This is a genomic window from Streptomyces sp. NPDC056224 (assembly GCF_042267665.1).
Lineage (GTDB): Bacteria > Actinomycetota > Actinomycetes > Streptomycetales > Streptomycetaceae > Streptomyces.
Window position 1 is genome coordinate 115,344 of sequence record NZ_JBHJTK010000002.1, and the last position, 56,475, is coordinate 171,818.

Consider the following 56,475-nt stretch of genomic DNA (forward strand, 5'->3'; position numbering starts at 1 on the left):
GAGTTGGGCGCGAGGATCGCCGTTGACGGCGTTCTCACTCCTCGCATCGTCGGAGACGCCGCACGCGTTGGCATCCACGACCCGCAGGCGATCAAGAAGGTGTGGCATTACCTCGCGCGTTTCGGGGCACCCCGGTGGTCCTCCGACCCGTCGGCAGGCCCGGCACCGGTGCAGGAGGCCGTGTCCGACGGCCTTGGTTGAGGACTGGTGCCGGAGCGACCGCGGGAGTCGTTCCGGGCGGTGAGACCCCCGCTGCCCAAGCACATGCCCGCGCCTTCTCAAAACCTGTCGACTCCTGCCAGGCGCGGTGCCGCCGCACACGCCGGACCGCTCGACATCCTGAGGGCATGGATCCTCGCAGTCCCGAAAGAACGGATGAGCCAAAGGCCCGTGACTACTCCGGCGCGGTCTACGGCTCGCTCCTCGCCGCCTCGGTCATCGCCACGGCGGGAACGGTGGGCCCCTTCCCCAGGCTCCAGCTCGTGGTCATGCTGCTCACCACCGGCCTGGTGTTCTGGATCACTCACGTCTACGTCCGCGTCGTGGGCGACCGTCTGACCCATCAGGCGCTGTCATGGGAGAGGATCCGGTGGGAGTCGCGCAGGGAGCTGCCGATCATCGGGGCCGCACTCCCGCCGGTCGTCGCCGTCATGGTGTGCTCGGCCCTGGGCCTCGGGCTCGAAGAAACCGGATGGGTGGCGCTCGGTGTCGCCCTCGCCGGGCAGGTGATGTGGGCCACCGCAGGTCTCGTCAGATTCGGTGCCCCGCGCCGCATGATCGTCGTCACCGGTGTGGTCAACCTCTTCCTCGGGCTGGTCCTCGTCGCTGCGAAGATCCTGGTCGCGCACTGACACCCCGGCGACGCCCGTTCGACCCGCCCCGGTTCTGCGCGTACCGGCTCACCGACGACCCCCGCAGGGCCCGACGGGCCCGGGCGTCGAAGGTCCAGCACGGGCGTGATGACCTTGTGGCCCCAGGCGGCTTTCTCCAGGACGTCGCGGACGTCGGCTGCTGTGAGCCGGCCGCCGTTGTTCTTCCGGGCCCACACGAGCGCGCTTGCCAGGTTCCGGTCCGCGTCCTGCGGGCGATACGGCTTGCCCAGATCGGCCGTCATCCGGGCCACGCCGCGGAGCTCGCGGCGCCGCGCGCGCCGCTGGATGTAGGCCACGACCGCCGGTACGGGTGTGGGTGTGGGACGGCCCCGTCGCCCCTGGGGAGGGGCGGCGGGGCCATCGTGGTGCCGGACCTACGGCACGTAGACCACGTTCGGATCGGTGCCGGCGGGCGCAGGCCCGGTGCGCGGGTCGTGACTGGGCTTGGCTGTGGTGAGCGCGGCCGGGGTCAGGCGCGGGCCGGTGGGTGAGCCATTGCGAACGAGGCCCTGACGGACCGCTTCCTTCGCGCTGATCTCCGGTGCCGGGTCGGGCTTGGACGCGGTGAGGGTTGGCGCGGCCAGCCAATGGTTGCCGGACGCGGCCCAGCCGCCTCGCCACTCGGTGCCGTTCCAGGCGAAGGCACCCGCGTTGGTGGCGTACCAGCGGTCGCCGCAGGCGAGGTTGGGCCGTAGGTACCAGGACGGGTCCCAGCCCGGGCTCGAGTTGTAGTTCCAACCGGTGATCAGGTTGTTGCAGCGGAACCAGACGTTCGAAGGCACGTCGTACGCGAGGACTTCGAACTGGACCGCGATGTATCCGGCGGGCTGCTCGTAGTGCATCTTGCACCAGCCAGCGTTGTATCCCCACACCTCGATCCCGCCGACGGAGTACCCGCGGTTGTCGTAGCCGTTGGAGATCTCGGCGTAGGTCTTGGTGCAGATTTCGGGGCCCTGGTAGCGCCACGGTCGTTCGTACACGACATGGGCGTTCGCGGAGCCGGTGAAGCCGAGCAGCATGAGACCGGCTGCGGTGGCGGCTGTGAGGGTGCGGGCGGGCAGTCTGGGCTTCAAAGCGCTTTCCCCCTTTGAGAGTCGGTGGTACCACCCTTCGGCCGGGCGCCCGCCTTGCGCTGTGCGGTTGCCCGGGACGGGGGCGGCAGCGGCCGTGTCGAGCCGGGGCCTTGTATGGCGCTGGGGCCCCGCGCTCCCCCGTTCCCTCACATCGTGGCGCGCGCCGTCGGCCGCGAGTTGGCAATGCGTGCGGCGTTACTTGTCGCTCAGCGAAGCCCGTTGCGCATCCGGCAGACTGCGCGGCGCCGCCTGCCGGAGCTCTCTGGGCGTCACGCCGTACGCGGCGCGGAACGCCCGGCTGAAGTCCGCCGGGCGCAGGAACCCCCACCGGGCGGCGATGGCGCTGATCGACCGCCGCCGCATCCGGGGGTCCGTGAGGTCGGCGCGGCAGCGTTCCAGGCGGCGCCGGCGTATCGAGGCCGCCACGGTCTCCCCCTGCTGCTGGAAGAGCGCGTGCAGGGAGCGCACGGAGATGTGGTGGTGTGCCGCGATGTCCGCCGGTCCCAGGTCCGGATCGCCGAGGTTGTGGTCGATGAAGGCGTTGGCGCGTGCCAGCATGGCCTGTCGGCGGGTCTCGGCCGGAAGGTCGTCGTAGGCGTCGAGGTGCTGGGCCAGGCAGGCGCCCGCCAGGTCGAGCGCCATCGCCCCTAATCGGCTCAGATCGGGCGGGTTGCAGTCGGGGCCGTAGGCGTCCAGTGTCGTCATGAACCGGGCGAGAATCGCTCCCATGCCGCTGCGGGTCGACAGGGGCTGGGCGAGGAGCCGGTGGACCTTGTTCGGTGGAAGCGGCAACTCCTCGCGCAGCAGCTGCATGATGACCACCTGGGTGTTACGGCCTTCGTCGGGTACTGCGCCCTCGAACGGGTGTGAGACGTCAAAGAGCACCATGTCGCCGAGCACCAGCCCGGAGTCCTGGCGCCGCTGGCTGATCCACAGTGGGCTGCCGGAGACGAACGTCAGCTGGTACGTGCCCGGGTCGGCCCGCCGGACGTCCGCCCAGGTGCGTCTCAGGTGCGCGGGCGGGCTGCTGAACGCGGCCACCCGCACGGAGTCGAGGTCCAGCACCGAGGCCCACGCGCGAAAGCCCACTGTGGCGTTCGCGCTGCTGAGGGTGAGCGGTGCCAGCTCACGCGACACCAGCTCAGCCCAGAAAGGCAACTGCTCCTTCGCGGGAAGATCCTCGTTCGACACGTTCAGCCACACTTCCGCACCCCCAGAATCGCCGCTCCGACGACCACGTCGCGGACCGAGCCGCCGGGCCCCTGTGTTCAGTGGCATTCGATTTCTACAGCAAACCGTCGGCTCCCGACCTAGAGGATGGACCCAAGAGGTCAGTGGTCATAGGCGGTCAGTGACCGCAGGACGGGCTGTCCTGTGTGGTCGTCGTGCCGGATAGCGGCGGTCATTGCCGGGATGCGGCGACGCCTTCAGCAGGTCGTCGGTCTTGACCGGGAGTGCGGTCGCGAGGGTGTCCAACTCTGTCTTCACACACTGACGTTGGACGCCCTCGTTCCATGCGTGCAGCCGATCCCCTGGGATCGATCATCTAGGCTGCGACGATGGAACGCGCGACCGAATTACCCGAGAGCCTCGCCCCCGCAGGTCGGGACCGGGTGAACGACTACGACAGTTTCGCCGAGGCGTACGCGGCGGAGAACGAGAACAATCTCGTGAACGCGTACTACGAGCGGCCCGCGATGCTGGCCCTCGCGGGAGACGTGGCCGGCCGTCGGATCCTGGACGCCGGTTGCGGCTCGGGCCCCCTGTCCGCCGCGCTGCGCGACCGCGGTGCGGCGGTCACCGGCATCGACGCCAGCGCCGGAATGCTGGCGCTGGCAAGGCGGCGGCTGGGTGACGACGCGGCACTGCACGTGGTCGACCTGGGTGACCGCCTGCCGTTCGCCGACGGTTCGTTCGACGACGTGGTGGCGTCGCTGGTGCTGCACTACCTGGAGGACTGGGGGCCGACGCTCGCCGAGTTGCGGCGGGTGCTCAGGCCCGGCGGCCGGCTGATCGCGTCGGTGGACCACCCCTTCGTGGCCTACACGATCCAGGATCCTCGGCCGGACTACTTTGCGACCACCAGCTATGCCTTCGATTGGACTTTCAACGGGCGGCCCGTCCCGATGAGGTTCTGGCGCAAGTCACTGCACGCGATGACCGAGGCCTTCACCACCACCGGTTTCCGCCTTGCCGTCGTCAGCGAGCCGCAGCCCGACCCGGCCGCCCGTGAGCTGTTCCCCGACGAGTTCCCTGACCTTTCGAGCAAACCCACCTTCCTGTTCTTCGTCGTCGAGGTCCCGCAGCCGGCCACCGCCTCGGACGACCGGCCCGTCCACGGGCTCGCCGGTCGGCCCGCTGGTTCAGCGCGTCCTTGACACGGCGGCTCCACAGAGGTCGAGCCTGGAGCGGAAACCGCCGGCACAGCCGCCGGGGGCAGCAGTCGAACGGCGGGCTCAGAGCCGGTGCACCAGCGCCGACTCGTCGACCCAGTGCCAGTTCACGGGGGCGGAGCGCTTCTTCAGAGCGGTGCGCTGGGTGCCGTACGTGCGCAGCGCGGTCTCCACGGCTGACTGCAGATCACCCAAGTCCTCCGGTACCGGCAGGCGCAGCAGCAGGTTCTGCTTGCGGTGGACGAGGAGGAGTTCACCGGCGGGTGTGGGGGCCATGAGGGCGAAGTGTGTGAGGGCCTTGAACGGCTTGTCCTCGGTGGAGATCCGGGCTCGCAGCTGTCCGTCCGCGCTCCAGGCGTAGAGGCCGTACCGGTTCAGGTGGAAGGCGCGGCCTCGGTGCGGGTCGGCGACCACGGTGAAGCAGAAGCCGGTGAAGGGGCTGTCCTTGTACAGGTCCAGGCCTTCCAGGCGGCCTGCCATCCGGCCCTGGTCGTCGAGGAGGGCGAAGGTGAAGGCCCCGCCCCGGTTGCCGGAACGGTAGATGCGGCTGAAGACCGGGACAACGAAGAGGTCGTCGCCGAGCGGCACGGGCCGGCCGAGCTTGGAGTCCACGTACGTGTAGGGGGTGGCGTAGGCCGAGACGAGTTCGGTCAGCGTGGGCGAGGGCCGGTTGTCCCGGCCGACCGGCGCGCCCTGGAAGCGGAGGTGCGGGCGCAGGTCGGCCTCGGTCTGACGCTCGGCCCGGCCGTCGAGCGAGGCGATGGCCCGCAGCGTGGCCTTGGTGCCGGGAGCCAGGCCACTGCCGGAATCCGAGACGGCGACGATGTTGGGGTGCGCTCCGGCCCAGTTGCTCAGTCCGTACTCGGAGGTCACGGCCAGCAGCCGGCCGGACGGGGTGACCGAGAGGGACGTGGCGTACGGATCCCCCGGTCCGGCCTCCTCGGCGGAAAAGTTGTGGGGCGTCCGCCAGGCCTCCAGGACCCGGCTCAGATCGGCGGAGAGAAGGAAGGTGCTGCCCGGTTTCCCGCTCACGGCGAGGGTTCCGTCGGGGAGCAGCGCGAGGGTCATGTCCCATGGCTCGGGTAGTGCCGAGGGGGAGCCGTCCGGGTGGGGCTGCCCGAACAGGGCCGTATCCACGGGCGAGCCGTCGGGGGCGTACCGGGTGACGAGCCCGTACGTGAAGTTCTGCTCGGCTGGATCCTGCGAGAACTCGGTCAACACCCGGTAGCGGCGCGCCATGTACAGCACGTACGTGTCGCCGGAGGGAGCCGCGGCGACGTCGAGCACCGTGAAATACAGCCCCTCGGAGGGCTTGGCGGCCAGATCGACGCGGTGGGTGTCCACCACCGAAGAGGGCAGGGTCAGAGGAATAGTGTGAACCATGATCGTAATTGTCCGACGCCCCGCTGACAGTCCGGTGGGCCAGCCCGGCGGGCGCAGAAGGTGCGGGGCGGTAATGGGCTCGGCCCTCCGGCCGGCGGCCCGTCCCGCCCTGCTCCACCCGGACGGTTCTCCCCGGCGTGCCGGTGCTCGCCCGCCGCCCTACGCTCTGGGCATGCCACGCCGTTCTATGCACATGTCCGACGCGGCCGAGGCCGCGCTGCGCACCGCCTTGCAGAAGCTGCGGACCGAGCTGCATGCCCCCACGGCCTTCCCCGCACCCGTGCTCGAAGCGGCCGACGCCGCCGCCCACGCGCCCCGGCTGCCCGACAAGGACGCCACCGAACTGCCGCTCTTCACGATCGACCCGCCGACTTCGAAGGACCTCGACCAGGCCATGTACCTGGAACGGCGGGCCGGCGGCGGGTTCCGCGTGCACTACGCGATCGCCGATGTGGCTGCCTTCGTCACGCCGGACGGCGCACTGGACACCGAGGCCCACAAGCGGATCGTGACGCTGTACTTCCCCGACGGCAAGGTGGCCCTGCACCCGCCCGTGCTCTCCGAGGGCGCGGCCAGCCTGCTGCCGGGCCAGACCGTCCCCGCCCTGCTCTGGCAGCACGACCTCGACGCCCACGGCGAGGTGACCGCGTCGCACGTGAGCCGGGCCATGGTCCGCAGCCGGGCCAAACTCGACTACGCGGGCGTCCAGCAGGCCATCGACTCCGGAACCGCGGAGGAGTCCGTGGCCCTGCTGCGCGACATCGGCACCCTGTGCGAGGCCGCCGAGGCCGCGCGGGGCGGCATCTCGCTCACCCTGCCGGACCAGGAGGTCACGTTCGAGGACGGATCGTTCCGGCTGAGCTACCGGGCGCCGCTGGCCGTGGACGGCTGGAACGAACAGATCTCCCTCATGACCGGAATGGCCGCGGCCCGGATGATGCTGGACAGCGGTCCGGGCATCATCCGGATCCAGGACACGGCCCCGGCCAACGAAGTCACGCGGCTGCACCGCATCGCCCAGGGCCTGGGCATCGACTGGCCGCATCACGTCTCGTACGCCAAGCTGATCCGCTCCCTCGATCCGAACAACCAGAAGCACGCGGCCTTCCTCCACGAGGCGGCCGGCGCCCTGCTGCTGAAATCGGTCTACAAGTCCTTCCCCGACCACGACCACATCCCCGGGCAGACGGCCCACGCGGCGCTCGCGGCCCCGTACACGCACTGCACGGCCCCACTACGGCGTCTGGTCGACCGGTACACCGGTGAGCTGTGCGTGGCCGCCTGCGCGGGCCAGGCCCCGCCGGACTGGGTGCTCGCGGCCCTGGACGACCTGCCGGGCAGGATGGCGAAGGCGAAGGGGAGTACGGCGGACCGGCAGTCCGTGGACCTGGTGGAGGCGGCACTGCTCATGGACCGGGTGGGCGGCGTCTTCGACGCCACGGTCATCGACACCGACGAGGAAGAAGCGCGGTCGAATCCGCGGGCGGGACTGGTCCAGCTGGCGGACCCCGCCGTACTGGGCAAGGTCACCTCGGCCGATGCCGACCTGAAGCTCGGCGCGAGCGTCAGGGTCAGGCTCGAACGGGCCGACCCCGCGTTCCCCGACAAGGACAAGAAGATCCTCTTCAGCCTGGTGCAGGCCCTTGGCTAACGCTGTGCCCGCAAGTTCGCCGGGTCGGGGGTCTGCGGCTCTCCGACGTGGGTCTTAGGGCCGTTTCCCCTGGATCTGGTCGGACGGTCCACCCTGGGTTCCAGCGTGTCGATCCACGGGTCCCGGCCGCGCCGTGGGCTGGGACGGTGTGAGTGGGTCAGGGTGAACCGCCTCCCGCCCACTGGCGGTCCGGGCAGGACTCCCCCGCCCGCGCGACGCTGGGCCACGGCCATCTGTGACGCCCTCGGTGCCGGGCCCGGTGCCGGGCCCGGCCGGACCGGCGGTCTTCGGCTCGGCGGCCGGCTCGGCGGTGAGCCGTGTGACGGTCGTCGCCAGGAGGCCGGCAGCGGAGCCGGGGAACCAGGAGGGCACTCGCGCCGACCGCGGGTGCCGCGCGTGAATCCCGCGTCCACGTCCACGTCCACGTCCTGAGGTGCCCTGTGCCTCAAGGTCGTCGCTGTTCGCTGTTCATCGCGGCCAGGCCTGCGGGAACGCGGTCGGGGCCGGCCGTGCGCCGGGCCGCGTGAAGTTGGTTGTGATCACACTCCGGCCGTCCGCGGCTCCTGCCGGCCTCTGCCCAGGAGCACGCCCGCGCTGCCGGCCCGGGTGACGTGCTGGAGGCGGGCGGGCGCTGCCGGCGGGCCGTGGTGGGGACGGCAGCGCGGCCGCTGCGGCGGCGAGCACGAAGGCCAAGAAGGCCAAGAAGGGCAAGAAGGCCATGGCAACCGGTGGGGCCTGGCGTTCGCCGTCGTCGCCGACCGGAGCACCGAGCTCAACCCGCTCCCTCCCACCGGCTCGGCACCCTGCCCGGAAGTGTCCGTCGCAAAACGTCCGATTATCGATCCCCGAGGCGGAACACAACGCTGCTGCCCGTCAGTTCACCGAAGGGAACCGGGGGCGAGCCCGCACGACTCGTCCTCGACCGGCAGAACAACGGCAAGGAGAACCCGTGCGCATACTCTTCACCGGACCGGCCGCGGCCGGCCACCTTTTCCCGATGATCCCGACCGCGCAGGCTCTGCGCGCCGCCGGCCACGAGGTGCTGTTCGCGAGCTCGCAGCCGCTGGACCGGCTCCGCGAGGCCGGTTTTCCGATCGTCGAGATCGGCGACGGCCGCACCATCCGGGACGTGTTCGAGCAGTCCACCGGCGAGGAGGTGCGCTACGTCAACCCCGACATGACTACGGATCAGATCCTTGACATGGCAGCCCGCGCCTTCGCGCTCGTCTCCCGCCCCACCGTGGACGGCCTGCTGGAAACCGCCGGCGGCTGGGGCGCGGACTTGCTGGTCTACGACTCGTTCCAGGCCTCCGCGCCGCTGGTCGCGGCCAAGCTCAAGATCCCGTCGGTGATCCAGAACTTCGGCGTCACCTCCGGCCTCGACATGGTCGGCCGGTTCGCTGCCCACTTCACCGAGGCGTACGAGACGTACGGGGTGGCCGGACCCGCCGAGCCCACCGCGCTGAACATCGTCCCCGCCTCGCTCGGCGGCGACCCGGGCGGCTTGCGGATGCGCTACCTCCCTTACAACGGCGGCGGCACCGTCCCCGCCGGGCTGCTGCGCCGGGGCACCCGTCCGCGCGTCGCCGTCACCCTGGGCACGGTGCTCACCGAGCTGGACGGTGTCCGTGCCATAGTCCGCCTGATCGAGGCCGCCGCCTCGGTGGACGCCGAGTTCCTGCTCGCCGTCGGCGACGCCGACCTCACTCCGCTCGGCACCCTCCCGGACAACGTCCGCCCGCTGCCCTGGGTCCCGCTCGCCGAGTTGCTGACCGCCTCCGATGCGCTGATCCACCACGGTGGCTCCGGCACCCTGCTCACCGCCCTGCAGGCCGGCCTGCCCCAGCTCCTCCTCCCCCAGGGCGCCGACCACTTCACCAATGCCGACGCCCTGACCGCGACCGGCGCCGCCCTGCGCTCCGCCTCCGACGACGTCGACGCCCCGCTCCTCACCCGCCTCGTCACCGACCCGGCCCTGCGCGAGGCCGCAGCCCGCCTCCAGGCGGAGAACGCCGCCCTCCCGTCCCCGGCCGAAACGGTCCCCGCTCTGGAGGCCCTGGCCGCCGCTTAGGGCGCGGCACAGCCGCCGGTGGCGGGTCGCGCCCGTCGCTCCCCACCACCACCGGGACCGCCCCTGGTGGGGAGCGGCGCGTGCGTGCACCGCTGAACTCCGGCGGGGCTCGCTCAAAGATCGCGATCCAGCCGAACCGGATCCGAAACTGGGTTAGAAAGGCCGGTATGGAACTCACCCAGATACGCCTGTTGGTATCCGACTTCCCCGCCGTCTACCGCTTCTACCGTGATGTGCTCGGGCTCAAGCCGCAGTTCGAGGCCGAGAGCGGCCCGTACGCCAAGCTCAGCCCCGACACCGGACACGCCGCGATCGCGCTGCAGGACCGCGCGCAGATGGCGGGCATGCTGGGGCGGTTGGGGGCGGAGCCGGTGGGATACCGCGCGCTGGTGGTGCTGCGGGTGGAGGACCTGGACGCCACCCACGCCGAACTGACCTCGCGGGGTGCCGGGTTCACCAGGGATCCGGGGCCGATGGGCGAGCGCATGCGGGTCGCCTACCTGGAGGATCCGGAAGGGAATCTGATCGAGCTCCAGGAGTGGCTGGAGGTGCGCGAGCAGGCCGGCAGCACGCCGACGTCGGAGGGGTAGCCGGCGGGGTCCGTCCGCGGCCGAACCGCTGTCCGTCCTGGGGCCGTTCGGCCATGGCGTCCGAGACGACCAGAGGGGCCCGCCCCGCGAGCAGCGCCCGCCCACGTCCCCGCTCCCCCGTCCCCCCTCCCCCGTGCCCGCACCCGATTTGCGTCGGCCGTGTCGGGTCGGAGCGCCGAAAACTGCGTGCCCTGCCGTCGGAGGAGATGCAGACTCACTCCATGGAGGACATGCGAGCGTTCCGCAACGAGGTAACCCGCCGAGCCGCTGGGGGGACCGGCGGGTCGGCGAGCGATCTGGCCGAGCGACTGGGAGTGCGGACTGCGGTACTGCTCGAAGGTCTGAGCGACCTCGCGGCCGTCGAGGCGCTGGCCGCACTGCAGGGCAGGGACCTGGACGCCGAGGGGGTGTGCGTGGTGCCGATGGGCGGGGCGATGAGTGTCGGCCGGTACGCGAGCCTTCTCGGGCCGCCCGGCCTCGGCCTGCGCCTGGCAGGACTGTGCGACGAGCGCGAGCAGCCCTTCTTCGACCGCGCTCTGGATCGGGCAGGGGCCCCGCGCCAGGACATCTTCGTGTGCGTGGCGGACCTGGAGGACGAGCTCATCCGGGCGCTGGGCACGTCAAGGGTCGAGGAGATCGTCGAGGCCGAGGGCGACGTGCGGGCCTGGCAGACCTTCCTGCGCCAGCCCGCGCACCACGGCCGCCCCCGGCAGCAGCAGTTGCGGCGCTTCCTCGGTACGAAGAAGGGCCGCAAGATCCGCTACGGCCGCCTCCTCGTCGAAGCCCTGGACGGCGATCAGGTACCCGCCCCCCTCGGAGACCTCCTCAAGAGCTTGTGACCGGTGCGCGACATCCCGTCGCCCGGTTCGCGTCCCTGAACAGCTGTCGCTGCCTCCCGCCGCAGATCACGCGGAGGCCGGCAGGGTCGCCGATGCCCAGCTGCCAACCGACGCGCCGCTGAAGGCACAGGAGGGCACCCTCAGCACCGGGACGCATCCGCCGTACTCCCCCAGGGTGACGTAGAGCCTTTCCGACCCTCGTCGCGCGTCGACGGGGAAGGGATCCGTCGGCCCAAAAGACCAGCGGCGACCCACGCGGGCGCCGCGTTTCAGAACTGGAGTCGGCCATGGCGCCTGTACCGAACGGCACCTACATGATCACCCGCCCCCCGGACCAGCTGCTCACGCTGGAAGAAGGGGCGTCGGAGCCCAAGACACCCGTCGTCCTCCTGCCACCCACCGGCAACCCCGGCGAGCAGGAATGGCAGCTGGAAAACCTCAGCAACGGCACCTGCACCATCCGCAATCTGCGGAGCGAAACCTATCTCTCCTACGACGGCGACCCGGAGATGAACAAACCGGTCGTCGGATTCCCCGAGCCGCGTGAGTGGACGCTCTACCAGAGTGCGCAGCCGCACACCTTCCACGTCGTCGTGCCTGGAGGCCCGGTCGACGGAGTGGAGTTGGCCCTGGATCTCAGTCTGCTGCGGATCTTCCCTCCCCGTATCGCCCTGAGGCCACTCGACGTCAGCGACCAACGCCAGGCGTGGAACTTCCGGTTCATGGAGTAGGAGGCCGGAAGTGAGTGCCCGGGCCGACGACCGGCCCGGGCGCCACCCCACGAGCGCGCCCGGAGCGGCCCGCGGATCCGGGTCCCGTCCGGGCGGGCAACGGTCCGCAGGCCCGACGGCGCGGGCCCGGCGGCGCGGGCCCGACGGCGCGGGCGCGACGGCCTGCGCGCGACGGCCGGCACCAGAAGATTGTTCGCTGTTTACCGAATTCATGGGGCATCCTGGCACCATGAACGAGTCGTATCCCGAGCCTCCTGCCGACGGCCCGGCCCCCGCCGCCCGCCTCGCGGCCTTCGCTGCCGCCCTGGCCGACGAGACGCGGGCCGCCATCTGCATGACGCTCCTGGAGGGACGCGCCTGGACCGCGGGTGAGCTGGCGCGGATCACCGCAGTCGCGCCTTCCACGGTCAGCGGCCACCTGACCCGGCTGCTCGATGCGGGCATCTGCGTGACCGAGCGGCAGGGCCGCCACAGTTACGTGCGCATCGCCGACGCCGCGACCGCCCGCCTGGTCGACGAGCTCGCCTCCTACGCGATTCCGGACCGGGACTCGGCGCACGCGGTACCCGTGGTCGCCGCGCCGGACCCGCTGGCACGTGCCCGGACCTGCTACGACCACTTCGCAGGGCGGTTCGGCATGGCGGTGACCGACGCGATGGAGCGGGGCGGGCTACTGCGCACGGCAGGCGTCTTCGAGCTGACGGAGGACGGCCGGGCCTGGTGCGCCGAGGCCGGCATCAACCTCGGCCACGAGGGGCGCAGGCCGCTGGCGAGCTCCTGCCTGGACTGGACCGAGCGGCGCCGCCACCTGGGCGGCGTCACCGGGGCGCGGCTGTGCGCGCACGCGCTGCAGGAGGAATGGGTGGTACGCCCGGCGGGCGGCGGGCGGGCCCTGGAGGTGACCGGGGCCGGAGAGCGGGCCTTCGGCGACCTGCTGGGAATCACGCCGGAAGCGTGGAGCTGAGTCGGCTGAGTCCTGCGGGCGGGGACCGGACCGCCTGCCGCCCGCCGTCCGCCCCCTTGCCACCCGCCGCGCGGTTCAAGTTCCGAGGTTAACATTTCGGTGGACGCCGAAATGTTGCCGCCGTAGTGTGCTCCCATGACGTTCCGCACGGGTCGAATCCCGCCCCACCTGCTCACGGCCGGCGCCGTCTCCTTCACGGTGTTCGCCTGGGCCTCCGCCTTCGTCTCCATCCGCAGCGCCGGCGCCGCCTACTCACCCGGGGCCCTGGCCCTCGGCAGGCTGCTGGCCGCCTCGCTCGTGCTCGCCGTCCTGCTCCTGATACGCCGCCAGGGCCTGCCGCCACGCGAAGCCTGGCGCGGAATCCTGTTGTCCGGTCTGGTGTGGTTCTGCGGCTACACGATCGCGCTGAACTGGGGTGAGCGTCTGGTCGACGCGGGCACGGCGTCCCTGCTCGTGAACACCGGGCCGATCCTCATGGCACTTCTCGCGGCCCGCCTCCTCGGCGAGGCCCTTCCGCCGCGGCTGCTGGTGGGCATGGCCGTCTCCTTCGTCGGAGCGGTGGTCGTGGGCCTGTCCATGTCGTCCGGCGACGGCGGCTCCACCCCCGTACTGGGGGTCGTACTCTGCCTGCTCGCCGCAGTGGCCTATGCGACCGGTGTCGTCGCCCAGAAGCCCGCGCTCTCCTACGGAACACCCCTGCAGATCACCGCCTACAGCTGTCTGACGGGGACGGCGGCCTGCCTGCCCTTCACGGGGCAGCTCCTCGCGGAAGTCCCGAAGGCACCGGTGTCCGCGACCCTGAACATGGTCTACCTGGGCGCGGTGCCGACCGCCCTCGCCTTCACCACGTGGACCTACGCCCTGGCACGCATGCCCGCCGGCAAGCTGGGCGCGACGACGTACGCCGTCCCGGCCATCGTCGTCCTGCTGAGCTGGGCCCTCCTGGGCGAGGTACCCGCATGGCTGACCCTCCTCGGCGGCGTTCTCTGCCTGGCCGGAGTCGCGGTGTCCCGGTACACGCCGCGCTCCCGGCGAACCCCCCTCCGGGACGGCCCGGTGCCCTCGGCCCGGACGTGACCGGCTCTGCACTCCCGTGTCGGGCACCACCCGAATGCCCGGTCCATTGGGCATCCGGGCTGCGGCGCCGTTGACTGGGAAGCCCGGAACACCCTTGGAGGCATGGTGGCGACGGTCGCGTGGATGCGTGGCGCGGCAGGTGTGGTGCTCTCGCTGGTGGTGCTCGGCGCCGCCGGCTGCTCGGACGGCGGGGGAAGCCCGACCAGCGCCGTGTCGGGCGCCGCGTCGGCGGTGAAGTCGGCCGGCGAGGCGGTCTCATCGGCCGCCGCCGAGGCGGCGAAGGCTGCCGAGTCCGCCGCTGCGGTCGCGAAGGGCAAGCTCGCTGAGGTCAAGAACGGGGTCGATGCCAAGGAGCAGGTTTCCCTGGGTTCGGTGACGACCGGCGGGGACGGGTACACGACGGTTCCCGTGACGGTACGGAACACCGACGACGCGACGAAGTCCTTCGCCGTGCAGGTCGAGTTCAGGGACGAGAGCGGCGGCCTGGTCGACACCGTGGTGGTGACGGTCTCGGACGTGCCCGGGAAGGGCACGGGGCAGGGCACGGCCCGCAGTACGCACAAACTGTCCGGCACCGTGTCGGCGCGGACGGGTGCGGCCTTGCGCTACTGAGCCCCGGGGGCCGCAGCCGGTGGCGGGGCCCTCGCCCGCCCGGCGGCCCGGGCTGCGGGCCCTCTACCGGCCCGCGCGGGGGTCGGGCAGGATGACCGGCGCACCGGAGGTCACCCGCGGCGGTGGCCCCCGCCCGGCCCCGACCGTGATCGTGATCCGGAGGTCCCAGTGACGTCGCACGACGACCAGGCACGGCGTGACGAGCTGTACCGCGACCCGTACCCGCTCTACGACCGCGCCCGGCGGACCGGGGGGCTGACGTACGTGCCCGAGTTCGACGCGTGGCTGGTGGCGCGGGACCGGGACGTACGGGAGGTGCTGCTGCGCGCGGAGGACTTCTCCTCGGCCAACGCCCTGCTGCCGGACGTCGCGCTCTCGGAGGCGGCGCTCGGCGTCCTGCCACGGGGGTTCGGCCCCCGGCCGACCGTCGTGTCCACGGACGGCGCGGCCCACCGCCGGCACCGGGCCCCGCTGAACCGGGGGCTGTCCGCCACCCGGGTGGCGGCGCTGGTGCCGTACGCCCGCGCGTGCGCGCGGGAGCTGGTGGACGGCTTCGCGGCGGACGGGTCCGCGGAGTTGGTGGAGGCGTACGCCCGGCGGTTGCCCGGGATGGTGGTCGGACGGCTGATCGGGCTGGACCCCGCCGACGTGCCCGCGGCCGTGTACGGCGGCTACCGGGCCGAGGAACTGCTGTTCCGACCGCTCTCGCCGGAGGGGCAGGTGGCTGCCGCCGAGGACGTGGTGGCGCTCCAGCACCTGCTGGACGGGTACGTCCGCGACCGGCGCGCCCGGCCCCGGGACGACATGTGCTCGGTCATGGTGGCCGCCCTCGCTCCCGGCGACGCCGGGCTCACCATCGAGCAGCGCCACGAAGCGGTGGCGAACCTGCAGAACCTCCTGATCGCCGGATTCCTCACGACGAGCGCGCTCATCGGCACCACGCTGCTGCATCTGCTCGGCGACCGGCGGCAGTGGCGGATGCTCTGCGCCGATCCGTCTCTCGTCCCGGCCGCGGTGGAGGAGGCCGCCCGCCATGACACCGCCGTCCAGGCCTTCCGGCGGACCACCACCCGGCCGGTGACCCTCGCCGGGACGGAACTTCCGGCAGGAGCCACCGTGCTGGTGGCGTACGGTTCGGCCAACCGCGACGAGGAGCGGTACGAGCGGCCTGGGGAGTTCGACATCACCCGGCCCGGGAACCTTCACCACCTCTCCTTCGGGCACGGACCCCACGGCTGCCCCGGTTCCCGGCTGGCGCGCGAACAACTCCGCCTGACGCTGGAACTGTTCACGCGCCGCATGCCGCATCTGCGACTCGACGGGGACCGTCCACGGCCGCGGATCCGGCCCACCCTGATCCACCGCTCGCCGCAGGACCTGTACGTCACCTGGTGACCCGGCGGGCCGGTCGTCAGCGACCGTCCCGTGCCGGCCCGCCGGCAGCAGCCGCGAGGAGACCCGCGGGGTTGCGAAAGGCGTCCGTCGGCCGCAGGGCCCACTGCGACGGACGGACGCCCTTCCCGGCCCCGGCAACCTGCCTACGCGGCACCCGTCATGCGGGCGAACACCACGACGTTGCTGTCGTAGTAGTGCTTCTTCGGGTCGAAGTCGCCGCCGCACGTGACCAGGCGGAGGCCCGCGTGGTCCAGGTTCTTGTACACCTCCAGCGTCGGGAACTCGGCCTTCGGATACTCGGCGACCCGGTCCACCGTGAACGTGACCGTCTTGCTGTCCTGCCGGGTCACCTTGATGGTGTCGCCTGCCTTCATCGTCTTGAGCTTCTCGAACACGGCTGATGCTCCGTTCCACGTGACGTGCCCGGCGATCACGGCTGGTCCCTGGGAGCCGGGCGTCGGCCCCGGCTCGTACCAGCCCGCGAGCGCGGGGTCCTTCGGGGTCTGCATGGTCCCGTCAGCGTTCTGCCGCAGCGTCTCCAGGGAGCTGGACAGGCCGAGGGAGGGGATCGTGATCTTCTGGGGTTCCGACCGGGCGAGGGCGGGCTCGGCCCGGCTCTGGCCCGTACCCGTGCCGCTCTGCGATCCGGCCGCGGGTGACGCGGAGTCACCGCCGGCGGGCGCCTTCCCGGACGGTGCGGCGCCGGCTGCGGCCGGTGCCCCGCCCTGGAGGGCTTTCCCCTCCGGGGCAGGGTGCTCCCCCGCGCACCCGGCGAGGAGCAGCGCGGCGAGGGCGGTGGCCGCCAGGGAGCCTGCGGTCCGGCGGCGGGGCCGCGTGGCGGATGGGGCAGGCGCGCAGTGCGCTGGAGCCGGCTTCACGCGCCGCTCCCCGTGGTCCCCCTGCCGGTGGCTACGGCGGCGGCGCGCTTCCGCGCGACGGCGACCGCACCGGCCACCACCGCCAGTACCGTGATCGCCGCACCGTCGCGCACCGTCACCGGCACCACCGCGCGCTGCGGAGAACCGCCGCCGGTCTCGATGCCGCCGACCGGAATGGACCCCACGGCCGCGCCCTTGACCTCCCCGCAGTTGGTCGGAGCCGTGGCCTCCTGGGGCAGCTTCGGGTCGAGCTCGCTCTTGCCGGCCCCCTCGAAGTCGTATTTGTTGTTCTTGTTGCGGTCGATGCCGTGCTGCACGACGTGCAGGTCCTTGATGTGGTCGACCACGTCCTGGCCGACGGGGATCGTCCGCTTGTATGAGATCTTGCCCTGCTTGTCGGCGACGGGCATGCGCTCCACGGCGAGGCCGCTGGTGGCCTTGGTGTCCCCGGCCGTGGTGAGCGAGATGTTGATGTCGCCGTAGTCGTGCGTGGCCTCGGTGTTGCTGAGGACTCCGTCGCCGTCGGTGTCGTCGGTGGCGTCCGGGCAGTGGAAGTCGTGCCCCTTCGTCGAGCCGTGCAGGTGCTGGGCCGACGGCTGTCCGGGCACCATGCCCTCGGACTCGATCTGCACGGTGAGCTGGTTGCCTTTGAGGCTGAGCATGACCGTGCCGCTGGAGCCTGATGCGTTCAGCTGCGCCAGATCGATCTGGTACGCCTTTCCGCCCTCCGCGAGAGCTGGTCCGGAAAGTCCGAGGGTCAGGAACACGGCGGCGGGTACGGCGGCAAATGCCACGCGGCGACCGGTGCGCTTGACTATCACATTCGCTCCTGTTCCGTGGATCCCAGGACTGGAATCGCACTTCGTACGGGGTTGAAATGAGCTCCTGGAGAGGTCTCACCCCTTCTTCGGTGCCCCAACGCCGGTGGATGGGTGCCTATTCGAGGAATTTCAGGCGACCGCCATGCTCGACAGGCGGCCACCTGTCATCCAGATGCGTGATATCGCATCGGCCAGGGCGGGGTATCGAGCAGCCTCGCAGAGCATTTCCGAGAGCACGAGAATTCCGTGTGCGGTGCACTTCGGATCGCGGTTCCGGTGCAGCCAGATGACCGCGTTGCCCAAGGGGCGCCGCCCCAGGGAGATCCCCGAACGCCGCACATCGGCGGCCGTCTCCAGATCGGAGCGGCCTCCGCCGAACGGCAGGGCTTCCACCCGGAGGACTCCCGGTGGCGCGACCGAGTCCCGCACGTGGCGAACGTAGCCTTCTGGCGGAGCCTGCCCGTTCGCGAAGGTGTTGCGGAACCCGACGATGCGAAACTCCGCGTTCCGCAGGCGGATCTCGATGTAGAGCTCGATGAACAAACCCCGAAGCTGAATGTGCACGGGGAGGTAGGGTGCCCCTCCCTCCCCGTGCCCGGCCCTGCTGAAAACCCGCCGCGCCTCTTCCGCTCGCGACCGGATGGTCGACGTCAGGAGCCGGTACTCGTCCACCGATGCGTACGCCGAGGAAAACGTGACGGGTTTCAGCATGGCCGCCCGTATCAGGTGAAGGAGTCGGAACTCGGACTTCTCGGAAGTAATCTGACCGCAATCGGTTCGATTCTGTTGCAATCACGCACGAACATCCACCGCCTTCGACATCATTCCGAGCGTCGACGAGTGGCTTCATCCTCGTCGCCGGATTCGGTTCGGTCAGTCCTTTGTAGTCGTCCTGGCGGCGACCGGGGCAATAGTTGGCCTCTGATGCTAAGAAATCAGCGCGTGGTCCCGGTGTCCGAACGGCGGCCGGTGAGCGTCGACGACTGTGGCGGCGAGCGTTGCTGGCGGCCGGCGGCGCCGTGGTCGTGCTCGCTGCGATCGGGGGGTGGCTGGCGAGCTCGACCGGTGAGCGGCCCACTGAGGAGCCGTACGCGCCGCAGGCGCTGGAGGAGGCGATGTGGCCGGCCGAGTGGCCGGCCACGGTGCGCATGCCGTTCCGCGGTTCGCCGTCCGCCGCTTGGGCGGACGGGGCTGCCGGGATCGACCTTCCGGCGTCGGAGGCCGTCGGCGCGCTGACCTCCGTGCAGGTGGGCGACGTACTGCGCCAGACCCGGGGGCTGCTGGTCGAGTCGAACCTCACCGCGCGTGCTCGGCGCGCAGCCCGATACGGCGCTGGCCCGTCTCGATCCGCGCGAGCCTGCGCGCGCGGAACTGGAGAAGTCGCTCGGGCAGCCGGGCGAAGGGCACAGTCCGCTGTGGCTCTTCACGCGCTTCGACCCGGGCGAGGTCGCCCTGCACGGCACCGTGGTCAAGACGCGCGGGACGATGACGTACGAGGCTTCGCCGGCGGGCGAGTTGGTGGTGCACGCCGACTACACCTTCGTCTATCCGCTGGTGAAGCTCTCGGGCGGCACGGTGGTGGTACCGGGAGCCCAGGAGGTCGCCCGGGTCGTCGTCCGACGGCGTCTGGACCTCGTGGCCAGGGGTGATGGACAACTGACCGTACGCGAAGCGCAATGGCGGGCGGCCAACGACGACTGCCGCGCACCGGAGGACGGGTACCTGCACCCGGTCTTCTCGAAGGAGCGTGCCGCGGCGCCGAAGTGGCCCGCACTGGATCCCTATGACCCCGGGACCCACTCGCGGACAGGGACGGTTCCGGTCACCGGTGCGCGACCCCGAAACGGACATGACGAGCCCTGAGACGGCGGTCGCGACGTCCTGACGGGGCGGGCGAGGCACGAGCGAGGGCGCGGGGTTCAGTACCGGAGGCGCCGTTTTGCGGTGGGCTCGGTGGCCGGATACGCGAAGACGCCCGGCGGGATGGTCCCCGGCCGGGCGTCTGCTGTCTGCTGTCTGCTGTCTGCTGTCCGCTGTCCGCTGGTGGCTTAGTACCAGTGGTTGGCCTGCCAGAAGTTCCAGGCGCCGACCGGGCTGCCGTAGCGCTCGTTCATGTAGTCCAGGCCCCACTTGATCTGGGTGGCCGGGTTGGTCTTCCAGTCCGAGCCCGCGGAAGCCATCTTCGACGCCGGCAGAGCCTGGACCAGGCCGTACGCACCGGAGGAGGCGTTGGTCGCGGTGGGGTTCCAGCCGCTCTCGTGCGAGACGATCTTGTCAAAGGCGGCGAACTGGGCCGGGTCCTTGATCATCTGCTGGGCGATCGCCTTGGCGCTCGTCGGGGCGGCCTGCGCGGGAACCGCGGCCAGCATGGAACCGGCGACACCCAGGGCGACGACGGTACCCGCGAGGGTCTTCCTGGAAGCGGCGATGCGGCGGATGACGGCGTTGGACACGGATAGACCTTCCGAAGGGGACAAGGGCGGTCGCAGGCATGCCGAAGACATGCGTGAGCCACTCACGCGAAGGAGAGGGGTTCGACGGCGGGAGGGTGAAGTACCGAAGCACCCCTGCCGCCCTGCGACTCATCCAGTTCTACAGACCCCACCAAACCCTGGCAACGACCCCGCCTACTAGCGGACCTCGCAGCCGGGATGCCGCAGCCCCCCTCCGAGCTCACCGGTATCGGTGCAGGTGGAGGGGCTGCGGAGAGGGTGAAATACCCCAGAAAAGGGCTACTATCCCTTTACGTATGTGACGTGGGCCCTATGGGACGGCTCACCGCCACAAGCCCCCGATCTCACGCAGCGTGGCCGGCCGTACACCTTCGAGGACACGGCAGAAAGCGGACTAAACGTCCGAATCTAAGGAAATCGGGCATCGGAGGCGGTTCTTTGCGCGCCGCCCGCCCCAGCACCGTCAGCACCCCGGTCGCGCGCCGTATGTCCCGCACCCGAGCGGTCGTCTCTTCCTGCCCCCGCGCCGCCCGAACTGCGCCCACCCCTGGACCGGGATATCAAGGAGCGTGAAGGTGAGCGCGAGGCCCGGCGGTCGCCACACCCACGGCTGAGGAGTACGTCTCGTGGAGTTCGAGGTCAATGGCGCCCGGCGCGCGGTGGACGTGGACGACGACCCGGCCGCCGTGGAGGTGGTGCGCGACCGGCTGGGTCTGACCGGCACCAAGCTGGTCTGCGCGGGCGGGGTGTGCGGGGCCTGCACGATCCAGGTCGACGGTGAACCCCGGGTCTCGTGCCTGACCCCGGCGGTCATGCTGGCCGGCCGTCGCGTGACGACGGTGGAGGGCTTGTCGGGCCACGCGGTGGCGCGTGCCTTCGCCGGCGAGGACGCCCTCCAGTGCGGCTACTGCACCCCGGGGTTCGTGGTCGAGGCGGCGGCGTTCTTCGAGCGGTGGCGGGCCGCGCACGGCCGCACCCGGCCGGGACGGGAGCAGATCGCGGACGCGTTGGCGGGCCACCTGTGCCGCTGCGGCGCGTACGAGGGGATCTTCAGCGCGGTGGCCGCGGCCTGCGCGGGCGACTACGACACGGCGCAGGCCGGTTACGACACGGCGCAGGCCGGTGGGGAGGCGCCCGCGGTCCCGCGCGCCGAGGCCCCCGAGAAGATCAGCGGATCGGCCCGGTACACCACGGACCTACGCCCCGAGGGCCTGTTGGAGGGGGTGATCATCCGCTCGCCGCACGCACACGCGCACGTGCGTTCCCTGGAGGCCGGAGACCTCCCGCTGGTGCCGCTGCTGCCTCCTGACGGCGTGGTGCGGTACGTCGGGCAGCCGGTGGCCGCGGTCGCGGCGCCGGACCGGGCCGCCGCACGGGCGGCCGCTGCGCGGGTCAGGGTGGACTACGAGGTGCTGCCGGCGGCTCTTGACGTACGCCGGGCCCGGGCCGGCGAAGGCCCGCTGGTCTACGAGGACAAGGCGGCCCGCAAGCGGGCGCCGGGGTCCGGCGAGACCCCCCAGCTGCTGCCCGCCCGCTGGCGCGGCAACCTGCGGGGCCCGTCCGCCATGAGCAAGCGCCCCGCCACCGCGGTGCGCCGTATCACCGAGGCCCGGGAACGGAACCCCGAGAGGGTGGTGGAGGGGGTGTTCACCACCGCCCCGCAGACCCATACCCCGCTCGAACCGCATGCCTGCCTGGCCCAGTGGGTCGACGGCACCCTGCACCTGGAGGTGTCCACACAGTCGGTGAAGCGGGTGGCCGAGCTCGCCGCCGAGCGCTTCGGTGTGCCTGCCGAACGGGTGGTGGCGAGGGCGGTCCACGTCGGTGGTGCTTTCGGCTGCAAGATGGGGCTGACCTCCGACGTCGTCGCCGCGGTTGAGCTGGCCCGGCTGCACGGCGCCCCGGTACGGGTGGTGCTGGACAGGGACGAGGAGCTCACGGACGGCGGATACCGGCCCGGCACCCGGATCCGGCTGGCGATGGTCGCGGACGCGGGCGGCGATCTGAACGCGCTGGCCATCGACGCGGAGAGCGACGGCGGGATCTCGGTGGGCGGCTCCGTGGCGGCACTGGCCCGGTTCATGTACGGCAAGGCCCCGCGTCGGCTCCGCGACTTCGACGCGCTCACCCACCGGCCTCCGGGCGCCCCGTTCCGCGGCCCGGGCGGACCCACGATGTGCTGGGCCCTGGAGCAGGCCGTCGACGAGATGGCCCACCGGCTCGGCCAGGACCCGATCGCCCTGCGTCGCCGCTGGGACGGCAACCTGAAGCGACACGCCCTGTACGACCGGGCCGCCTCGCTTCCGGTCTGGTCGGGCCCCCGTGGCGGCACCGGGCGGTTCCGCCGCGGCGTCGGCGTCGCGGCGGCCAACTGGCTGTACTTGCTCGATCCCGTCACCGAGGTCGAGCTCACCGTCGAGGACGGGATCGTCGTCGCCCGCTGCGCCGTGCAGGACATGGGCACCGGCTCGCGGACCGTGCTGCGCCGGGCCGTCGCCGAGGGGCTCGGCGTACCGGAGGGCAGGGTGCGCGCCGACGTCGGCCGGAGCGATGCCGTCCACGGTCCCACCTCCGGCGGCAGCCGCACCACGCCCTCCCTCGCGCCCGCCGCCGCGGACGCCGCCGCCCGTCTGCGCGACGCGCTCGGCGGCGGGGACGTCGCCGCCCGGCTGGACGCGGCGCACGGCGTACGGGTGACCGGCCGGCGCCCCCGCGACCGCCGGGGCTTCGTGACCCCGTTCACCCTGGGCGGTATCGCCATCGGCCGCGGCTTCACCGGATCGGTGCAGGTCGCCGAAGTCGAGGTGGACACGCGGCTCGGCCGGATCCGACCGCTGCGCGTGTGGAGCGGCATCTCCGCGGGCCGCATCCACGAGGACCGGCTGGCCAGGAGCCAGTGCGAGGGCGCCGTCGTCCAGGGCGTCGGCTACGCCCTGTACGAGGAGCGGCGCACCGACCCCGCCACCGGTCGGGTGCTGACCGAGAATTTGGAGGACTACCGCATCCCCGGGATCGGCGATACCCCCGAGATCACCGTCCACTTCCATCAGGAGGGCTTCGAGCACGTCCCAGGCGGCGGTGTCGGCCTGGGTGAGATCGCCACCCTGCCCACCGCGGCCTGTCTGGCCAACGCGGTCCACGACGCGACCGGCTGGCGTCCGTACGACATGCCCATCCGCCCCGACCGGCTCCTGGAAGGACTGCGTACGTGAGCACCGAGCCCGCCCTCAGCGAACTGTCGGCCGCCGTCCTGGCCCGCGGCGGGGAGCTGCGCGCCGGTGGCACCGACACCACCGCCCGGCAGCGCAGCGGGGTCTCCCCCGGACCGTTCACCGATCTCGCCGGCGCGGGTCACCTGCGCGGCACCACGCCGCTGCCCGGCGGCGGACTGCGGATCGGCGCCCTGACCACCCTCGCCGCGCTGGCCGCCGATCCGCAGGTGCGCGCCGGCTGGCCGGCTCTCGCACTGTCGGCCGGGACCGCGGCCACCCCGCAGATCCGCGCCGCCGGCACCCTGGGCGGCAACCTGCTGCAACGCAACCGCTGTTGGTACTACCGCAATCCGCACGTCAGCTGCTTCCAGAAGGGCGGCACCGGCTGCCCCGCACGCGCGGGCGACCACCACTTCGGCGTGGTCAGCGGAGACGGGCCCTGCATCACCCCGCACCCGTCGACCCTCGCGATGGCCCTGCTCACCTACGGCGCCGAGGCCGAGATCCACGGTGAATCCCCGCGCAGCGTCGCCGACTTGTACGGGGACGGCGACCGGCTCCACCAGGCCGATCACCTGCTGCGGCCGGACCGCATCCTCACCGGGGTGCGGCTGCCCGCACCCCTGCCCGGTGAACGCGCCGCCTGTCACCGGGCCACCAGCCGGGCCCACGCCGAATGGCCCCTGGTCGAGGCCACCGCCCGGCTCGCGCTCGACGGGGCCACCGTCACGCACGCCGCCGTCGCGGCGGGCGGGGTGGCGCGCGTCCCGCTGCGGCTGACGGAGGTGGAGGCCGCCCTGATCGGCCGCGAGGCCACCCCCGGGGTCCTCGCCGCGGCGGCCGCGACGGTGCTCGCCCGCTGCCGGCCGCTGCCGCAGACCGGCTACAAGGCCACGCTGTTCAGAGACACCGTCCTGGAAGCCCTGGAACGGGCCGTCGGCCCGGCTGCCGTCGGCCCGGGGCTGAAACCCGTGTATTCCTGACGCAGTTGGCAGATGACCTCGACGAGCCCGGGCCTCAGCCGCACTCATCGGGGGCGGGGCCTCCCCTACGCCGGTCGGGTCAGGCGGCGGGGCAGATGCCCTGCTCGTAGTCGACGGTGGCGGTCCGGCGGGAGTACTGCCACTGCGGATCCAGCAGCTGGGTCGTGAGCTGCCGGGCGGCGTCGGAACTCTCGACGACGTACCCGAAGTCCTGGAGCCAGGCGGGATAGAGGTTCTTCGAGCCGAGGTAGAACGTCGAGTCGTCCACCGCGACCACCTTGTGGTGCTGGGCGTACGGGTGGCCGTCCGCCCAGGTCGGCGCGGCCGAGCTGCGGAAAGTGGCCAGCTGGAGGTTCGAGCACATCGTCGTGCGCGCCGTGACCCGGTCGCCGGTGACCAGGGCGAGACGGTCGCGGAGGGTGTCGCTGATCTCGGCGAGGGACTTGATCTGGGAGTAGCCCCCGCTGCCGACGGCACCCCGGTTGGCGGGATCGCTGACCACGATGCGGACCTTCACCCCGGCTGCCAGCTTGGCGGCGAGGGCGTCGTACACGCGGATGTCGTAGCGCGGCAGCGGCGGGCAGGTCGCGTTGACGTCCTGCTGGGTGATCTCGATGTGCCGGCCGGCGGTGGAGATCAGCGTCCGCAGGGCGCTCTCCTCCGGGTTGACCGTGTCGTAGTCGCGGTCGGCGTTGGTGTTGTCGTGGAGCCCGACGACGCACTTGGTGTCGGGTGCGGTGGGCAGCTGGGGCCGGAAGGCCGAGACGGGGTCGTTGCGCAGGATGCCCACTCCGAGCCCGCCGACGGCGATGACGGGCACGTCGCCCTGGGGCGCAGGGCCCGCGGCGGCCTTCGGCATGGACGGCATGCAGGGGGCGCCGTTGGAGGAGGCGAACCAGACACTGGCGATGTTGCTCTTGTTCTGGCAGGTCCAGGACCACAGTTCGTCGAGGTAGCGGCCCGCCGAGGCGGCGCCGGGCCCCTTCAGCGCCAGGTCGACATCGGCCACCGGGTGGCTGGTCTCCAGGTAGTCGTCCTTCCAGCTGTTGATCCCGCCCGTGACCACCGACTGGCCGTCGACCAGGAGGATCTTGGAGTGGTTCCAGGAGAACGCGGTCTTCGAGGTCGTCATCGAGGCGACGTTGAGGTCGATGTTCCGCGCGTCGTCACCGAGCCTCGCGACGAGTTCGTCCCGGTACTTCGACGGCACCACGTTGAGGTGGTAGACAGGCGCGGCGCCCACGAGGACCCGCACCTTGATCTTGTTGCCCCGTGCCGCCGATGCCTTCAGACCGGAGACGAGAGCGTCCTGGAACGCGCCGTTCGGGAACGGCGCGAGAGTGGATATGTCGACGGTCTGCTTGGCCTGGGCGACGTTCTCGGAGATCTTCGACAGCAGGCGTTGCGTACCGGGCCGCTCCGTGCACGCGCTGTCGCCCCAGCAACCGGGGGTCTGGAGCAGCCAGTCGCCACCGCCGGGCGTCGAGGCGTCCAGGGCGTTGCCGGCGGTGCGGTCCCAGACGCGGCCCTCGAGGCCGGGCGAGACCCGGCGGAGTTCCTGTTCGACGGAGTCAAGGTGCGGGGTCGGGGCGGCTGCCGCCGGGACGGCGGGCAGCAGCACGAGCAGGGCAGCGGCGGCTGCGGCTCGGGAGGTGAGACGGGTGGGCCGAAGCGGACTGGGGCGGAGCAATGTGGGTTCCTTGCGAGAGGGGTGGCCGTCACCGCGCCCACCCGTGACGGGGCTTGACGGGGTGACGACAAGATCAACTCGCGGAAACTATCAGTCCGATAGGCACCGCAATCACCTCGGATATCGGATTCAGCCAGGCATTCCATGTGGCGATGTGACGTAAATGCACCGACTTGCCGCCCCGGGGTCCGCCCAACCGATGGGGCTACGCACCCTCCCCCTTCTGTCAGTGCGGCGTACGGAAGACGCCGCTGCCATGTACGGGGGGGGGATCGATCGATGCTCCGCAGTCGGCCGGTTACCGGGACGGGCCCCGCCTCCCTCCACGACGCAGCGCCGAGAAGACGCCGGCCGGCTGCGATGGGGCGTGGGTCAGGCCGGGACGCCCGCCAGGTGGTGCCAGCCACGCAGGCCGGCCTCCGCCAGCAGGTCCGGATGGTCGCCGACGACGACCGAATGGCCGACGAGGCGCAGGAGCCCCAGATCGGAGACGTGGTCGCCGTAGGCGTGGCAGTCCTCCGGGGCGATGCCGCGCTCGGCCAGGAGCTCCCTGGCGGCCCGGGCCTTGGCGTCGCCGATCATCGTCGACAGCACTTCCCCGGTGTAGACCCCGTCCTGAACCTCCGGGCGCGTGCACAGCACCACGTCGGCACCGATGTGGGCGGCCACCGGATCCAGAGCGGCGGGGAAGGAACCGGAGACGAGGACGGTGGCCAGCCCGCGCTCCTGGTGGGCGGTGAGCGCTTCGAGGACGTCCTGGTGGAAGAACCCGCCCTGCCGCAGGTGCTGCGCGAACCATGCCCGGCCGAGGGCCTCCGTCTGCTCGGCCCGGTAGCCGGCGAATCGCCGGTAGAAGAGCCGGTTGCCCTGTTCCCGGGGCAGGCCGGGGCGCAGCAGGTCGCGGGCGTCCTGGCGGAGCCGTTGCTGTTCCTGCGGGGTGTGCCCGACGGCGTTCAGGAAGAAGTCGTAGAAGTCGAACATGCTCTTGACGGTGGTGAGCGTCTCGTCGACGTCAAAGAACGCGACGGCGTGCGTGGTCGTCGGCAGTGCCGTGGTCACGGAGAACTCCGGAGGCGAGAAGGGAGAGGGGGGAAGGGAAGAAGCAGGTAAGGGAAGGTAAGGGAACGACCTGGAGGGCCGGTGGAGGCGGGCAGGCGGCGGGCTCAACCCAGCGCGACGTCCACCACGGCCACCGTCTCATCCTGCTGGACGGCGCTCATGCGCAAGGCCCCCCGACTGCCGTCTTCCTCGCGCGTGGCGGTCAGATGCACCTGGTCGTCCAGTTCGGCGAACTTCAGGAAGCGACCGTGCAGCCGCAGCACGCGTGCGGTGTCGGGATCCGGCGTGGCGGTGTCCTGCGGGCCGAGCAGCAGGGCGCACTGGCGCGCCGCCTCGCTGAAGACCATGGCCGGGACGTGGTCGTAGGGGTGGTCGTACATGCTGCGGTTGCGGTACGTACGGGGGCTGAGACGGGCGGTGAGGGTGGCCTGGTCCACCTGCACGGCGTCGAGGACGGTGTTCGCCGGGTCGAGCCGGCGCACCCGGGCCGGCTCGACCGGTGCTCCGGTGGGCTCGGCGGGCAGGGTGAACGCCGTGGGGACGGTGGTGCCGCGCTGCATGCGGCGCAGTGCGTGGTACTGGTCGGTGGGCGTGCAGTTGGTGTCCATGGTGAGCCGGCCCAGGGGGCGGCCGTCGAGCGTCAGGTCCATGGCGAAGACCAGTCGGCGCAGCCGTCCGCCGCGCCGGACGCGCTGGGTGACCTGTGCGTCCATGCGCAGCTCCCCGGGCCGTTCGCCGCAGCGGAGCGCCTCCGGCTCGGTGATGTCGAGCGTCCAGGACGTGACCATGAACGTGGTGTCGCGGGGCACTCCCTCGAAGAGGTGCGAGGCGTGGGTGACCGCCTGGCGGCAGCTCTCCAGGACGAGCAACGGGTCGTGGAACCCCCGCCCCGGCACATGGTCGCGGAAGTACGCGTGTGAGAGGGGAAGTTGCGCGGCGGCGGTGAAGATGCCCTCACCGGTGGCGACGGAATCGGTGAGGAACACCTCGGACAGGGCCCAGCGGTGGACGAGCGAGCGGGAGACGGTCCGGTCGTAGGCGGGGGTGGTGGGGCTGCGGGGCGCGTCCAGGACGGAGGCTTCCACGATGGCTTCCTTTCGGTTCGCTGGCGTTCAGTGCGCGGCGGCGCTGCCGCTCGGTGAGGGGACGGCGGGCGCGGCGGGGCGCTCCTTGCGCTCCGCCGCCACGCCGAGGCCGGCGAGGAGCAGTCCGGCGAGGGTGACGAGGGCCCCGGCCCAGTTGAGGGCGGGGTAGCCGAGGCCGGCGTCGATGATCCTGCCGCCGAGCAGCGGGCCGGCGGCGTTGGCGAGGTTGAAGGCGGCGATGTTCGACGCCGAGGCGAGCGTGGGGGCGCCGTCCGCCTTGGCCATGATCCGCATCTGCAGCGGGGAGATGGTGGCGAAGGTGGCCGCGCCGAAGAGGAAGACGGTCACGCAGGTGGCCGCCTTGTCGTGCACCGTGAAGGTGAACGCCCCGAGGACGAGGGTGAGCAGGGCCAGCGCCCCGCACATGGCGCTCTTGGGGGCGCGGTCCGCGATCCGGCCGCTGACGAGGTTGCCGACGAACATGCCGACGCCGAAGAGCACCATGATCAGGGTGACGGCGCCGTCGGTGAAACCGGTGGTCTGGGTGACCATTTCGGCAATGTAGGTGTACGAGGTCATGACGCCGCCGAAGCCGAGCACGGTGGTGAGCAGGACCAGCAGTACCTGCGGGCGGCGCAGCACCCTCAGTTCGGAGCGCAGCCCGGTGCCCTCGGGCGCCGGGGTCCTGGGCACGAGCGCGGCGATGCCCGCCAGGCCCACCGCGGCGAAGAGGGCGACCATCCAGAATGCCCAGCGCCAGCCGAAGTGCTGGCCGATGAAGGTGCCCGCCGGGACGCCGAGGATCGTGGAGAGGGTCAGACCCGCGGCGACCATCGACACGGCGCGGCCCTTGCGGTCTTCGGGGACGAGATCGGAGGCGACCACCATCGCGACACCGAAGAACGCGCCGTGGGCGAGGGCCGAGAGCACCCGGCCCGCCATGAGCAGCCCGTAGGTGGGGGCGAGCGCGGACAGGACCGTTCCGGCGAGGAAGAGCAGCATGAGCCGGATCAGCAGGCTCCTGCGTTCGGTGCGGGCGCACAGGACGGTGAGGCCGGGGGCGCCGATGACGACGCCGAGCGCGTACCCGGACACCAGAAGTCCCGCGGTGGGGATGGAGACGGAGAGGTCGGCTCCGATGTCGGGGAGGATCCCCGCGATGATGAACTCGGCGACTCCGATGGCGAAACCGCTGAGGGACAGGGCGATGACGGCAATGGGCACGGCTGTGCTCCTGGGTTGGGCTTCGGCAGTACTGGGGGGGGTGGGGGCGGCCGTGGTCAGGGCTGGATGTCTCCGGGCAGGTTCCGGTCGCCGGCGATGGCACGCATGTGCCAGTACGGGTAGGGCGCGGGCCGGTCGCTGGCCGCGTCCAGGCGCTGCCGCTCCTCGGCGGTGAGCTCCCACTCGACGGTGCCGAGGTTGTCCTGGAGCTGGCCGGGGCGGCTGGCGCCGAAGACCACGGACGTCACGGCGGGCTTGCTCAGCACCCAGTTGAGGGCGACCTGGGCGATCGAGACGTCGCGCTCGCGGGCGATGCCGTCGAGCACCTCCACCACGTCGTAGGCCTGCTCGCGATCGGTGAGCGGGGCGATGGAGGCGGGGCCCTCGTGTGCCAGACGGAAGTCCGCGGAGACGTCCTGCCCGCGCCGGTACTTCCCGCTGAAGAAGCCGCCCGCCAGCGGGCTCCAGACGGTGATGCCCACGCCCTGGTCGGCGGCGGCGGGCACGATCTCGTGCTCCAGTTCACGGGCTCCCAGGTTGTAGTAGCCCTGGTAGGCCGCGAAGCGGGCGAGGTTGCGGTGGTCGGAGATGTCGAGTGCCTTCATCAGCTGCCAGCCGGGGAAGTTCGAACAGCCGATGTAGCGCAGCTTTCCGGCGCGCACCAGGTCGTCGAGGGCGCCGAGGGTCTCCTCCAGGGACGTACGCGGGTCGGTTCCGTGGAGGTAGAGGACGTCGATGTAGTCGGTGCCGAGGCGGCGGAGACTGGCCTCGACGGCGCGGACCAGGTGGTGCCGTGAGGAGCCGGCCGCGTTGATGTCGTCGGGGTCGGTGCGAAAGCGGGCCTTGGTGGCGATGACGGCCTTGTCCCGGCGGTCCTTCAGTGCCAGGCCGAGCAGTTCCTCGCACTCGCCGTCCCGGTAGACGTCGGCGGTGTCGAAGAAGTTGACGCCCGCGTCGTGGCAGGCGTGGACGAGGCGGACGGCGTCGTCGCCCGCGTTGACGCCGAACTGGGACCAGTTCGCACCGGGCAGGCCGCCGAACGCGCCGGGGGTGCCGAGAGTGGCCGCTCCGAAGGACAGCTCGGAGACCTGGAGGCCGGTTCGGCCGAGGTAGCGGTAACGCATGGGGAGGGGTCCTTACGTGGTGGTGGGTCGGTGGGCGGGCGGGGAGCCTCAGGCGCCCGCGTGCGGGTGCAGCAGGACGGCGCAGCCGACCGAGCCGTCCGGGCCGACGGAGGTGACGAGGGCGGCCCGCTCGCCGCGGGTGTCGAGGTGGGGGTCGTGCCAGCGGGCGAGGACGGCGGCGACCTGGAGGGCGCCGCTCGCTCCGTGCGTCTCGCCGAGCACCTCCTGCACGCGCAGCAGATGCCGGTCGTCGGGGCCGTCGAGCGCCGCGCGCAGGGCGCGTTCCTCCACGGCCGCCCAGCCTCGCCGGCCGGCGGCACCGGGTGCGACCACGGCGACGTCGGCGGCGCCGACACCGCTGCGGGCGAGGGCGTCCCGCACGCAGGTGGTGAGGCGGCGGGCGACGGCGAGGGGCCCGCCCGCGGCGAACCCGGTCTCGACGGCCATGATTAGGGCGAGGGGGCCCTCGCCGGTGCCGCCGTCCGGGACCGTCCGCAGGGCGAACACCGCGGCGCCTTCGCCGAGTGCGGTGCCCGGTGCGAGCGATCCGGCCCGGTGCCAGGCCCAGGCGTTCTGGGGCGACAGCTCCTCCACGCCTCCCGTCAGCAGTCGGCGTGCGTGGCCGGCCACCAGGGTGTTGCGGGCGAAACGCAGTGCGTGCAGTGAGGCCAGTGGTCCGCCGGAGACGGTGGCGTTCGCGTCGGTGAGCCCGTGGCGTATGGCCGTGCGGCCCGCCGCGGCGTTCATCAGGGTGCCCGGGAAGGCCGACGGGTTCACCATGTCGGGGCGCTGCTGGACGAAGGTGTCCCGGGTGAAGCGGCCGACACCGGCGCTGCTGCCGACGGCGCTGCCGAGGACCACGCCGGTCCCGGAGCGGTCGCGGACCGGTCCGAGGGCCAGGGTGCATGCGGCCATGCCCAGTTGTTCGGCCCGCGTCAGGCGGTTCAGTCCCTTGGGGCCGAGGAGGTCGGCGGCCGGGAAGTCCGCCGGGCGCAGGGTGAGCGGCGGGTAGTCCTCCGCCTCGTGGGCGAGGGGCGGCTGTCCGCCGCCCGCGGTGCCCGTCCGCACGGCGTCGGCGAGGGGTTGCAGTCCCACGCCGGCGGAGCTGACCACGCCGGCGGTGTCCAGTGCCACGGGGACCACCGTCCGCGAGGTGGCGGCCGGACGCTGCTGGTCGTCCACGATGCTCATGCGGTGAACTCTCCGAAGATCGTGACGGCGTTGTTCCCGCCGAAGGCGAAGCCGTGGTTCTGTACGATGCGCGGCCGGGCGGCCCGGGCCCGCCCCTGGACGCAGTCGAGGCCCGGTCCCAGCGCCGGATCCACCCGGCGGAGCGTGGCGCTCGGCGGAAGGAAGCCTTCGGACAGGGCGGCGCAGCACACCAGGGCCCCGAAGCCGGCCGCCGCGCCCATCGTGTGCCCGAGCATGGATTTGATCGAGCTGATCGGCGGGGGGCCGTCGGTGAACACCTCGCGCACGGCGGCCGTCTCCGTGGAGTCGTTCGCCCTGGTGCCGGTGCCGTGTGCGCAGATGTAGTCCACGTCGCCGGGTTCGATGCCGGCGTGGTGGTGGGCGCGCCGGATGCACTCGGCGATCGACGCGGCGTCCGGGTTGGTCATGTGGCGGGCGTCGCAGGTCATGCCGTACCCGAGGACCTCGGCGTAGATCCGGGCCCCGCGTGCCAGCGCCGTGTCGAGGGGTTCCAGGAGCAGCGCCGCGCCGCCCTCCGCGGTGACGATGCCGTCGCGGTGTTCGTCGAAGGGGCGGGGGACGTCGGCGGCGAGGGCCCCGAGGCGGTGGAAGCCGGCGTGGGTGGCCCGGTTGGAGGCGTCGGCCCCGCCGCACAGTGCGGCGTCCGCCTCTCCCGTGCGGACCAGGTCGAAGCCGTAGCCGATGGCGTAGTTGCCGGCGGCGCAGGCGGTGCCGAGGGTGATGGACTCGCCGCTCAGGTCGAGTTCGGCGCTGACGGCGGCGGCGATCCGGCCGGCGTCGGCCTGGCCGGCGAGCGCCGGGTCGAGCGCGGCAAGACCGTGGTCGACCCATTGCCGGGTCAGTTCTTCCAGCACCTGTGACTCGCCGTTGGTCGTTCCGAAGCAGCTCGCCGTGTTTCCCGCGGACAGTGCGGCCGGGTTCACTCCGGCGTCCGCGACCGCCATCCGCGCTGCGGCGGCGGCGAAGCGTCCGCTGCGCCCCCATTGCGCGGGGTCGGTTCCCCGCAGGTGCATCTCCGCGTGGAAGCCGCGCACTTCACCGGCGAGGGTGCGGTCGAAGCCCGCGCCGTCGAACTGTCCGATCGGGCCGATGCCGCTGCGCCCGGACCGGATCGCCGCGGTGAGCGCGCGGGCGCCGAGCCCGAGGCTGCTCACCGCGCCGAGCCCGGTGACGACGACCCGGCGCCCCGTGGCGGAGGCCTCGTCAGACACCCAGCGCCTCCGGGGTGCTGTGCTTCTCGACCAGGAGGTAGGCGCTCGGCAGTTCGTCGAGCTCGGTGAGGTCCTCCTGCGGGATTCGGATGCCGAGGTCGCGCTCGAAGCGCGAGAAGATCTCGATGATCAGCAGCGAGTCCGCGTCGAAGTCGTCGGCGAAGCTGCTTTCGTCGGTCAGGGCGTCCACGTCCACTTCGAGGACGTCCGCGACGATGGCCCGCACCTGTGCGCGCCGGTCCTCGGATATCGCGATGTCACTCATCTCATTGCCCTTCGATTCACTGGTTGTGGGGGGCCGGATCGGGGAGATTCGCGTATCCCCGGTGCGGCTTGAACCAGCCAATCCCAGGTCCGGAGGCAGCGGCAAGCACTCCGAAAGTGACATGGGTGGTGCCTCCGCCGGTCCGTGCCGTCTGCCCATGGGGGTGATCCGCACGGGGTGCGGAGGTTTCCGGCCGTTTTTTGCCCGCACTTTCATCGGGGCGCCCGAGCATTCCGGCGATGAAGTCGATGCGATGTGCGGACAGGTGGTGCGGGGGATGAGACCGACCGAGCCGGTGGGCATAGTGACGGCCGGGCTGTGGCTGCCCGAGGGGCGGTCCCGGGCCTCGGGCGCGGTCGCCGCGGGGAGGTTGCGCGAGCGCGACGCGGCGGCCCTGGGCCATGAGAGCGTTCCGGACGCGGGGGCGGTCGCCCCGCCGGACGCCGCGGTCCTCGCGGCCCGCGGGGTGCTGGACGCGGCGGGCATCGAAGCGGGCGGGCTGGATGTGCTGGCGCACGCGTGGATGTACTACCAGGGGCACGACCTGTGGTCGCCGGCCCACTACGTCGCCCGCCGTCTCGGCGCTCTGCGGGCGCTGCCGGTCGGCATCCAGCAGGTGTGCAACGGCGGCGCGGCCGCCATGGGGTTGGTGACGGCGTGGCTCGCCTCGTCGGACCCGGCCCCCTCCGCGCGGCCGCGGCTGGGCATGGTGACGACGGGAGACCGCTTCGCCGAGCCCGGCTTCGACCGCTGGGCGGGCGACTTCGGAGTGGCGTACGGCGACGCGGGTACGGCCGTGCTGCTGCGCCGTCCTGCCGACGACGGGGACGTGCTGCTGCTGCGCTCGGTGGCGACGGTCGCGGATCCCCTGCTGGAGGAGATGCACCGCGGCACGGATCCCTTCTCGCCGGTCGCCCGCGGACACCGCGACCGGGTCGACATGCGCGCCACCAAGCGGGCCTACCTGCACACGCACGGAACCCTGCCGTTCACCTCCGCCAACCGCCGGGCCATTCGCACGGTCGTCTCGCAGGCGCTGGCCGACGGTGGCATGGACGGACGCGATCCGCGGCTGACCCATGTCGTGCTGCCCCGGTTCGGTGCCAAGACGCTGGCCGAGTCGTGGATCCCGGTCCTGGCGGAGCAGGTGGGCGGGGCGCAACTGCTCGACCTGGGCCGGGAGACCGGGCACCTGGGGGCGGGCGACGCGGTCGCGGGACTCGCCGACCTGACGGCCCGGGGCCTGCCGGCGCCCGGGTCCAGTGCCCTCGTCTTCAGCGCGGGGGCCGGCTTCACCTGGTCCTGCCTGCTGGTGGAGTCCCCGGCGCGATGACCTTCGCGCCGTTCACGAGACCGGGCGGTTGCCCGGTGTCCCAGAAGGAGAGAAGCTCATGTCACGTTCCGTCTTCGTCACCGGCGGCAACAGGGGGATCGGTCTGGCCGTTGCGCGGGCCATGGCCGCCGACGGCGACCGGGTGACCGTCGGCCACCGGACCGGGACGCCCCCGGACGGACTTCTGGGGGTGCGCTGCGACGTGACGGACGACGCCTCCGTCAGGGCCGCCTTCGCCGCCGTCGCGGCGGAACAGGGCCCCGTGGAGGTGCTGGTGGCCAATGCGGGCATCACTCGGGACACGCTGCTGCTGCGTATGGACGACGCCACGTTCGACGAGGTGCTGGAGACGAACCTGAAGGGTGTGTTCCGTACCGTGCGGGCCGCGGCGGGCGGCATGCTCGCCGCCCGCCGGGGCCGGATCGTGCTGGTGTCGTCCGCGCTCGGTTTCCTGGGCTCCCCCGGGCAGACCAACTACGCCGCGGCGAAGACCGCGCTGCTGGGCTTCGCCCGCTCGCTCGCCTGGGAACTGGGCTCCCGTGGCATCACCGTGAACCTGGTCGCACCGGGGATCATCGACACGGACATGACGGGCGGGCTGACCGAGCGGCGCATGAAGGAGGTCATGGGGATGACTCCGCTCGGCCGGCCCGGTACGGCCGAGGAGGTCGCCGCGGCGGTCCGCTTCCTCGCCTCGGAGCAGGCCGGGTACGTGACCGGCGCGGTCCTGCCCGTGGGCGGCGGCATCGGCATGGGCATCTGAGCAGTCCGCGGTCCGCGGCACTCGCGTGTGCCCCTCCGCGGCCGTCCCGGGCGGCTGCGGAGCGGCACGTGCCGCCCGGCGCCCCGGAGGGATGCCGTACGCGTCCGGCGCCGCTGTCCGGCTCCTTCGGGGCCGGGCAGCGGCGCCGTTGCCGGGGCGGGCCGGTGGCGCCGTGCGGCGTCACCAGAGGTGTCGTTCGCGGGGCCCGCGGTTCATTCAGGGGTGCAGGTGTATGGCCGGGCCGGGTTCCCGGCGCGGGTGCCGGTGCCCGGGCCGGGCGGCCGGTGCCCGTCCCGGGTCTACCACAGGACGGCGTCCGGCAGGCTGTGCGGGCCCCGGAGCACGACGTCCGGCAGGCTGCGGGCGTCCCGTACCCGGCGGGGGGCGGTCACCGGAGGAGCGATCAGACCGCGCTGCACCGCCTTGTTGGCGGCCTCCACCCGGGACCCCGCGTCCAGCTTGTCGAAGATGTTGCGCATGTGGCGTTTCACGGTCCCCTCGGCGATGTCGAGGCGGCGTGCGATGCGGTAGTTGCTCAGTCCGCTGGCGGCGAGCTCCATGACCTGCGTCTCGCGGACGGAGAGCGGCGCGATGTCCGCTGGTGCGGGAGCGGCCAGACTGCGGGCGGAGAGCGAGATGGTGACCCGGCTGCCGCCCGCGCACACGTCGCGCACCGTGCCGGCCAGCGACTGGTGGCTCACCGTCTTGTGCAGGAACCCCCGGATGCCGAGCGGCAGCAACGCCTGGACCAGTCCGGGGTCGTCATGCATGGTCAGCACCATGACCTGGGTCTCCGGCGCGGCCTGGCGCAGGTGCCGGACGGTGGTGGCCGGGTCGTGGTTGCCGGGCATTTCGATGTCCAGGAGGAGTACGTGGGGCCGGAATTCGGCCGCCAGGCGTACGGTCTCGGCGGCGTTGCCGGCCACGGCCACCACGTCGAAGTCCTCCTCGGCGTCGAGGAGTTCCGCCAGCGCGTCGCGCAGCAGGGTGTGATCGTCGGCTATCAGGATGCGAATGGGTTTCATGTCTCCCCCGGGTGCGGCCCGTGGCCGCTGGTCAGCGGCACCCACAGCAGCAGCCGGGTGCCCTTTCGCGGAGCGCTGAGCAGAAGGCAGCGCCCGCCCATCTGTGTCACCCGCTCGCGCATGGCCGTCAGCCCGCCCCGGTGTTCGCGGGGGGCGTCGTGGTGGAAGCCCCGCCCGTCGTCGCCGGCCTGGACCTCGACGCGGTGGTGTGAGATCCGTACACCGATCGTGACGGCCTGCGGATCGGCGTGGGTGAAGGAGTTGCGCAGGAATTCCCCGACGACGAGGACGAGCTCCCGACGGTGGGCCGGCGGCACCCGCGACTCGTCCCCCTCCACCGTCAGCCGCACGGGAACTCCGGCCAGGTTGAGCCGGTCCGCGTGGCGGCGCAGTGATTCCCCGAGGCCGTCCTGTGCGGTGCTGCGGGTCTCGCGCAGTCCGGTCACCAGGCCGCGCGTGAGGGTGGTGGCCTCCTGCAGCGCGTCGTGGACCGCGGCGAGGTGCCGCTGCGTTTCCGGATCGTCAGCGCCTGCGACCCGGGTCTTGAGCCGGTGGAGCTCCAGGTGGCGGAAGGCCAGGGCGAGGCTGCCGCCCAGGTGGTCGTGGACGTCGCGGGCCAGCCGGCCGCAGCAGTCGTCGCCCGGGGCCGGCGGGTGTGCCCGCAGCCGGGTCTCGTAGCCGTGGGCCGCGGCCCGGGTGTGGCGGGCGGACACCCTGCGCACGATGTCCGCCGCGTCGTGGGCGCCCGGCTCAGGGCCCGCTGGGTCCACCGTCGCGACGAGGGCGTCCGTGAGCCGGTCCATGGCGGACAGGCAGTCGGCGAGCCCGAGGTCCGCGGCGGCCCACCGGGCACCGAGCTCGCGGCAGGACGCCTCCGCGGGCCGTACGCGGTCCGGGTGTCCGCGCGTCCGGGGCCGGGCGGTCGCGTCGAGGGCGCGGGCGCACTCCGCGAGGACCAGTGCGGCGCCGGCGCGGGTGTCGCGCCATAGTTCCGGGAGCTCCACGAGTGGGTGTCCCTCGGCCCTCAGGGTGTCCGCGTAGCGGTCCAGCACGTCGGCGGCGGCGCGCCTCAGCCGGGGGCCGGGCCGGTCCGGCGCGGGATCCGCGCGGTCCGCCGCCCGGTGCGCGCCGCCACGTTCCGGCACAGAGATCTTCCCCACCCAAGCCTCCCGATCGGGCCCCCGTACCGGCCTGCCGTTTGTTGACGGCTGCCGGCATACACCCGCTTGTTCATCTCAGCTAACGGTTCGACCGTAGGTGCGGGCTTACGGGCTGTCAACTACGATTGGTCGTCATCACCCTGCCGGTTCACACTGGCGGACAGAAGGAGTGTTGATGCCCCCCTTGGCCGACAAGGTCGACAAACTCTTCAGGACCATCCGCACCAACGGCCGGGAATACACCTACGAGGAGGTCGCTCGTGGCTGCAGCCAGCTGAGCGGCGGCACGTTCTCCAAGACGTACGTCTGGCAGCTGCGCACCGGACAGCGCGACAACCCGACCAAACGGCACCTGGAGGCGCTGGCGGCGTTCTTCCGCGTGCCCGCCGCGTACTTCTTCGACGACGACACCGCCGAGCGGGTCGACGCACAGCTCGCCATCGCCTCGGCGATGGGCAACGCCGAGGTCCGGGACATCGCACTGCGGGCCATGAGCATGGACGACTCCGGCCGCAAGCATCTGGCGCGCATCATCCGCGAGGTCAGTCTGCTGCACTCGGCGGCCTCCTCCCGCGGGCAGGCGGCCCGGGGCAACGGAACGGCCGACGACCCGGAGGGCAGAGACACCGGCGGCGCGGCGGGCGGCGGGGAATAGACCGCCGATGCGATTCCTCCAGCGACACCGGCGCCGGTCCGGCCTCCAGGCGCTGCGCCGGGAAAGCCGACAGCGGCTGGCCTCCTTCGGGCTGCCCGAGTCCTACGACCTCATGACCCTGTGCGACCACCTCAGCGGCTCCCGGGGCCGGCCCATCCATCTGCTGCCCATGCCCCTGGACGCGTCCGGCCCGTGCGGGCTGTGGCTGGCCTTCTCGGACGCCGACTACGTCGTCTACGAGCAGCACACCAGCCGGCACCACCAGGAGCACATCATCGCCCACGAGCTGGCGCACATGCTGTGCGGCCACCGCAGCGGGACCGCCGATTCGCCGGCCGTCGCCACGCTCTTCCCGGACCTCGACCCGTCGCTGGTGCAGGACCTGCTGTGCCGGGACAACTACTCCGACGCCCAGGAGCGGGAGGCGGAGGTGATGGCGTTTCTCCTCGGTGAAGGCCTGCGCTCGCAGCCCGGCACGGCCGCCGCCGAGACGGACGGGGTGATAGGCCGCATCCAGGGTTCCCTCGACTGGCGCCGCCGGGACCGGACATGAACAGTGTCCGCTACCCGCTGGGCGCGCTGGTCTGCTGGCTGGCGTTCGCCCGCACCCTCCCACCGGTCCTGCGGCGCGGACCGCAGCCGGCGCTCGTCGCCCTGTGTGCGTCCTTCGGCTGCCAGGGCATGTACCTCGCCATGTCCACCCCGAGCCACCTGACCGGAAAGCTCTTCGGCACGGTCACCTGGTACAACGTCTCCGTCCAGATGTGGATCATCGCGGCGATCGCCTGCCAGCAGGTACTGCTCATCCACTGGCTGCACCCGCGGGAGGAGGCCCGCGTCCGCGCGCGCCGCCGACTGGCCCTGCTGGCCTGCGTGCCGTTGGCGATGGCCGTCCTCTTCGAGCTCGCCGTACTGCACGGACACCCCCGGAACAGTTTCGTCCACCCGCGGGAACAGCCGTACTTCGTGGCCTACCAGGTCGTCTACCTCACGGCCTTCGCCCTCGGGAAGGCCATGGTGGCCAAGGCGTGCTGGTTCTACGCCCGGCGGACCGAGGACGTCTGGGTACGGCGCGGACTGCGGACCGCGGCGGTCGGTGCGTGCCTCGACCTCGTCTACTCCCTGGGGCGGTTCGCGGACGTGTTCCTCGTGAGCCGCGGATGGGACCCGACCGCCTGGGCGAACGTCACCCGGACCTGCCTGACGGTGGGGCTGACCCTCAACACCATCGGATGGACGGCGCCGTTGTGGGGCTCACGGGCGCAGGCGGTGCGGGCCTGGTGGGCCGACTACCGCCGCTTCCGCCGGCTGCGCCCGCTCTGGTACGCCCTGTACCGGGCCCACCCCGAGACCTCCCTGCAGCCCGCTCCCCGCAGCGACCTCTTCGCCCTGTGGGACCTGCGTTTCCGCCTGCACCGGCGGGTGATCGAGATCCGGGACGGCTGCCTGGCCCTGGGCGGGCAGGCTGCCCCCGGACTGACCCCCGCCCCGGGGCCGGACGGGAGCCAGGAGGAGCGGGCACGGTGGGAGGCGGCACGCATCGCGGCCGCCCTCGCGGCGCGGCCCGGGCCGGACGGGAGGGATGACCGGGCGGACGACGCCGGACCCGTGTCGGTGATGAGCCCGGACGACCTGGACTTCTCCGCCGATGTGCGGTGGCTGGTCCAGGTCTCCCAGGCCTTCGCCCTCTCCCCCGTCGCACGGCCGGAACCGGACCGCGCGGCCGCCCCGTGACCGTTCCGCCACCCCGTGACCGTTCCGCCGCCCCCCTGACCCTCCTCAGCCGGCGAACGCCGTGGGGGCGAGGCCCTGCCCCGCACCGGGCACGACGAAGACGCTGCCCGCGAGCGGTTCGTCGTGTTCGGGCGCACGCCGCGCCGTGGTGACGTAGAGGTCGGTCAGGTCCGTCCCGCCGAAGCCGCACGCGGTGGTGAGCGCGGCGGGGAAACGGATCTCCCGGTCGGGCGCGCCCCGGGGTGTGTAACGGCGGACCGCGCCGCCACGGAAGAGGGCCACCCACACGCCGCCGTCGGTGTCGACGCACAGACCGTCGGGCACGCCGGGCGTGCCGGTCAGCTCGGCGAACGGACGCGGGCCGGAGGCCTCCCCCGTGGACGGGTCGTAGTCGAGCACGTCGATACGGCACGTGGGGGTGTCGACGAAGTACATCCGCCGGCCGTCCGGGCTCCAGGCGATGCCGTTGCTCAGGCGGGTGCCCGAGAGCGCGCGGTGCGTCACGCCCTGGGCGGAGACGCGGCCCAGCCAGCCCGGGGCGGACGGGCCCGCCATGGTGCCGACCCAGAGGCGGCCCCGCCCGTCGACGCCCGCGTCGTTGCCCCGTACCCCTTCGGCCGACCAGTCGGCGAGCGGGCGCAGCGACCCGTCGGGCTCGCACACCGCCACGCCGTCGCGCATGCTGAGCACCAGGCCGCCGCCGGCCCGGGGCTTGGCGGCGGCGACGGGCTGTTCGAAGCGCAGGACCGTGTCGCTGCCGTCCGGGGGGCACAGGCGGTGCACCTCCCCGCGGTTCATGTCGACCCACAGCAGCGTTCCGTCGGCCGGGTCCCAGGTCGGGCACTCGGCGAAGGCGGCCACCGCGCGCAGCGCCACTTCCACGCTCATCTCACGGCCCCCGCCCGGCCGGCGCCGTCCGCCGCGGACCACACGGCCTCGGCCGCGTCGAGCAGGACGGCCGCGCCGTCGCCGTCGAGGACGTCGGCGACCGGCAGTCCCAGATGGCGGAGCCGGCGGACGTTGTCCCGGCCGCGGGTGGCGATGGCGGCGACGGGGGCGCCACCGAGGGCTTCGACCGTGCGGATCTCCGCCTCCAGGTCGGCGAGGGGCAGATGGTCCCAGTGGTAGCGGGAGACCCGGTCGGCGTCGTGTGCGAAGACGACCGCGTCGGGCTGTGAACCCTGGAGGATCGCGCTGGCCAGGCCGCCGAACGCCGGGTGCATGACGGACGCCTGACCCTTGATGATGAGCAGATCGTGGCGGGGGTCCGCCTGTTGGACCAGATGCTCGACGAGGCCCGCCGCCTGGAAAACCGGCGTCCGGTCGATGATCGCGCCTTCGGTGCATCCGGCGAGCAGACAGGTCTGGCCGGTGCCCACGTAGCCGGAGTCGGTCCCGCGCGAAAGGGCTGCCCGGTGTATCTGGAGAGCAGCGGTGCGCTTCCCCACGACACAGTCGCTTCCGGCGACGTGAATCAGTTTGGCGCGGCTCCTGGGAACACGCCCGGAATACTTGGGCAGCACATCGTGCGGACGTCTCACATCGACAATGCGCTGGCCTTCCGCGAGCATCCCGGCGAGTTCCGTTTCGAGCAGCCGTACGTGGAGGCAGGAAATGATGTGAAGGCCTCTGCGGACGGCTGCGCATATCTCGTCCCACCAGAAATCCGGCAGGTCGCCCGGATCTCTCGGCGTATGCAGGAACTTTCCGTCCAGCGACTCACCGAAATCGGACTCGGTCAGCGCCATCACCAGCGCCTCGGGGCCGTATTCCATGGCCTCGGCGAGGGACCCCACGACCGGGATGGCGGTTCCCGGGAGCACAGATGCCGAGGTCGGGTGGGGGTGCGAGCGGTCTACGACCGCCACGGGGCGGAGCACCGTGCTGTGCCGGATCACCCCCTGGACGGTCTTTCCCTCGGGATGGGCGAATACTCCGTCGGCGAACAGAACGGCAGGGAGCGGCAACTGGGAAAATTCTGAAAGAAGCACCGTGTCATCCTAACTACCGCACCGGAGCGGTATGCCCGGTCAAATCCCGGACCATCGAGTGGAGTTCATCACGGAACGGGTCGCTCAGTGCCGAGATCGTCCCGTCGGGCCGTACGAGAACGGCACGCGGGCGGCTCATCCGCAGCAGGTCGTGGCTGAAATTGTTCGTATCTGAAATCACGGTGACGCGGATACTGTCGTGCGCCTTCCGAAAGATATCGGCCACGCCCTCGACGTCCCTGCGGTGCCTGCCCGTTCCGGGGAAGAGGAGCAGCAGCGGCGCCGGGTCACCCAGCTCGTCCCGCAGCCAGCGCCCGCGCTGTGCGTCGAGCGGTACGTCCGGCAGTCGCATTCCGGTCCGCAGATGGCCGGCCTGCTGCCGCGGCCCCGGATGCGCGAAGGACAACTGCGCCTGGCGCGGCACGACGACGCGGTTCAGGACACCGCTGCGTCCCGCGGCCCCCAGCGCCGCGTCCCGGGCCCGCGCGCGCCAGCCGCTCATCGTCCACATCCGCGTCTGGAGGTCGGTGTCGCCGACCACGGCCCGCGCGACCCTCAGCCGCTCCTCCTCCCACTGCGTCAGCGCCTCGTCGCCCCACCGGCCCTCGCGCACCCCGGCGAGGCGCCAGGCCAGGGAAGCCGCGTCCTCGATACCGGTGTTCAGCCCTTGCCCTCCCGCCGGACTGTGGATGTGCGCGGCGTCTCCCGCCAGCAGCACCCGGCCTGCCCGCAGCCGGTCGGCCACCTTGCGGTGCACCTTGAACACCCCGGCACGCTGCTCACCGATCAGCTCGATCGGCACGGGGCACCGCTCCGAGGCCGCGCGCTGCACGGCCTCGCGGGCGTCGTCCACCGCCATACCGGGCGCCGCGCTCACGAACGTCCGGTACATGCCGCCCGGCAGCCCCACCACCACCAGCACTCCGGCGGCCGACATGAAGTAGTGAACCTCGTCATGTGCCAGTGAGGTACGGACCGGACCGTCCGTGAGCAGGAACTGCTGCGGATACGAACTGCCCCGGAAGGGCACCCCCAGCACCTCGCGGACCCTGCTGTGCGCGCCGTCGCAGCCGACGAGCCAGCCGACGCGTTCCGTCACCCGGCCCCGTGCCGTCTCCAGCTCGGCGCTCACCCCGGCGCCGTCCTGGGTGAAGGAGGTCAGGGACGTCCCGAACTCGATCGTCCCGCCCAGCTCCCGGAAGGTGTCCCGCAGGACCGCCTCCGTCTCCTGCTGCGGGATCGACAGGGCGTACGGGTAGCGCGTGCGGCGCATTCCGCCGAACGCCAGACGGGCGACCCGCTCCCCCTGGGAGTGGTAGTTCTGTGCGCGCAACACGACGCCGCGCCGGTGCAGTTCGTCCGCGGCCCCGAACCGGGCCAGGGCCTCGATGCCCCTCGGCCACAGAGCGATCGCCTTGGAGTGGGGATTGGGGCGCTCGGAGCGGTCGACGACGCGCACCGGCACGCCGCGCCTGAGGAGTTCGATCCCCGTGACGAGCCCCACCGGGCCCGCTCCGACGATGAGCACCTGCGACGATTCGGTCATGATTCCACCTTCTGTGCGGATGTCTCTTTAGGCGCAGCCATGCGCTTCTTGCGGGGCAGAGCCGCCGGACGGGGCCCGCCCGCGTGCTTGTATTCCAGCCGGTGAACGGCGATGCGCACGGTGTCGCCGGCGGACTGACGGAGGTGCTGGCAGCAGTGGCCGGCCAGATCTGTTTCTCGGTGCTCGGAGCTCTCGGCGTCTCCACGGGCACCACCCCCCACACCCTGCGCGGCCCGATGGTGAACAAGGTGATGGCCCTGCTCCTGCTGCGCGCGGGCCAGGTGGTGGAGGTCGACACCTTCATCGACGAGCTGTGGGAGGAGCGGCCCCCGCGCTGGGCGCTCAGCACGCTGCGCACGCACGTCTACCATCTGCGCCGCCAGCTCGACGAGGTCCTGGAGGTCCCGGCCCAACGGCTGCTGCACACCCGCCGGTCCGGCTATCTCCTGGAGATCGACCCCGAGCAGCTGGATGCCACCCGGTTCACGCGGCTCTTCCGGGACAGCGAGCGGTTGCTCGCCCGGGACCGGCCGGACGAAGCCGTCGCCGCCTGCCGTGAGGGGCTGGCGCTGTGGCAGGGCCGCGCACTGTCGACGGTGCGGCCGGGGCGGGTCCTCACCGGTCACGTCCAGTACCTGGAGGAGCTGCGCGTACGGGCCCACCAGGTGCGCGTCGAGGCGGAGATGCGCCGGGGCCGCCACACCCACCTCGTACCCGAACTGCGCGACCTGGTGGCCGCGCACCCCTTCAACGAGTGGTTCCACCACTCGCTGATCGAGTCCCTGCGGGAGTCGGGCAGACGCGGCGAAGCGCTCAGCGCCTTCCAGGCGCTCAGGACCATGCTCCGGGACGAGCTGGGGCTCGAACCCACCGGCGGTCCGTCGTGGCGCGTGCCTGCGTGACGGGATCGCGCACCCTCTGGACATGGCCCTCCTCCTCGCTCTGCCTGGATTGCTGATGGTGGTTCGCCGTCATGAAAGCCCGATAAAAGCGGGGGGAAAGGACCGCGTGGCGGACGGAATCTGTCACCTTGGAGGCACGGACGGCCCCTCCTTCAGGGGCACGGGGACGCCGGTCCTGGCCGTGCGCCCCGCGCGGGACGTGATCGCCGTCCTGCGCCTGGCGGACGGGGACGGAGACGGGGACGAGTGCGGGTGCGGGGACGGGTGCGGGTGCGGGTGCGGGGACAGCCTGCATCCGGCGGAGCGAGCCCTCGTACGGGGAAGTCCACCGGCCCGCCGCCGTGACTTCGCCGCGGGGCGTGCCGCGGCCGCCGACGCCCTGCGGCTGCTGGGCCGGTCGGGTCCGGTCCTGCGCGAGGCCCGGCGCCCCCGCTTCCCGACAGGGGTGCGGGGATCCATCAGTCACTGCCGGGGCGCGGTCGCCACCTGTCTGGCCACCACCCGGAGGGACATATCCGCCGTGGGTGTCGACGTCGAACGCGTCGGCCGCCTCTCACCGGAGACCGCCGGCCTCGTCTGCACGCCAGCAGAGCGCGACCTGGTGGCCGACGGCGACGTGGCCGGACGGCTCCTCACGGTGATGTTCTCGGCGAAGGAGGCCTTCTACAAGGCTGCCACCGCCCTGGAGCTCCCCCGCGAGCCGGTCTTCCACGACCTGGAGGTCCGCCCGGATCCCTGCCAGGCCAACGGCAGTGGCCACGCCAATGCCAACGGGCTGTGCCTGACGCCCGCCGCAGGACTCCTCCCCGACGGGTGCACCGTCCGGGGCCAGGTCCGGTCCGTAGGCCCGTACGTCTGGACGACGGTGCTGCTCCAGCCCGGCGACGGCACGCCGTGAGCCGGCCGCCGAGGACTGCGTGCCGAGGCCGCTCCGCCACGGTGCGCGAGCTCCTCCCGGTGGCGCGGACCCGGGCCTCCGGGAGAACCAGGGCACGGGCCCCGGGCCGGGTTCACGCCAGGTCCGGTCCTCGCGGGCGCCGCCCGCTCGGCCCCCGGACGCCCACACCATGATCGCCGTACGCCAACCGTGGCCGCACCCGCCCGGCCACGGGCAGGGTGGGGCACGGTCCACGCGGCATGGTCGGCACGGGCCCATCCGGCCCGCTCTCCGACTCGCCCGAACGGTCCCGGGCGCGACAGCATGGAGGGAGGGCGGTCGGCGCGACGCCTCGGAAGGAGGCGATACGGAAAGTGACCAGACATCGCTTTGCGTTCTGCGGGGCCGAGCTTGCCGCTGTCTACGTGGTCGCCGACGAGCACAGGGAACTCCATCTGGCCGAGCTGATCGGAAACCGGGGCGTCCTCTACGGACTGCCCGCGATCCTCGCCGTGGCCAGCCATTCGCCCGCCGCCAATGCCTTCCGCTCCGGCAGCCCGCTGTGGCTGACTCCCAAGGAACTGGCTTCCTTCATCGAGGATGATCCCCACCACTTCCCCACCAGGGTCGGGGACGGTGACCCCAACTCCCCCGCCACGATCTCGCTGGGCGCGCTGCCACTGGGACACGGCGACCTGGAGCTCGGGTGCCTGATCGTCGCCGGCGAGGTCGGGGACGGCTTCAGCGCCGACGACCGCAGCCTTCTGGAGCTCTACGCCGATCAGGTGGCCGCCGGACTCGAATCGGTGGCCGCTCGCTTCACCGGGCGCAAAGCCCCGCAGGCACATCTGGGTCAGTCCCTCGTGCCTCACCAAGGCGGCGCGTTCATCCTGGAACTGAGCACCGGCCGCATGGAGGCCCACGCGCACGTGCTGGAACTGCTCGGTCTGCCTCCCGAGCAGTTCGACGGGCAGGTGGAGACCCTGCTCGCCTGCGCCGTCCCCGACGACATGCCCGCACTGATGGCGGTCGTGGAGCCGGACCGGCTGACCGCCGCCGGACAGCAGCTGGCCTTCCGGATCCGCCGCCCGAACGGTGAGCTGCGCTGGCTGGGGCTGCGCTGCCGGGTGGAGGTGGACTCCGACGGCACACCGCAGCGCGTCCTGGGTGTGGTGGCCGACGCGACCTATCTGCGGCCGAGCGCCGACGAGGTCTCCCTCGTGCAGCGGCTGTCGGCCACGCTGGCGGGAGCAGCGACCATCCGGGAGGTCAGCCGGCTGGTGGTCGCCGCCCTGCGCGAGCCGCTCGGCGCCTCCCGGGTCGCGGTCGGTGAACTGGAGCACGAGCGGCTGATCGTCACCGCCCTCGATCCTCCGGAGCCCGATGCCTGGCCCGAGATCTGGCGCTCGGAATGGCGGTCCGAGTGGCCCGACGCGTCGCTCAGCGACCTGCCCACCCTGCAGAGCGCGCTGCGTGGGGGGCATATGAGTCTGTGGCCGCCGGGCGCGGAGCTCGAGCCCGGCCTGCTGGGCGTCGGGGCCGGCGGTCTCGCCGTGCTGCCGCTGCCCGCCGAAGGCCGGATGGTCGGGGTGTGCCTTGTGGGGTGGGACGGCGAGCACCGGTTCGGACCGGAGGAACGCTCGCTGCTGACCGCGGCCGCGGGGCTGGTGGGGCAGGCTCTGGTGCGCGCCCACGCACTGGACGCGGGCCACGAACTCGCCACCATGCTCCAGCGCAGTCTGCTGCCGCGAAAGCTCCCCGAGCTGCCGGGCGGGTTCGCCGTCGCCCGGTACTTGCCCGCGACGGCGGGACTGGAGGTCGGCGGCGACTGGTACGACGTCATTCCGCTCGGGGACGGTCATGTGGCGTTCGTCATCGGGGACGTACAGGGGCACAGCGCGGGAGCCGCCACCATCATGGGCCAGATGCGTACGGCGGTCAGGGCCTACGCGGTGGAGGGCCACCCGCCCGACGTGGTGGTCGCGCGGGCCAACCGGCTGCTCGTCGGCATGGAGACCGACCTGTTCGCCACCTGTGGGTACGTGGACCTGGACATGGAGGAGGGCATCGCCAGGATCGTACGGGCCGGTCACCTGCCGCCGATCCTGCGCCGTCCCAACGGCGTCACCGAGGAGATGACGGTCGAGGGCGGCCCTCCGCTGGGCGTGCTCGCGGAAGCCGAATTCCCCATGACCGAGGCGGGGTTGCTCCCCGGAAGCCTGCTCGTTCTGCTGACGGACGGCATGGTCGAGTCCGCCAGGCTGCCTCTGGAAGAGGGCATGCGGCGGGTGTGCGAAGTGGTCGCCGCGGCCGACCCGGCCGATCCCGGAGGGGTGGCCGACGAGTTGGTCGCCGGCGTGGGCCGTCGCGACGACGACGTGGCGTTGCTGTTGCTGCGCTACGACGGCACACGGGGCCGGCCGCTGCGGAGCCACTGGACGGTGTGGCGGCTGCCCAAGGCCGTCATGCACGCGCGCCGCTTCGCCGCGCGCACCCTGCGGTCCTGGGGGCTGGTGGAGGAACTCGACGCGGCTCTCCTGGTCGTGTCCGAGCTGGTCACCAACGCCATCGCGCACACCCAGGGCGAGGTGGGGATGGATCTGACCCTGTCGGCGGACCGGCTGCGGATCGCCGTGAACGACGCGTCGCCGCGCAGCCCCGTCAAACCGGTGTCGGTCAGCTGGGAGTCGACCGGCGGCCGCGGGCTGCTCATCGTCGAGGCGACGACGATGGCCTGGGGCTCGGTGCCGCTCAGCGGCGGCAAGCAGGTGTGGGCCGAGATCCCCTGGCACCGCGCGAGCGGCTGAGCCGAGGGCCGGGGGCCCGCCGCGTCCCCTCACCGCTTCGACCCAGCACGGTTCCTGACACGGTTGCGGATGCGGTTCCCGGGGACCGGCGAGGGCGCAGGCGCACGCGCAGGCGGCCCCGTTCTCCGCAGCATGCGGCTGGCACGTCGCCGAGGGTGCGGGCCGCGCCACCGGGTCCCGGCACGGGGTGTCCGTCCCAAGCCGCTTGACCTCGCCGTGCCCCCAGTACCGTGACCGGCCCGGTCCACCGGGTCGCGGCCCCCGGCACGGCGTACGTGAACGAGTCCAAGGGCACGGACGAGCCGGGCAACCTGTGGCGCTACAAGTGGAGCAACGGCCAGCTGGTCCAGGAAGGCCAGGCCGTGAAGACCGCCCGGGGCGCCGAGGACCTCTACGTCGAGCGGGGCACGGGGCGGTTGTGGTCCCTCTCCGAGCACCGGCCCGGGGTGGCGTCCGACTGCACGGCGAACCGGGACCCCGCCGACCCGGTGGGGACGGACTACTGCCAGCGCGTGCTCTACGGACACAAGCTGAGCTGGCTCAACGGCCGGCCGTAGCCGGCGAGGCGGCCCCGCCGCCCGACTGGGGCGGCGGGGCCGGTGAGGGCTCGGGAGACTCCGGTTCACGGCCAGCCGGATATTTCATGGAAATACGGACTATATTTAGTTGATATCCCTACAACATAGGCCGTCCGCCCGTGAGGGGAGTGCCGACATGGATGAGCGGGACACCCCGGAGAGGCGCAGGCGCCTGAGCCGCCCGCTGGTCCTCGCCGCAGCCGTCGCCCTCGTCGACCGGGAAGGGCTCACAGCGCTCACCATGCGCCGCCTCGCCACCGATCTGGGCGTGGAGCCGATGGCCATCTACCGCTACACGGCCGGAAAGGACGCCCTGCTCGACGGCCTGGTCGAGGCCTTCTTCGCCGAGGTGAACGACCGGCTGCGGGCCTCCGCCGAAGGGCCCCCCGCCGACCGGGAGACCACGTCGGGCGGTCCGCCCTGGCGCGCCGAGCTGCGCCGCATCGCCCGCGCCTTCGCCGCCGCGGTGCACGCCCACCCGGAGATCCTGCCCGTGGTGGCCACGCGCCCGCTCGGCGTGCCGGTGGCCCGGCGGCCGGCGCCGGCGCTCAAGCTCACCGAGCACATCCTCGATGTACTCGGCCGGGCCGGCTTCGACGACGCCACCACGCTGACGATCTACCGCGCCTTCGCGGCCTGGAACCTCGGCTACCTGCTCGTGGACAAGCGCCAGGTGATCGACGATCCCGAGGAGCCGGACGCCATGCTGCGCCTGGGCCTGCACCGGATGCCCGCCGCCGAGTACCCGCGGCTGCGCGCACTCGCCCCGCGACTGACCGAGTTCGACGACGAGCAGGAGCTGATCGCGGGCCTCGACTGCCTGCTGAGCCGGATGCCCGAGGCGCCGCTTGACTCGTTCTACGGCGGAAGCGCAGGCTGAGAGTACGAGGTACACATCGGACATACACGTACGGATTCAACTGTTCGTGTGTCAGCGTGCGCGCCGTCCCGGCAGCTTTGGCACCGCTGATGTGAGCCCGACGGCGCCCGAAGGAGGCCCGTCATGTCCAACGACCACACCATCCTGCGCGTCCGGGTCACGGCGAAGGACGCCGACACCCTGCGTGCGCTCCTGCGCGAGACCCGTCCGGACGTCGGTGGGCGCATCGACCAGGGCGGAGACGGCACTCTCAGCTTCGACGCCTACGTATCCCCCGAGAAGGCCGACGCCCTCCAACGCGAAGGCGTGACGGTCACGACCCTGGACGACGCCACCGCCACCGGCCGCGCCCGCCAGGCCGAGGTCGGGGAGGGAGACCGATTCGCTCCCGAGGACGCGGTTCCGCTGGGACTCGCCCTCAAGGTGAAGGACACCTAGGAGGGACGCCATGCCGTACCTGAACATCACCGAGGTCGCGTCCGGCGTGACCAGCCTGGCCTCCGCGTTCCCGGGCACGTGCGACCTCATCGACCTGCCCGAGCACACCATCGAGGGCCGGGCCTCCCGAGCCCTGCGGATCGGCACCGCCCAGGGAGGGGCCAACGACGCCGTGGTACTGATCGGCGGCGCACATGCCCGGGAATGGGGCAGCTGCGAGATCCTCGTCAACCTCGCGGCCGACCTGCTGCACGCCCACACCGGCGGTACGGGCCTCGCCTACGGGGGCAAGAGCTTCACCGCCGCCCAGGTGCACAGCATCCTCGACGGGCTCGACGTCGTCGTGTTCCCACTCGTCAATCCGGACGGCCGGCACTACAGCCAGACCGTCGAGCCGATGTGGCGCAGGAACCGCAATCCGGCCCAGTCCGGTGGCGACCCGGACGCGATCGGCGTCGACCTCAACCGCAACTACGACCACCTCTTCGACTTCGGTACCGCCTTCCACCCGGACGCCCCGGTCCGGGTCTCGGCCGACCCGGCCGACCCCGATCAGGTGTACCAGGGCCCCAGGCCCTTCTCCGAGCCCGAGACCCGCAACGTCCGCTGGCTGCTCGACCAGTTCCCGCGGACCCGCTGGTTCGTCGACGTACACAGTTACACCCAGACCATGCTCTATGTGTGGGGCGACGACGACAACCAGTCCATCGATCCGACCAGGACCTTCCAGAACCCCGCCTTCGACGGCCAGCGCGGCCTGAAGCAGGATCTGCTCTACGCGGAGTTCGTCCCGAAGACCGACGCCGACGACTCCGCCGTGCTCGCCGAGCAGTTCTGCAAGGGGCTGAAGGGCGTGCGCGGCAGGCAATACACCGCGAAGTCCGCCTTCGACCTGTACCCGACCTGCGGAACCAGCGACGACTACGCCTACGCGCGCCACATCATCGATCCGCAGAAGGGCAAGATCCTGGCCTTCACGGTCGAGTGGGGCGAGAGCTTCCACCCGCCCTGGGCGGAGATGAAGAAGGTCGTCCTCGATGTCGACGCCGGGCTCGTGCAGTTCTGCCTGACCGCTCTCACCTAGCCGCACCACTCACAGGGGCTGGAACCGGGTGCGCAGGAGGCAGAATTCGTTGCCTTCCGGGTCGGCCAGGACGTGCCAGCTCTCGGCGCCGGTCTGGCCGACGTCGACGGGCCTGGCGCCGAGCGCGAGCAGCCGCTCCAGCTCGGCGTCCTGGTCACGGTCGGTGGGGTTGACGTCGATGTGCAGTCGGAGCTTCCCGGTCCGCGGGGCGCTGCTGGGACTGAGGACGAGGACGGGCTGCGGGCCGCCGAAGCCGCCGTCGGGCGGTCCGATCGCGATGCTCCCGTCGTCCTCCCGCCCGAGTTCGACGTAGCCGAGGACCTTGCTCCAGAATGCGGCGAGCCGGTCGGGATCGGCGACGTCGATGACCAGCTCACTGATGCGGCATGCCATGCGCGTGAGTGTACGCCGCCCGCGTAGACGGAACCCGAGCCGGAGCCGGAGCCGTAGCCGGAACCCCCCAGAACACCACCTGTCCCAGCCGCTGTTGCCCACGTCCCGCCGGCCGTCGGCCGTCAGCCGCCCCCGGCGTCGAGGCGGGGGAAGGGTCGGGGGACGGGTCGGCCGGCGACCGGAGCGTCATCCGCGCTCGCGGAGGTGTGCCTCCAGCTCTGCGGCTCCGGTCAGCATCGCCCGCCCGCGGGAGGACAGCCGACCGTGCCAGTCGCACAGTGCGGCCTCCAGCGGCTCCAGCCCGCCGACCGCCCGCACCTGGGCGATCAGCGGGGCGATCTGCTCCAGCAGATAGCCGCCCCGCCTGAGTTGGTGCACCAGCCTGGCGTCCCGTACGTCGGCCTCGTCGTAGACGCGGTACCCGGTCAGCGGGTCGCGGCGCGGTCGCACGAGCCCGGCGCGCTCCCACTTGCGCAGCGTCGCGGGCCGGATTCCGAGCTTCCCCGCCAGCGGTCCGACGAACGTGCCGCCGGGCCCGGACGGCGCGGCCGGCTCGGCCCCCGCACCGGGCTCGGGCTCCGTGGTGGGCCCCAGGTCGCGGAGGGCGCTCTCGACGGCCCGGAGGGTCCGCCTGTCGTCGAGGAGCTGGGCGTGACTCTCGTCGATGAGACGGAACGCCTCGTCGACCGCACCCTTGTTCACCGCCCGCATGATCGACGCCGCCGTCTGGTGACCGTGCCCGGGCACCAGGGCGAGGAACGCGCGCAGGGCTCCCGCGTGCAGCGACGTATAGGTGCGGTAGCCGTGGGGTGTGCGGTCGGCGGCCGGGAGGATGCCGGCCTCCTCGTAGTTCCTGACCGCCTGCGTGGACAGACCGTGCACGCGCGCCAGATCAACCGGCCTGAGCCGCTTACCGCTTTGAAGGTTTTGCCCCATGAGACGGACAATATCGCGGCAAGGTTTCAACCGAAGGTTCAACGATACCGTTGAAGGCATGGCGACTGACATCAAGGAAACCGCGCATGCCGTGGAGGCTGCCTCCGTCATGAGGCTGCTCCCCGCCCGGCCCCGGCTGCTCGCCCTGGGCGAGCCCACCCACGGCGAGGACGCTCTGCTCGACCTGCGCAACGAGCTCTTCCGGCAGCTCGTCGAGCAGGAGGGCTACCGGACGATCGCGATCGAGAGCGACTGTGTGAGGGGTCTGGTCGTGGATGACCACGTCACCTCGGGCAGGGGCACCCTCGACGAGGTCATGGAGAACGGATTCAGCCACGGCTGGGGCGCCTCCGCGGCCAACCGCGAACTCGTCCGCTGGATGCGCTCCCACAACGACGGCCGGCCAGTGTCCGAGCAGGTCCGCTTCGCCGGTTTCGACGGTCCGCTGGAGATCACCGCCGCCGCGAGCCCCCGGCAGGCCCTCACCGCACTCCACGACTACCTCGCGGCCCGGGTGGACCCCGGCCTGCTCCCCTGCACCGCGGAGACGCTCCACGGTCTGCTCGGCACCGACGACCGGTGGACCGATCCGGCCGCGATGCTGGACCCCGGCCGGTCCGTGGGACGGTCGGCCGAGGCCGGGGAGTTGCGGCTGCTCGCCGACGATCTGGGGGCGCTGCTCGACGCGCAGATGCCGCACCTGCTCGCGGCGACCTCGCGGGACGACTGGGACCGGGCGCGACTGTACGGGCGCACGGCGACCGGCCTGTTGCGCTACCACTACTGGATGGCCGACACCTCACAGGCCCGTATGACCCGGCTGGTGGGCCTGCGGGACCAGATGATGGCCCACAACCTCCTCGCCGTCGCCGCTCGGGGCCCGGCGCTCGTCCACGCCCACAACTCCCACCTCCAGCGGGAGAAGAGCGCGATGCGGATGGGCGGGACGCCGCTGGAGTGGTGGAGCGCCGGTGCACAGGTCAGCGCCCGGCTCGGCGGGGGATACGCCTTCGTGGCCACGGCCCTCGGCACGATCCGGCACCGGGGCGTGGACGCGCCGCCGCCGGACACCGTCGAAGGACTCCTGTACGCGCTCCCGGAGGACCGGTACGTCATCGACGCCTCGCGTCTGACCACCGCTCTCGGCGACACCCGGCCCGCGCCCCGCGTGTCCCCCTGGTTCGGCTACGCCCCGCTGGACCCGGCCCACCTGGCGGACAGCGACGGGCTCGTGTTCGTCAAGGACGTCGCGCAGCGCTGATGCCACCTCCAGCGGTCCGGCCTGTCGGGGCGCCGCGCCTCACACGCGCAGGAGGCGCCCCGGCCCGGACCCGGTGAGGGTGCCTCGGCCCATTCCAGGAAGGGGTCCTGTCGACGGCCTCCTCCAGCATGTCCAGGCGCACGTGGGCGGTCGGCCGGCCGGCCGGCCCCGACGATGTGTTCGTTCAGGTTCTCCCCCGAGCCCAGCCTCGCCCGCTCGGTCATCATCGTGTAACCGATTCATTCCATATGTGGCGCCTTGCCGCGATCGCGCCCTCGAAACCCTCCTCGGAGCCGGAGCCCGCCGACGACGCGACACGGTCGTACGGGCCTTCGACCGCAGGCCCGACCGGACGGTGCTGCCCTCGCTGCTGCGCCGCTACATCCCGAAGCGGATACGGCCATGGCGACGCCGCCGTGGCGCACGGGGCAACGGCGAACGGCCGGGAAAGTCTGCGTGGCGCCCCGCCGCACGAACGGATGTTGCTCTGCGTTGTCACAGTGGCTGACGTGAGGCCCACGAAGTGCCACGATGATCCGTGCTTCAACAGTGTGCCGGTCGGGACGCGGTAAGAGGGCGGAAGCGCGTCCCGGAGACAGCCCTACCCCACGAAAGGGCGGACACCCCATGCGCGTGACACCCCTCGTATCGTCCTTAGGCAGCGGCCGGGGCTCCGCCGCGGACGACCCGGTGCGGCTCTACTACAGCCACAAGACACAGGAGATCCTCCAGAAGTACGGCCCGGGCCCCCGCGTGCACTTCCACGTGGGGCTGTACCCCGACGGCCCTCCGGACACGACCGTCCCCCAGAGCGCGCTGAAGCAGCACCTGCTCGAAGCGCAGGAGCGGATAGTCGAGCACGCGGCCCGTTCGTGGGGCGCGTTCGAGGCTCCTCCCCGGCGGCTGCTGGACATCGGCTGCGGCCTGGGCGGCACGTCGCTGTACTGGGCGCAGGAGCACGGGGCATCGGTGACCAGCCTCACCGTCGCGGCGGAACACGTCTCGTTCGTACGGCACTTCGCCCGCCGCGCAGGGGTCGAGGGGCGGGTGAAGCCCGCAGTGGCGGATGTTCACGACCTGGACCAGACCCGTGCGTACGACGCCGTCTACGCCAACGAGAGCAGCGGCTACACCGACCGGGCCCGTCTCTTCGAGGTCGTCGCCAAGGCGCTGGAACCCGGCGGATGGTTCGGGATCCAGGAGCATTTCGCGGGCCGCTCCGAGTGGCGCGATTTCATGGACGGCTACTACAGAACGCGCCTGGGACGGCGCGGGGAATACCTGGCCGCGGCTGAGGCCGCCGGCTTCGAACTGGTGCAGGACGAGGACGTGACGGACTCGGTGGCGGAGTTCTGGGTACAGTCCATGGCGTGGAACACCGCCGAACTCGATCGGCTCCGAGCGGGCGCCGGCCTCGTCCAATCCGGCGCCTGGACCGGCGAACGGCTCGCACAGTCGACGATCGCGCACAGCAAGTTCTTCCGGCTCTGGCGTGACCACGCGGTGGAGACGCGGCTGCTGCGCTTCCGGATCGGTGGCGCCCGATGACCGCTTCGCCGCGCCCCTCGCTCCTCGGTACGCGCCTGCCCTCCTTCTACTGCCCGCTGGAGCGCGACCTCGTCCATCCCGAGGCGAAACAGGTGGAGGCCCGGGCGGTCGCGTGGCTGGACTCCTTCGGCCTGTACCCCGATCCGGTCGAGCGCGCATGGGGCCTCGCCACCCACAGCGCCGACTTCTCCTGCCGCATCATCCCCGACGGGAACGTGGATGCCCTCCTGCTGTTCACCGAATGGAACTACTGGGCCAACGCCGTCGACGATTGGCAGGATTCGGGTTCCGACGAGGTGGGGACGGGTGCCGTCGTCGAACACGGTGCGCGTCTGCTGCGGACCATCGAGGCACCGGGGGTCTCACTGCTGCCCGACGGTCCCATGACCCGTGCGCTGGTGGACCTGGTGAGCCGCACCCATGCCATGCTCACGCCCTACGAGCTGCGCAGGTTCGTCGAGGGCACGCGCGACTGGCTGCTCGGCGCGGCCTGGCGGGCCGCCCAGGCCGAGACCGGGACCATGCCGGGGCTGAACGACTTCGTCGCCATGGGGCCGCTGGCGAACGGCACGCGCTTCTCGCTCACCTGGTCCGACGTCGCCCGCGGAGACCGCCTGCCGGCGGACGTGCTCTGTTCCCCGGCGCTGACGGCGCTGACGGACGCGGCGGGATTCGTCGTCAGCGCGGACAACGACCTGTTCTCCTACGACAAGGACGACCACCTGGAGCCGCGCGAGGTGAATCTCGTCAACGTCCTCGCCCACCAGGAGAACTGCTCCCCCGCCGAGGCGGTGCCGCTCGCGGTGGCCTTGCGTGACCGGGTGATGGTCCTCTTCATCAGGCTACGGGCGCAGTTGGAGAACGGGGTGGACGGGCAGGGCGGGGTGGTCGCGAAGGACGGGGCGTCCGGGGAACTGCGCCGTCACCTGGCGGCGTTGGGTCACTACGTGGCCGGCTCCATCGCCTGGCAGAGCCGGGCACCCCGGTACGCGAGCCCGCGCAATCGGTACGAGCTACCCCTCGCGGAAGCCGGGTTCGCGGTCCGGTTCGCCGACACCCCCGGCGTCGCCGGAATCGAGCCGCCCGATCTGCCGGCCCTCGCGTCCTGGTGGCAGCAGGTGCGCGGCTGAGCGTTGCCGAGGGCCCCGGCCGGTGCGGTCGGGGCCCTCGGCGCGGACGGCCGGCTCAGCGGCGGCCGAGCAGTCGGCGCCACCAGCTGACGCCACGGCGGCGTACGGCGACCCCGGGCGCCGACGTCGGCTGCTGCGGGATCGGCGCGTGCGCGGGGTGCCCGGACGGCTGCTCGGGCGGGGATTGCGGTTTCGGCACGGGGCGCGGGGCGAACCGTACCGGCAGTGACAGCAGGTGGCGTGACATGAGGGTGCCACGCCATTGGAGCTCGCTCGCGTCGACCGCAAGCTGGAGGTCGGGCAGCCGGTCCAGCAGGACCTCGATGCCCGTGTCCGCGATCGCGCGGCCGATGTCCTGGCCCGGACACTCGTGCGGTCCGCTGCTGAAGGCCAGGTGGGAGCGGTTGCCGTGGACGGAGGCGTCGGGGTCCGGCCGGATCTGCGGGTCGGCGTTGCCCGCGGCCAGGCCGAGCAGGACCATGTCGCCGGCCTTCACCTGCTGGCCGCCGAGCAGGGTGTCACCGGTGGCCCAGCGCCCGATGATCGTGTTGATCGGCGGGTCGTCC

At 72.0% G+C, this 56,475-nt stretch carries 53 protein-coding genes (2 of these 53 running past the window's edge); 30 read left to right on the forward strand and 23 right to left on the reverse strand.

Going from position 1 to position 56,475, the window contains the following annotated elements:
* A protein-coding gene (locus ACFCZ1_RS04590; protein ID WP_376676875.1) for a DUF3626 domain-containing protein crosses the window boundary here: on the forward strand, positions 1-201 show its 3' end. The gene continues 702 nt to the left of window position 1, outside the view; the window shows 201 of its 903 coding nt (coding positions 703-903); its start codon lies beyond the left edge, outside the window; the stop codon is at positions 199-201.
* Between the two features lie 146 nt (positions 202-347).
* Positions 348-851 carry a hypothetical protein gene (locus ACFCZ1_RS04595; RefSeq protein WP_376676876.1) on the forward strand — a complete coding sequence of 168 codons (504 nt, stop codon included), beginning with the start codon at positions 348-350 and terminating at the stop codon, positions 849-851.
* Between the two features lie 395 nt (positions 852-1,246).
* Here ACFCZ1_RS04595 and ACFCZ1_RS04600 read toward each other — a convergent pair whose 3' ends face one another.
* A complete protein-coding gene (locus ACFCZ1_RS04600) occupies positions 1,247-1,945 on the reverse strand; it encodes a hypothetical protein (protein ID WP_376676877.1) in 699 nt (232 codons plus the stop codon).
* A 195-nt stretch (positions 1,946-2,140) separates the two neighbouring features.
* Complete coding sequence (locus ACFCZ1_RS04605) at positions 2,141-3,103, reverse strand: helix-turn-helix domain-containing protein (protein ID WP_376676878.1); 963 nt, start codon at positions 3,101-3,103, stop codon at positions 2,141-2,143.
* 401 nt (positions 3,104-3,504) lie between these two features.
* Here ACFCZ1_RS04605 and ACFCZ1_RS04610 point away from each other — a divergent pair, with 401 nt between their 5' ends.
* Positions 3,505-4,323 carry a class I SAM-dependent methyltransferase gene (locus ACFCZ1_RS04610; RefSeq protein WP_376676879.1) on the forward strand — a complete coding sequence of 273 codons (819 nt, stop codon included), beginning with the start codon at positions 3,505-3,507 and terminating at the stop codon, positions 4,321-4,323.
* A 78-nt stretch (positions 4,324-4,401) separates the two neighbouring features.
* On the opposite strand, the gene ACFCZ1_RS04615 is transcribed toward ACFCZ1_RS04610, so the two are convergent.
* Positions 4,402-5,721 (reverse strand): hypothetical protein, encoded by a 1,320-nt coding sequence (locus ACFCZ1_RS04615; protein ID WP_376676880.1) that lies wholly within the window; start codon positions 5,719-5,721, stop codon positions 4,402-4,404.
* Positions 5,722-5,893: 172 nt separating this feature from the next.
* Between ACFCZ1_RS04615 and ACFCZ1_RS04620 the strand changes: the two genes are divergently transcribed.
* The 9 genes from ACFCZ1_RS04620 (at position 5,894) to ACFCZ1_RS04660 (ending at position 15,651) form a co-directional block, all read left to right on the forward strand.
* A complete protein-coding gene (locus ACFCZ1_RS04620; protein WP_376676881.1) occupies positions 5,894-7,372 on the forward strand; it encodes an RNB domain-containing ribonuclease in 1,479 nt (492 codons plus the stop codon).
* Between the two features lie 949 nt (positions 7,373-8,321).
* Entirely contained in the window at positions 8,322-9,443 is a 1,122-nt protein-coding gene (locus ACFCZ1_RS04625) for a nucleotide disphospho-sugar-binding domain-containing protein (protein ID WP_376676882.1), read from the forward strand.
* 167 nt (positions 9,444-9,610) lie between these two features.
* Positions 9,611-10,033, forward strand: coding sequence for a VOC family protein (locus ACFCZ1_RS04630; RefSeq protein ID WP_376676883.1), 423 nt, complete (start codon positions 9,611-9,613; stop codon positions 10,031-10,033).
* Positions 10,034-10,254: 221 nt separating this feature from the next.
* On the forward strand, positions 10,255-10,872 hold the full coding sequence (locus ACFCZ1_RS04635; protein WP_376676884.1) for a TOPRIM nucleotidyl transferase/hydrolase domain-containing protein: 618 nt from the start codon (positions 10,255-10,257) through the stop codon (positions 10,870-10,872).
* A 287-nt stretch (positions 10,873-11,159) separates the two neighbouring features.
* Positions 11,160-11,603: a hypothetical protein gene (locus tag ACFCZ1_RS04640; RefSeq protein ID WP_376676885.1), complete on the forward strand. Its 444-nt coding sequence runs from the start codon at positions 11,160-11,162 to the stop codon at positions 11,601-11,603.
* Positions 11,604-11,832: 229 nt separating this feature from the next.
* The gene (locus tag ACFCZ1_RS04645) at positions 11,833-12,567 is read left to right on the forward strand and encodes an ArsR/SmtB family transcription factor (RefSeq protein WP_376676886.1); all 735 of its coding nucleotides are present in this window, start codon (positions 11,833-11,835) and stop codon (positions 12,565-12,567) included.
* A gap of 135 nt (positions 12,568-12,702) precedes the next feature.
* A complete protein-coding gene (locus ACFCZ1_RS04650; RefSeq protein ID WP_376676887.1) occupies positions 12,703-13,644 on the forward strand; it encodes a DMT family transporter in 942 nt (313 codons plus the stop codon).
* Between the two features lie 102 nt (positions 13,645-13,746).
* The gene (locus tag ACFCZ1_RS04655; protein WP_376676888.1) at positions 13,747-14,256 is read left to right on the forward strand and encodes a hypothetical protein; all 510 of its coding nucleotides are present in this window, start codon (positions 13,747-13,749) and stop codon (positions 14,254-14,256) included.
* 168 nt (positions 14,257-14,424) lie between these two features.
* On the forward strand, positions 14,425-15,651 hold the full coding sequence (locus ACFCZ1_RS04660; protein WP_376676889.1) for a cytochrome P450: 1,227 nt from the start codon (positions 14,425-14,427) through the stop codon (positions 15,649-15,651).
* A 143-nt stretch (positions 15,652-15,794) separates the two neighbouring features.
* On the opposite strand, the gene ACFCZ1_RS04665 is transcribed toward ACFCZ1_RS04660, so the two are convergent.
* The 3 genes from ACFCZ1_RS04665 to ACFCZ1_RS04675 all read right to left on the reverse strand — a co-directional run bounded on the left by ACFCZ1_RS04665 (position 15,795) and on the right by ACFCZ1_RS04675 (position 18,061).
* A complete protein-coding gene (locus ACFCZ1_RS04665; RefSeq protein WP_376676890.1) occupies positions 15,795-16,529 on the reverse strand; it encodes a class F sortase in 735 nt (244 codons plus the stop codon).
* Entirely contained in the window at positions 16,526-17,350 is an 825-nt protein-coding gene (locus ACFCZ1_RS04670; RefSeq protein WP_376676891.1) for a hypothetical protein, read from the reverse strand. The genes ACFCZ1_RS04665 and ACFCZ1_RS04670 overlap by 4 nt, the downstream gene beginning before the upstream one ends.
* Positions 17,351-17,479: 129 nt before the next feature.
* Positions 17,480-18,061, reverse strand: coding sequence for a ribosome-inactivating family protein (locus ACFCZ1_RS04675; RefSeq protein WP_376676892.1), 582 nt, complete (start codon positions 18,059-18,061; stop codon positions 17,480-17,482).
* Positions 18,062-18,655: 594 nt separating this feature from the next.
* Between ACFCZ1_RS04675 and ACFCZ1_RS04680 the strand changes: the two genes are divergently transcribed.
* Positions 18,656-19,213, forward strand: a complete 558-nt coding sequence (locus tag ACFCZ1_RS04680; RefSeq protein WP_376676893.1) for a hypothetical protein — start codon at positions 18,656-18,658, stop codon at positions 19,211-19,213.
* Between the two features lie 185 nt (positions 19,214-19,398).
* Here the strand turns inward: ACFCZ1_RS04680 and ACFCZ1_RS04685 are convergent, their stop codons facing one another.
* A complete protein-coding gene (locus tag ACFCZ1_RS04685; RefSeq protein ID WP_376676894.1) occupies positions 19,399-19,854 on the reverse strand; it encodes a transglycosylase SLT domain-containing protein in 456 nt (151 codons plus the stop codon).
* A gap of 575 nt (positions 19,855-20,429) precedes the next feature.
* Between ACFCZ1_RS04685 and ACFCZ1_RS04690 the strand changes: the two genes are divergently transcribed.
* Positions 20,430-23,015 carry a molybdopterin-dependent oxidoreductase gene (locus tag ACFCZ1_RS04690; protein ID WP_376676895.1) on the forward strand — a complete coding sequence of 862 codons (2,586 nt, stop codon included), beginning with the start codon at positions 20,430-20,432 and terminating at the stop codon, positions 23,013-23,015.
* Positions 23,012-23,998 carry an FAD binding domain-containing protein gene (locus tag ACFCZ1_RS04695; protein ID WP_376676896.1) on the forward strand — a complete coding sequence of 329 codons (987 nt, stop codon included), beginning with the start codon at positions 23,012-23,014 and terminating at the stop codon, positions 23,996-23,998. The genes ACFCZ1_RS04690 and ACFCZ1_RS04695 overlap by 4 nt, the downstream gene beginning before the upstream one ends.
* A 79-nt stretch (positions 23,999-24,077) precedes the next feature.
* Here the strand turns inward: ACFCZ1_RS04695 and ACFCZ1_RS04700 are convergent, their stop codons facing one another.
* The 8 genes from ACFCZ1_RS04700 to ACFCZ1_RS04735 all read right to left on the reverse strand — a co-directional run bounded on the left by ACFCZ1_RS04700 (position 24,078) and on the right by ACFCZ1_RS04735 (position 32,868).
* Positions 24,078-25,688 carry a phospholipase gene (locus ACFCZ1_RS04700; protein WP_376676897.1) on the reverse strand — a complete coding sequence of 537 codons (1,611 nt, stop codon included), beginning with the start codon at positions 25,686-25,688 and terminating at the stop codon, positions 24,078-24,080.
* 372 nt (positions 25,689-26,060) lie between these two features.
* A complete protein-coding gene (locus ACFCZ1_RS04705) occupies positions 26,061-26,747 on the reverse strand; it encodes an HAD family hydrolase (RefSeq protein WP_376676898.1) in 687 nt (228 codons plus the stop codon).
* Between the two features lie 104 nt (positions 26,748-26,851).
* Complete coding sequence (locus ACFCZ1_RS04710; protein ID WP_376676899.1) at positions 26,852-27,832, reverse strand: AfsA-related hotdog domain-containing protein; 981 nt, start codon at positions 27,830-27,832, stop codon at positions 26,852-26,854.
* A gap of 27 nt (positions 27,833-27,859) precedes the next feature.
* A complete protein-coding gene (locus ACFCZ1_RS04715) occupies positions 27,860-29,056 on the reverse strand; it encodes an MFS transporter (RefSeq protein WP_376676900.1) in 1,197 nt (398 codons plus the stop codon).
* 56 nt (positions 29,057-29,112) lie between these two features.
* Positions 29,113-30,180, reverse strand: coding sequence for an aldo/keto reductase (locus tag ACFCZ1_RS04720; RefSeq protein ID WP_376676901.1), 1,068 nt, complete (start codon positions 30,178-30,180; stop codon positions 29,113-29,115).
* Between the two features lie 48 nt (positions 30,181-30,228).
* Entirely contained in the window at positions 30,229-31,371 is a 1,143-nt protein-coding gene (locus ACFCZ1_RS04725; protein WP_376676902.1) for a beta-ketoacyl synthase N-terminal-like domain-containing protein, read from the reverse strand.
* Positions 31,368-32,603, reverse strand: a complete 1,236-nt coding sequence (locus ACFCZ1_RS04730; protein WP_376676903.1) for a beta-ketoacyl-[acyl-carrier-protein] synthase family protein — start codon at positions 32,601-32,603, stop codon at positions 31,368-31,370. The genes ACFCZ1_RS04725 and ACFCZ1_RS04730 overlap by 4 nt, the downstream gene beginning before the upstream one ends.
* Complete coding sequence (locus ACFCZ1_RS04735) at positions 32,596-32,868, reverse strand: phosphopantetheine-binding protein (RefSeq protein WP_328923731.1); 273 nt, start codon at positions 32,866-32,868, stop codon at positions 32,596-32,598. The genes ACFCZ1_RS04730 and ACFCZ1_RS04735 overlap by 8 nt, the downstream gene beginning before the upstream one ends.
* Positions 32,869-33,145: 277 nt before the next feature.
* Between ACFCZ1_RS04735 and ACFCZ1_RS04740 the strand changes: the two genes are divergently transcribed.
* Together ACFCZ1_RS04740 and fabG are read left to right on the forward strand one after the other, a co-directional pair.
* The gene (locus tag ACFCZ1_RS04740) at positions 33,146-34,201 is read left to right on the forward strand and encodes a 3-oxoacyl-ACP synthase (protein ID WP_376676904.1); all 1,056 of its coding nucleotides are present in this window, start codon (positions 33,146-33,148) and stop codon (positions 34,199-34,201) included.
* 58 nt (positions 34,202-34,259) lie between these two features.
* Positions 34,260-34,964 (forward strand): 3-oxoacyl-ACP reductase FabG, encoded by a 705-nt coding sequence (fabG, locus tag ACFCZ1_RS04745; RefSeq protein ID WP_376676905.1) that lies wholly within the window; start codon positions 34,260-34,262, stop codon positions 34,962-34,964.
* A gap of 299 nt (positions 34,965-35,263) precedes the next feature.
* Here the strand turns inward: fabG and ACFCZ1_RS04750 are convergent, their stop codons facing one another.
* Together ACFCZ1_RS04750 and ACFCZ1_RS04755 are read right to left on the reverse strand one after the other, a co-directional pair.
* Positions 35,264-35,989, reverse strand: coding sequence for a response regulator (locus tag ACFCZ1_RS04750; protein ID WP_376676906.1), 726 nt, complete (start codon positions 35,987-35,989; stop codon positions 35,264-35,266).
* Positions 35,986-37,149: a sensor histidine kinase gene (locus ACFCZ1_RS04755; RefSeq protein ID WP_376676907.1), complete on the reverse strand. Its 1,164-nt coding sequence runs from the start codon at positions 37,147-37,149 to the stop codon at positions 35,986-35,988. The genes ACFCZ1_RS04750 and ACFCZ1_RS04755 overlap by 4 nt, the downstream gene beginning before the upstream one ends.
* Positions 37,150-37,324: 175 nt before the next feature.
* On the opposite strand from ACFCZ1_RS04755, the gene ACFCZ1_RS04760 reads away from it, so the two are divergent.
* The 3 genes from ACFCZ1_RS04760 to ACFCZ1_RS04770 are packed head-to-tail and all read left to right on the forward strand — an operon-like array spanning position 37,325 to position 39,538.
* Entirely contained in the window at positions 37,325-37,804 is a 480-nt protein-coding gene (locus tag ACFCZ1_RS04760; RefSeq protein ID WP_376676908.1) for a helix-turn-helix domain-containing protein, read from the forward strand.
* A gap of 7 nt (positions 37,805-37,811) precedes the next feature.
* Complete coding sequence (locus ACFCZ1_RS04765; RefSeq protein WP_376676909.1) at positions 37,812-38,357, forward strand: toxin; 546 nt, start codon at positions 37,812-37,814, stop codon at positions 38,355-38,357.
* A complete protein-coding gene (locus ACFCZ1_RS04770) occupies positions 38,354-39,538 on the forward strand; it encodes an MAB_1171c family putative transporter (protein WP_376676910.1) in 1,185 nt (394 codons plus the stop codon). Before ACFCZ1_RS04765 ends, ACFCZ1_RS04770 begins: the two co-directional genes overlap by 4 nt.
* Before the next feature lie 45 nt (positions 39,539-39,583).
* Here ACFCZ1_RS04770 and ACFCZ1_RS04775 read toward each other — a convergent pair whose 3' ends face one another.
* The 3 genes from ACFCZ1_RS04775 to ACFCZ1_RS04785 form a co-directional block, all read right to left on the reverse strand.
* Positions 39,584-40,426, reverse strand: coding sequence for an SMP-30/gluconolactonase/LRE family protein (locus tag ACFCZ1_RS04775; RefSeq protein ID WP_376676911.1), 843 nt, complete (start codon positions 40,424-40,426; stop codon positions 39,584-39,586).
* The gene (locus tag ACFCZ1_RS04780) at positions 40,423-41,313 is read right to left on the reverse strand and encodes a DUF1611 domain-containing protein (RefSeq protein WP_376677102.1); all 891 of its coding nucleotides are present in this window, start codon (positions 41,311-41,313) and stop codon (positions 40,423-40,425) included. The genes ACFCZ1_RS04775 and ACFCZ1_RS04780 overlap by 4 nt, the downstream gene beginning before the upstream one ends.
* 229 nt (positions 41,314-41,542) lie before the next feature.
* Positions 41,543-43,075, reverse strand: a complete 1,533-nt coding sequence (locus tag ACFCZ1_RS04785; protein ID WP_376676912.1) for an FAD-dependent oxidoreductase — start codon at positions 43,073-43,075, stop codon at positions 41,543-41,545.
* A gap of 101 nt (positions 43,076-43,176) precedes the next feature.
* On the opposite strand from ACFCZ1_RS04785, the gene ACFCZ1_RS04790 reads away from it, so the two are divergent.
* The 7 genes from ACFCZ1_RS04790 (at position 43,177) to ACFCZ1_RS04820 (ending at position 50,641) form a co-directional block, all read left to right on the forward strand.
* Positions 43,177-43,977: a BTAD domain-containing putative transcriptional regulator gene (locus ACFCZ1_RS04790; protein WP_376676913.1), complete on the forward strand. Its 801-nt coding sequence runs from the start codon at positions 43,177-43,179 to the stop codon at positions 43,975-43,977.
* A 106-nt stretch (positions 43,978-44,083) separates the two neighbouring features.
* Complete coding sequence (locus tag ACFCZ1_RS04795; RefSeq protein ID WP_376676914.1) at positions 44,084-44,875, forward strand: 4'-phosphopantetheinyl transferase superfamily protein; 792 nt, start codon at positions 44,084-44,086, stop codon at positions 44,873-44,875.
* Positions 44,876-45,228: 353 nt separating this feature from the next.
* Complete coding sequence (locus ACFCZ1_RS04800) at positions 45,229-47,661, forward strand: SpoIIE family protein phosphatase (RefSeq protein ID WP_376676915.1); 2,433 nt, start codon at positions 45,229-45,231, stop codon at positions 47,659-47,661.
* A gap of 230 nt (positions 47,662-47,891) precedes the next feature.
* The gene (locus ACFCZ1_RS04805) at positions 47,892-48,218 is read left to right on the forward strand and encodes a hypothetical protein (RefSeq protein WP_376676916.1); all 327 of its coding nucleotides are present in this window, start codon (positions 47,892-47,894) and stop codon (positions 48,216-48,218) included.
* 157 nt (positions 48,219-48,375) lie between these two features.
* The gene (locus tag ACFCZ1_RS04810; RefSeq protein WP_376676917.1) at positions 48,376-49,119 is read left to right on the forward strand and encodes a TetR/AcrR family transcriptional regulator; all 744 of its coding nucleotides are present in this window, start codon (positions 48,376-48,378) and stop codon (positions 49,117-49,119) included.
* A 123-nt stretch (positions 49,120-49,242) separates the two neighbouring features.
* The gene (locus ACFCZ1_RS04815; RefSeq protein ID WP_376676918.1) at positions 49,243-49,557 is read left to right on the forward strand and encodes a hypothetical protein; all 315 of its coding nucleotides are present in this window, start codon (positions 49,243-49,245) and stop codon (positions 49,555-49,557) included.
* Between the two features lie 10 nt (positions 49,558-49,567).
* Complete coding sequence (locus ACFCZ1_RS04820) at positions 49,568-50,641, forward strand: M14 family metallopeptidase (protein WP_376676919.1); 1,074 nt, start codon at positions 49,568-49,570, stop codon at positions 50,639-50,641.
* A 9-nt stretch (positions 50,642-50,650) separates the two neighbouring features.
* Here the strand turns inward: ACFCZ1_RS04820 and ACFCZ1_RS04825 are convergent, their stop codons facing one another.
* Together ACFCZ1_RS04825 and ACFCZ1_RS04830 are read right to left on the reverse strand one after the other, a co-directional pair.
* Positions 50,651-51,034: a VOC family protein gene (locus ACFCZ1_RS04825; RefSeq protein ID WP_376676920.1), complete on the reverse strand. Its 384-nt coding sequence runs from the start codon at positions 51,032-51,034 to the stop codon at positions 50,651-50,653.
* A 186-nt stretch (positions 51,035-51,220) separates the two neighbouring features.
* Complete coding sequence (locus tag ACFCZ1_RS04830) at positions 51,221-51,970, reverse strand: TioE family transcriptional regulator (protein ID WP_376676921.1); 750 nt, start codon at positions 51,968-51,970, stop codon at positions 51,221-51,223.
* A gap of 58 nt (positions 51,971-52,028) precedes the next feature.
* On the opposite strand from ACFCZ1_RS04830, the gene ACFCZ1_RS04835 reads away from it, so the two are divergent.
* From ACFCZ1_RS04835 to ACFCZ1_RS04845, 3 genes are all read left to right on the forward strand, one after another.
* Positions 52,029-53,231 carry an erythromycin esterase family protein gene (locus ACFCZ1_RS04835; protein WP_376676922.1) on the forward strand — a complete coding sequence of 401 codons (1,203 nt, stop codon included), beginning with the start codon at positions 52,029-52,031 and terminating at the stop codon, positions 53,229-53,231.
* A gap of 633 nt (positions 53,232-53,864) precedes the next feature.
* Positions 53,865-54,779, forward strand: a complete 915-nt coding sequence (locus ACFCZ1_RS04840; RefSeq protein ID WP_376676923.1) for a class I SAM-dependent methyltransferase — start codon at positions 53,865-53,867, stop codon at positions 54,777-54,779.
* Positions 54,776-55,909 (forward strand): hypothetical protein, encoded by a 1,134-nt coding sequence (locus tag ACFCZ1_RS04845; RefSeq protein ID WP_376676924.1) that lies wholly within the window; start codon positions 54,776-54,778, stop codon positions 55,907-55,909. Before ACFCZ1_RS04840 ends, ACFCZ1_RS04845 begins: the two co-directional genes overlap by 4 nt.
* Positions 55,910-55,964: 55 nt before the next feature.
* Here ACFCZ1_RS04845 and ACFCZ1_RS04850 read toward each other — a convergent pair whose 3' ends face one another.
* Positions 55,965-56,475, reverse strand: partial view of a cytochrome P450 gene (locus tag ACFCZ1_RS04850; protein WP_376676925.1) — the end only. It continues 881 nt past the right edge of the window; only the last 511 of its 1,392 coding nucleotides appear in the window; its start codon lies off the right edge, out of view — the gene reads right to left on this strand; it ends in the stop codon at positions 55,965-55,967.

Bases quoted from the DNA above. Each gene is read 5' to 3' on its own strand.
- ACFCZ1_RS04820 (WP_376676919.1), top strand. From the start codon at position 49,568: ATGCCGTACCTGAACATCACCGAGGTCGCGTCCGGCGTGACCAGCCTG.
- ACFCZ1_RS04845 (WP_376676924.1), top strand. From the start codon at position 54,776: ATGACCGCTTCGCCGCGCCCCTCGCTCCTCGGTACGCGCCTGCCCTCC.
- ACFCZ1_RS04630 (WP_376676883.1), top strand. From the start codon at position 9,611: ATGGAACTCACCCAGATACGCCTGTTGGTATCCGACTTCCCCGCCGTC.
- ACFCZ1_RS04685 (WP_376676894.1), bottom strand. From the start codon at position 19,854: ATGTCTTCGGCATGCCTGCGACCGCCCTTGTCCCCTTCGGAAGGTCTA.
- ACFCZ1_RS04735 (WP_328923731.1), bottom strand. From the start codon at position 32,868: ATGAGTGACATCGCGATATCCGAGGACCGGCGCGCACAGGTGCGGGCC.
- ACFCZ1_RS04615 (WP_376676880.1), bottom strand. From the start codon at position 5,721: ATGGTTCACACTATTCCTCTGACCCTGCCCTCTTCGGTGGTGGACACC.
- ACFCZ1_RS04640 (WP_376676885.1), top strand. From the start codon at position 11,160: ATGGCGCCTGTACCGAACGGCACCTACATGATCACCCGCCCCCCGGAC.
- ACFCZ1_RS04835 (WP_376676922.1), top strand. From the start codon at position 52,029: ATGGCGACTGACATCAAGGAAACCGCGCATGCCGTGGAGGCTGCCTCC.
- ACFCZ1_RS04655 (WP_376676888.1), top strand. From the start codon at position 13,747: ATGGTGGCGACGGTCGCGTGGATGCGTGGCGCGGCAGGTGTGGTGCTC.
- ACFCZ1_RS04725 (WP_376676902.1), bottom strand. From the start codon at position 31,371: ATGAGCATCGTGGACGACCAGCAGCGTCCGGCCGCCACCTCGCGGACG.
- ACFCZ1_RS04760 (WP_376676908.1), top strand. From the start codon at position 37,325: ATGCCCCCCTTGGCCGACAAGGTCGACAAACTCTTCAGGACCATCCGC.
- ACFCZ1_RS04750 (WP_376676906.1), bottom strand. From the start codon at position 35,989: ATGAAACCCATTCGCATCCTGATAGCCGACGATCACACCCTGCTGCGC.
- ACFCZ1_RS04830 (WP_376676921.1), bottom strand. From the start codon at position 51,970: ATGGGGCAAAACCTTCAAAGCGGTAAGCGGCTCAGGCCGGTTGATCTG.
- ACFCZ1_RS04740 (WP_376676904.1), top strand. From the start codon at position 33,146: ATGAGACCGACCGAGCCGGTGGGCATAGTGACGGCCGGGCTGTGGCTG.
- ACFCZ1_RS04595 (WP_376676876.1), top strand. From the start codon at position 348: ATGGATCCTCGCAGTCCCGAAAGAACGGATGAGCCAAAGGCCCGTGAC.
- ACFCZ1_RS04775 (WP_376676911.1), bottom strand. From the start codon at position 40,426: ATGAGCGTGGAAGTGGCGCTGCGCGCGGTGGCCGCCTTCGCCGAGTGC.
- ACFCZ1_RS04635 (WP_376676884.1), top strand. From the start codon at position 10,255: ATGGAGGACATGCGAGCGTTCCGCAACGAGGTAACCCGCCGAGCCGCT.
- ACFCZ1_RS04810 (WP_376676917.1), top strand. From the start codon at position 48,376: ATGGATGAGCGGGACACCCCGGAGAGGCGCAGGCGCCTGAGCCGCCCG.
- ACFCZ1_RS04620 (WP_376676881.1), top strand. From the start codon at position 5,894: ATGCCACGCCGTTCTATGCACATGTCCGACGCGGCCGAGGCCGCGCTG.
- ACFCZ1_RS04650 (WP_376676887.1), top strand. From the start codon at position 12,703: ATGACGTTCCGCACGGGTCGAATCCCGCCCCACCTGCTCACGGCCGGC.
- ACFCZ1_RS04610 (WP_376676879.1), top strand. From the start codon at position 3,505: ATGGAACGCGCGACCGAATTACCCGAGAGCCTCGCCCCCGCAGGTCGG.
- ACFCZ1_RS04780 (WP_376677102.1), bottom strand. From the start codon at position 41,313: ATGGAATACGGCCCCGAGGCGCTGGTGATGGCGCTGACCGAGTCCGAT.
- ACFCZ1_RS04785 (WP_376676912.1), bottom strand. From the start codon at position 43,075: ATGACCGAATCGTCGCAGGTGCTCATCGTCGGAGCGGGCCCGGTGGGG.
- ACFCZ1_RS04770 (WP_376676910.1), top strand. From the start codon at position 38,354: ATGAACAGTGTCCGCTACCCGCTGGGCGCGCTGGTCTGCTGGCTGGCG.
- ACFCZ1_RS04675 (WP_376676892.1), bottom strand. From the start codon at position 18,061: ATGCTGAAACCCGTCACGTTTTCCTCGGCGTACGCATCGGTGGACGAG.
- ACFCZ1_RS04815 (WP_376676918.1), top strand. From the start codon at position 49,243: ATGTCCAACGACCACACCATCCTGCGCGTCCGGGTCACGGCGAAGGAC.
- ACFCZ1_RS04645 (WP_376676886.1), top strand. From the start codon at position 11,833: ATGAACGAGTCGTATCCCGAGCCTCCTGCCGACGGCCCGGCCCCCGCC.
- fabG (WP_376676905.1), top strand. From the start codon at position 34,260: ATGTCACGTTCCGTCTTCGTCACCGGCGGCAACAGGGGGATCGGTCTG.
- ACFCZ1_RS04765 (WP_376676909.1), top strand. From the start codon at position 37,812: ATGCGATTCCTCCAGCGACACCGGCGCCGGTCCGGCCTCCAGGCGCTG.
- ACFCZ1_RS04825 (WP_376676920.1), bottom strand. From the start codon at position 51,034: ATGGCATGCCGCATCAGTGAGCTGGTCATCGACGTCGCCGATCCCGAC.
- ACFCZ1_RS04720 (WP_376676901.1), bottom strand. From the start codon at position 30,180: ATGCGTTACCGCTACCTCGGCCGAACCGGCCTCCAGGTCTCCGAGCTG.